At 73.6% G+C, this 56,005-nt stretch carries 49 protein-coding genes (2 of these 49 only partly in view); 23 read left to right on the forward strand and 26 right to left on the reverse strand.

What is annotated here, in order from left to right:
- Positions 1–84, reverse strand: the 5' end (the start) of a protein-coding gene (locus ACFYUV_RS16785) for a PucR family transcriptional regulator (RefSeq protein WP_387669413.1). It extends 1,119 nt beyond the left edge of the window; the window shows 84 of its 1,203 coding nt (coding positions 1–84); the start codon lies at positions 82–84; the stop codon falls past the left edge of the window.
- Between the two features lie 188 nt (positions 85–272).
- On the opposite strand from ACFYUV_RS16785, the gene ACFYUV_RS16790 reads away from it, so the two are divergent.
- The 5 genes from ACFYUV_RS16790 to ACFYUV_RS16810 are packed head-to-tail and all read left to right on the forward strand — an operon-like array spanning position 273 to position 5,093.
- A complete protein-coding gene (locus tag ACFYUV_RS16790) occupies positions 273–1,049 on the forward strand; it encodes an ABC transporter ATP-binding protein (protein WP_387669414.1) in 777 nt (258 codons plus the stop codon).
- Positions 1,050–1,072: 23 nt separating this feature from the next.
- A complete protein-coding gene (locus ACFYUV_RS16795) occupies positions 1,073–1,843 on the forward strand; it encodes an ABC transporter ATP-binding protein (RefSeq protein ID WP_387669416.1) in 771 nt (256 codons plus the stop codon).
- Complete coding sequence (locus tag ACFYUV_RS16800) at positions 1,840–2,730, forward strand: branched-chain amino acid ABC transporter permease (RefSeq protein ID WP_358286314.1); 891 nt, start codon at positions 1,840–1,842, stop codon at positions 2,728–2,730. Before ACFYUV_RS16795 ends, ACFYUV_RS16800 begins: the two co-directional genes overlap by 4 nt.
- Complete coding sequence (locus ACFYUV_RS16805) at positions 2,723–3,826, forward strand: branched-chain amino acid ABC transporter permease (protein ID WP_387669417.1); 1,104 nt, start codon at positions 2,723–2,725, stop codon at positions 3,824–3,826. Before ACFYUV_RS16800 ends, ACFYUV_RS16805 begins: the two co-directional genes overlap by 8 nt.
- Positions 3,816–5,093 carry an ABC transporter substrate-binding protein gene (locus tag ACFYUV_RS16810; RefSeq protein WP_387669418.1) on the forward strand — a complete coding sequence of 426 codons (1,278 nt, stop codon included), beginning with the start codon at positions 3,816–3,818 and terminating at the stop codon, positions 5,091–5,093. The genes ACFYUV_RS16805 and ACFYUV_RS16810 overlap by 11 nt, the downstream gene beginning before the upstream one ends.
- Before the next feature lie 76 nt (positions 5,094–5,169).
- Here ACFYUV_RS16810 and ACFYUV_RS16815 read toward each other — a convergent pair whose 3' ends face one another.
- The 3 genes from ACFYUV_RS16815 to ACFYUV_RS16825 form a co-directional block, all read right to left on the reverse strand.
- The gene (locus ACFYUV_RS16815; protein ID WP_387669420.1) at positions 5,170–6,264 is read right to left on the reverse strand and encodes a glycosyltransferase family 4 protein; all 1,095 of its coding nucleotides are present in this window, start codon (positions 6,262–6,264) and stop codon (positions 5,170–5,172) included.
- 30 nt (positions 6,265–6,294) lie between these two features.
- Positions 6,295–8,472 carry a glycogen debranching N-terminal domain-containing protein gene (locus tag ACFYUV_RS16820; protein WP_387669421.1) on the reverse strand — a complete coding sequence of 726 codons (2,178 nt, stop codon included), beginning with the start codon at positions 8,470–8,472 and terminating at the stop codon, positions 6,295–6,297.
- Between the two features lie 186 nt (positions 8,473–8,658).
- Positions 8,659–12,066, reverse strand: a complete 3,408-nt coding sequence (locus tag ACFYUV_RS16825) for a phosphodiester glycosidase family protein (protein WP_387669422.1) — start codon at positions 12,064–12,066, stop codon at positions 8,659–8,661.
- Between the two features lie 105 nt (positions 12,067–12,171).
- Here ACFYUV_RS16825 and ACFYUV_RS16830 point away from each other — a divergent pair, with 105 nt between their 5' ends.
- Positions 12,172–13,365, forward strand: a complete 1,194-nt coding sequence (locus ACFYUV_RS16830) for a cytochrome P450 (RefSeq protein WP_387669423.1) — start codon at positions 12,172–12,174, stop codon at positions 13,363–13,365.
- Here the strand turns inward: ACFYUV_RS16830 and ACFYUV_RS16835 are convergent.
- Entirely contained in the window at positions 13,325–15,541 is a 2,217-nt protein-coding gene (locus ACFYUV_RS16835) for a hypothetical protein (protein WP_387669425.1), read from the reverse strand. The genes ACFYUV_RS16830 and ACFYUV_RS16835 overlap by 41 nt on opposite strands.
- A 209-nt stretch (positions 15,542–15,750) precedes the next feature.
- On the opposite strand from ACFYUV_RS16835, the gene ACFYUV_RS16840 reads away from it, so the two are divergent.
- From ACFYUV_RS16840 to ACFYUV_RS16855, 4 genes are all read left to right on the forward strand, one after another.
- Complete coding sequence (locus tag ACFYUV_RS16840) at positions 15,751–16,326, forward strand: DUF2690 domain-containing protein (protein WP_387669426.1); 576 nt, start codon at positions 15,751–15,753, stop codon at positions 16,324–16,326.
- A gap of 69 nt (positions 16,327–16,395) precedes the next feature.
- The gene (gene pulA, locus ACFYUV_RS16845; protein ID WP_387669427.1) at positions 16,396–18,966 is read left to right on the forward strand and encodes a pullulanase-type alpha-1,6-glucosidase; all 2,571 of its coding nucleotides are present in this window, start codon (positions 16,396–16,398) and stop codon (positions 18,964–18,966) included.
- 156 nt (positions 18,967–19,122) lie between these two features.
- Positions 19,123–19,818, forward strand: coding sequence for a hypothetical protein (locus ACFYUV_RS16850; RefSeq protein WP_387669429.1), 696 nt, complete (start codon positions 19,123–19,125; stop codon positions 19,816–19,818).
- 200 nt (positions 19,819–20,018) lie between these two features.
- Entirely contained in the window at positions 20,019–20,741 is a 723-nt protein-coding gene (locus ACFYUV_RS16855) for a VIT1/CCC1 transporter family protein (protein WP_358010508.1), read from the forward strand.
- An 80-nt stretch (positions 20,742–20,821) separates the two neighbouring features.
- Here ACFYUV_RS16855 and ACFYUV_RS16860 read toward each other — a convergent pair whose 3' ends face one another.
- The 6 genes from ACFYUV_RS16860 to ACFYUV_RS16885 all read right to left on the reverse strand — a co-directional run bounded on the left by ACFYUV_RS16860 (position 20,822) and on the right by ACFYUV_RS16885 (position 27,240).
- Positions 20,822–21,460: a LysE family translocator gene (locus tag ACFYUV_RS16860; protein ID WP_387669431.1), complete on the reverse strand. Its 639-nt coding sequence runs from the start codon at positions 21,458–21,460 to the stop codon at positions 20,822–20,824.
- A complete protein-coding gene (locus ACFYUV_RS16865; RefSeq protein WP_364337566.1) occupies positions 21,457–21,993 on the reverse strand; it encodes a hypothetical protein in 537 nt (178 codons plus the stop codon). Before ACFYUV_RS16865 ends, ACFYUV_RS16860 begins: the two co-directional genes overlap by 4 nt.
- 19 nt (positions 21,994–22,012) lie before the next feature.
- Positions 22,013–22,369, reverse strand: a complete 357-nt coding sequence (locus ACFYUV_RS16870) for a GerW family sporulation protein (protein WP_387669433.1) — start codon at positions 22,367–22,369, stop codon at positions 22,013–22,015.
- Between the two features lie 27 nt (positions 22,370–22,396).
- Positions 22,397–23,764, reverse strand: a complete 1,368-nt coding sequence (zwf, locus tag ACFYUV_RS16875) for a glucose-6-phosphate dehydrogenase (protein WP_387669435.1) — start codon at positions 23,762–23,764, stop codon at positions 22,397–22,399.
- Positions 23,765–23,766: 2 nt separating this feature from the next.
- Complete coding sequence (gene pgi / locus ACFYUV_RS16880; protein ID WP_387669436.1) at positions 23,767–25,398, reverse strand: glucose-6-phosphate isomerase; 1,632 nt, start codon at positions 25,396–25,398, stop codon at positions 23,767–23,769.
- 135 nt (positions 25,399–25,533) lie between these two features.
- Complete coding sequence (locus ACFYUV_RS16885; RefSeq protein ID WP_387669438.1) at positions 25,534–27,240, reverse strand: IlvD/Edd family dehydratase; 1,707 nt, start codon at positions 27,238–27,240, stop codon at positions 25,534–25,536.
- Positions 27,241–27,302: 62 nt separating this feature from the next.
- On the opposite strand from ACFYUV_RS16885, the gene ACFYUV_RS16890 reads away from it, so the two are divergent.
- Both ACFYUV_RS16890 and ACFYUV_RS16895 read left to right on the forward strand, forming a co-directional pair.
- Entirely contained in the window at positions 27,303–29,606 is a 2,304-nt protein-coding gene (locus tag ACFYUV_RS16890; protein ID WP_387669439.1) for a phosphoketolase, read from the forward strand.
- Positions 29,582–30,760, forward strand: a complete 1,179-nt coding sequence (locus ACFYUV_RS16895; RefSeq protein WP_387669441.1) for an acetate/propionate family kinase — start codon at positions 29,582–29,584, stop codon at positions 30,758–30,760. Before ACFYUV_RS16890 ends, ACFYUV_RS16895 begins: the two co-directional genes overlap by 25 nt.
- Before the next feature lie 7 nt (positions 30,761–30,767).
- On the opposite strand, the gene ACFYUV_RS16900 is transcribed toward ACFYUV_RS16895, so the two are convergent.
- From ACFYUV_RS16900 to ACFYUV_RS16910, 3 genes are all read right to left on the reverse strand, one after another.
- Entirely contained in the window at positions 30,768–32,192 is a 1,425-nt protein-coding gene (locus ACFYUV_RS16900; RefSeq protein WP_387669442.1) for a PAS domain S-box protein, read from the reverse strand.
- A gap of 40 nt (positions 32,193–32,232) precedes the next feature.
- Complete coding sequence (locus tag ACFYUV_RS16905) at positions 32,233–32,661, reverse strand: ATP-binding protein (RefSeq protein WP_387669443.1); 429 nt, start codon at positions 32,659–32,661, stop codon at positions 32,233–32,235.
- Between the two features lie 94 nt (positions 32,662–32,755).
- The gene (locus ACFYUV_RS16910) at positions 32,756–33,400 is read right to left on the reverse strand and encodes a response regulator (protein ID WP_387669444.1); all 645 of its coding nucleotides are present in this window, start codon (positions 33,398–33,400) and stop codon (positions 32,756–32,758) included.
- A 206-nt stretch (positions 33,401–33,606) separates the two neighbouring features.
- Between ACFYUV_RS16910 and ACFYUV_RS16915 the strand changes: the two genes are divergently transcribed.
- Genes ACFYUV_RS16915 through ACFYUV_RS16930 form a run of 4 tightly spaced genes read left to right on the forward strand, consistent with a single transcriptional unit; the run spans position 33,607 to position 37,853 of the window.
- Complete coding sequence (locus tag ACFYUV_RS16915) at positions 33,607–34,089, forward strand: cation:proton antiporter regulatory subunit (RefSeq protein ID WP_358286272.1); 483 nt, start codon at positions 33,607–33,609, stop codon at positions 34,087–34,089.
- 8 nt (positions 34,090–34,097) lie between these two features.
- Positions 34,098–35,258, forward strand: coding sequence for a cation:proton antiporter (locus ACFYUV_RS16920; protein WP_358286270.1), 1,161 nt, complete (start codon positions 34,098–34,100; stop codon positions 35,256–35,258).
- Positions 35,259–35,275: 17 nt separating this feature from the next.
- Positions 35,276–35,893, forward strand: coding sequence for a pentapeptide repeat-containing protein (locus ACFYUV_RS16925; RefSeq protein ID WP_387669446.1), 618 nt, complete (start codon positions 35,276–35,278; stop codon positions 35,891–35,893).
- A gap of 55 nt (positions 35,894–35,948) precedes the next feature.
- Entirely contained in the window at positions 35,949–37,853 is a 1,905-nt protein-coding gene (locus tag ACFYUV_RS16930; protein WP_387669448.1) for a hypothetical protein, read from the forward strand.
- Between the two features lie 45 nt (positions 37,854–37,898).
- Here the strand turns inward: ACFYUV_RS16930 and ACFYUV_RS16935 are convergent, their stop codons facing one another.
- The 3 genes from ACFYUV_RS16935 to ACFYUV_RS16945 form a co-directional block, all read right to left on the reverse strand.
- Complete coding sequence (locus ACFYUV_RS16935) at positions 37,899–38,891, reverse strand: hypothetical protein (RefSeq protein ID WP_387669449.1); 993 nt, start codon at positions 38,889–38,891, stop codon at positions 37,899–37,901.
- Entirely contained in the window at positions 38,881–39,414 is a 534-nt protein-coding gene (locus ACFYUV_RS16940; RefSeq protein WP_387669450.1) for a copper resistance protein CopC, read from the reverse strand. Before ACFYUV_RS16940 ends, ACFYUV_RS16935 begins: the two co-directional genes overlap by 11 nt.
- 107 nt (positions 39,415–39,521) lie before the next feature.
- Complete coding sequence (locus ACFYUV_RS16945) at positions 39,522–40,085, reverse strand: hypothetical protein (RefSeq protein ID WP_387669452.1); 564 nt, start codon at positions 40,083–40,085, stop codon at positions 39,522–39,524.
- A 76-nt stretch (positions 40,086–40,161) separates the two neighbouring features.
- Here ACFYUV_RS16945 and ACFYUV_RS16950 point away from each other — a divergent pair, with 76 nt between their 5' ends.
- Positions 40,162–40,464 (forward strand): hypothetical protein, encoded by a 303-nt coding sequence (locus ACFYUV_RS16950; protein WP_387669453.1) that lies wholly within the window; start codon positions 40,162–40,164, stop codon positions 40,462–40,464.
- Here the strand turns inward: ACFYUV_RS16950 and ACFYUV_RS16955 are convergent.
- From ACFYUV_RS16955 to ACFYUV_RS16965, 3 genes are all read right to left on the reverse strand, one after another.
- Positions 40,431–41,396, reverse strand: a complete 966-nt coding sequence (locus ACFYUV_RS16955) for a fatty acid desaturase family protein (RefSeq protein WP_387670363.1) — start codon at positions 41,394–41,396, stop codon at positions 40,431–40,433. The two genes, ACFYUV_RS16950 and ACFYUV_RS16955, sit on opposite strands and share 34 nt — an antisense overlap.
- A 223-nt stretch (positions 41,397–41,619) precedes the next feature.
- Positions 41,620–42,045, reverse strand: coding sequence for a nucleoside deaminase (locus ACFYUV_RS16960; protein WP_387669455.1), 426 nt, complete (start codon positions 42,043–42,045; stop codon positions 41,620–41,622).
- Positions 42,032–42,913, reverse strand: a complete 882-nt coding sequence (locus ACFYUV_RS16965) for an LLM class flavin-dependent oxidoreductase (protein ID WP_387669457.1) — start codon at positions 42,911–42,913, stop codon at positions 42,032–42,034. The genes ACFYUV_RS16960 and ACFYUV_RS16965 overlap by 14 nt, the downstream gene beginning before the upstream one ends.
- 95 nt (positions 42,914–43,008) lie before the next feature.
- Here ACFYUV_RS16965 and ACFYUV_RS16970 point away from each other — a divergent pair, with 95 nt between their 5' ends.
- Positions 43,009–43,467, forward strand: a complete 459-nt coding sequence (locus ACFYUV_RS16970; RefSeq protein ID WP_387669459.1) for an Lrp/AsnC family transcriptional regulator — start codon at positions 43,009–43,011, stop codon at positions 43,465–43,467.
- A gap of 36 nt (positions 43,468–43,503) precedes the next feature.
- On the opposite strand, the gene ACFYUV_RS16975 is transcribed toward ACFYUV_RS16970, so the two are convergent.
- From ACFYUV_RS16975 to ACFYUV_RS16995, 5 genes are all read right to left on the reverse strand, one after another.
- Positions 43,504–44,643, reverse strand: a complete 1,140-nt coding sequence (locus tag ACFYUV_RS16975) for an FAD-dependent oxidoreductase (RefSeq protein WP_387669461.1) — start codon at positions 44,641–44,643, stop codon at positions 43,504–43,506.
- Positions 44,644–44,668: 25 nt separating this feature from the next.
- Positions 44,669–46,237: an MFS transporter gene (locus tag ACFYUV_RS16980; protein WP_387669463.1), complete on the reverse strand. Its 1,569-nt coding sequence runs from the start codon at positions 46,235–46,237 to the stop codon at positions 44,669–44,671.
- Between the two features lie 85 nt (positions 46,238–46,322).
- Complete coding sequence (locus ACFYUV_RS16985) at positions 46,323–47,708, reverse strand: FAD-binding oxidoreductase (RefSeq protein WP_387669465.1); 1,386 nt, start codon at positions 47,706–47,708, stop codon at positions 46,323–46,325.
- 46 nt (positions 47,709–47,754) lie between these two features.
- The gene (locus ACFYUV_RS16990) at positions 47,755–48,021 is read right to left on the reverse strand and encodes a hypothetical protein (protein WP_358286247.1); all 267 of its coding nucleotides are present in this window, start codon (positions 48,019–48,021) and stop codon (positions 47,755–47,757) included.
- A gap of 69 nt (positions 48,022–48,090) precedes the next feature.
- Positions 48,091–48,981, reverse strand: a complete 891-nt coding sequence (locus ACFYUV_RS16995) for a hypothetical protein (RefSeq protein WP_387669467.1) — start codon at positions 48,979–48,981, stop codon at positions 48,091–48,093.
- A 247-nt stretch (positions 48,982–49,228) separates the two neighbouring features.
- On the opposite strand from ACFYUV_RS16995, the gene ACFYUV_RS17000 reads away from it, so the two are divergent.
- The 5 genes from ACFYUV_RS17000 to ACFYUV_RS17020 all read left to right on the forward strand — a co-directional run bounded on the left by ACFYUV_RS17000 (position 49,229) and on the right by ACFYUV_RS17020 (position 55,060).
- Positions 49,229–50,932 carry an exo-alpha-sialidase gene (locus tag ACFYUV_RS17000; RefSeq protein WP_387670365.1) on the forward strand — a complete coding sequence of 568 codons (1,704 nt, stop codon included), beginning with the start codon at positions 49,229–49,231 and terminating at the stop codon, positions 50,930–50,932.
- Between the two features lie 248 nt (positions 50,933–51,180).
- Complete coding sequence (locus tag ACFYUV_RS17005) at positions 51,181–51,975, forward strand: ABC transporter permease (RefSeq protein WP_387669469.1); 795 nt, start codon at positions 51,181–51,183, stop codon at positions 51,973–51,975.
- On the forward strand, positions 51,972–52,715 hold the full coding sequence (locus ACFYUV_RS17010; protein WP_387669470.1) for an ABC transporter permease: 744 nt from the start codon (positions 51,972–51,974) through the stop codon (positions 52,713–52,715). The genes ACFYUV_RS17005 and ACFYUV_RS17010 overlap by 4 nt, the downstream gene beginning before the upstream one ends.
- A 90-nt stretch (positions 52,716–52,805) precedes the next feature.
- Positions 52,806–53,774, forward strand: a complete 969-nt coding sequence (locus ACFYUV_RS17015; protein ID WP_387669471.1) for an ABC transporter substrate-binding protein — start codon at positions 52,806–52,808, stop codon at positions 53,772–53,774.
- Positions 53,771–55,060, forward strand: a complete 1,290-nt coding sequence (locus ACFYUV_RS17020; RefSeq protein WP_387669472.1) for a flavin-dependent oxidoreductase — start codon at positions 53,771–53,773, stop codon at positions 55,058–55,060. The genes ACFYUV_RS17015 and ACFYUV_RS17020 overlap by 4 nt, the downstream gene beginning before the upstream one ends.
- Before the next feature lie 78 nt (positions 55,061–55,138).
- Here the strand turns inward: ACFYUV_RS17020 and ACFYUV_RS17025 are convergent, their stop codons facing one another.
- A protein-coding gene (locus ACFYUV_RS17025) for a DUF2382 domain-containing protein (RefSeq protein WP_387669474.1) crosses the window boundary here: on the reverse strand, positions 55,139–56,005 show its 3' portion. Its footprint extends 39 nt past the window's final position; 867 of the gene's 906 nt are visible here — the last part of the coding sequence; its start codon lies beyond the right edge, outside the window — the gene reads right to left on this strand; its stop codon occupies positions 55,139–55,141.

A 56,005-nucleotide genomic window follows, 5' to 3' on the forward strand; every position in this document is an offset into this window, starting at 1 on the left:
TTCGGGCAGGCGTTCGAGCAGTGCCCTGGCTGCGGTGCGTAACGTCTGGCGGACGTCCTCGTCCACGACCGTAGGGGGACGCATTCCCCGAGGCTGCCACCGGCCGCCGTTCCAGAACAAGGCTCTGTAGCGTTTTGTGACCTCGCGTTGTGCGGCTGCACAACGGGCCCCCGGCCGCGGTGGGCAGCGAGCCCGACTTCGCCGCCGCATCTGGACGGCGGCCCCGCCCGCCGGTTTGGGTGGGCCGCCATGGGGTCCTGTGAGGAAGACGAATGGCCGAGCTGAGCGTGGACGGTCTCGTGGTGGACTACGGTCCCGTCCGGGCGCTGGACGGCGTGTCACTGAGCGTGCCGTCCGGGGCGGTGGTGGCCGTGCTGGGCGCGAACGGCGCCGGGAAGACGACGTTGCTGCGGGCGGTCTCGGGAACGCTCCGGTTCCACCGGGGCCGGATCGCGGCGGGCGGCGTCAGCGTGGCCGGGGCGCGGGTGGACGGGCAGCCGGCCGCGGCCGTGGTGCGGCGCGGCGTCACGCACGTGCCCGAGGGCCGCCGCGTGTTCGCCCGCATGACGGTGGAGGAGAACCTGCGGGCCGGCGGCCTGGGCACGCCGCGCGCGGCCGCCGTCCGGGCCGGGCGGCGGGTGCGCGAGCTGTTCCCGGTCCTGGCCGAGCGCGCGCACCAGCGCGCCGGGCTGCTGTCGGGCGGCGAGCAGCAGATGCTGGCCATCGGCCGGGCGCTGATGGCCGAGCCGTCGGTGCTGCTGCTGGACGAGCCGACGCTCGGCCTGGCCCCGCGGGCGGCCGCCGCGATCGCCGCCACGATCAGGGCGATCAACGCCGCCGGCACCTCGATCCTGCTCGTCGAGCAGAACGTCGCCACGGCCCTGTCGCTGGCCTCCCACGCGTACGTGCTGGAGGTCGGCGCGGTCGCGCTGGCCGGGCCCGCGGCCGAGCTGGCCGCCGGTGACGAGGTGCGCCGCCGCTACCTCGGCGTGGACGACGGGACCCCGGCCCCGCAGGCCAGGGCCGGATTGTCGAGGTGGTCCGCGTGACCCAGACATACCAACCGGATGGTATGCCCGCCCTGGAGGTGCGCGACGTGACCGTCCGCTTCGCCGGCCTGACGGCGCTGGACGGCGTCGGCTTCACGGTCGCGCCCGGCACCGTGCACGCGCTCATCGGCCCCAACGGCGCGGGCAAGTCCACCTGCTTCAACGTGCTGTCCGGCGTCTGCCGGGCCGCCTCGGGCAGCGTCCGGTTCGGCGCGAGCGAGCTGACCGCGCTGCGCCCGCACCGGATCGCCGCGCTCGGCGTCGCCCGCACGTTCCAGAACATCGCGCTCTCCCCGCACCAGCCGGTGCGGGACAACCTGCTGCTGGGCCGCCACCGGCTCACCCGGGCCGGGTTCGTCTCCGCGGGGCTCGGCCTGCCGGGCGCGCGCCGCGAGCAGCGCGCGCACGCCGCCAGGGTCGCCGAGATCGCGGCCTTCGCCGGGCTCGCCGCGGTGCTGGACACGCCGGTCGGGCTGCTCCCGTACGGCGTGCAGAAGCGGGTCGAGCTGGCCAGGGCCCTGGCCATGGAGCCACGCCTGCTCCTGCTGGACGAGCCGGTCGCCGGGATGAACGGCGGCGAGCGGCAGGAGATGGCCGGGCTGATCAGGTCGGTACGGGAGAGCCTGGGCCTCTCCGTCCTGCTGGTCGAGCACGACATGGGCATGGTCATGCGGCTGGCCGACCGGGTGACCGTCCTGGACTTCGGCCGCCGCATCGCCGACGGGCCGCCCGCCGAGGTGCAGAACGACCCGGCGGTCATCGGCGCGTATCTGGGCGTGGAGGTGACGGAGTGATCACTTTTGTGGAGCTGCTCGTCAACGGGGTCTCGCTGGGGGCCGTCTACGCGCTGATCGCGCTGGGCTTCGTCGTCATCTTCAAGGCGACCGAGGTGGTGAACTTCGCGCACGCCTCGCTGCTGCTGGCCGGCGGGTACGTGGTGGCGCGGCTGCATCCGCACCTCGGCTTCTGGCCCGCCCTGCTGGCCGGGGTCGCGGCGGCGGCGGTCATCGGGGCGCTGGTGGAGTTCCTGGTCATCCGCCGCTCGAAGGCCGGTTCGCACAGCGTGCTGGCCATCGTCACCATCGGCGTGGACATCGTGCTGACCACCGAGCTCACCCGGCGGATCGGCACGGAGGTGCTGGCCATGGGCGACCCGTGGGGCTCGCGGGTGCTGCGCCTCGGGCCGGTCACGGTCGCCGAGACCCGGGTCGTCGCGCTGGTCGTGGCCGGGGTGCTGATCGCGGCGTTCCTGCTGGCGTTCAAGTACACCGGGTGGGGGGTGGCGATGCGGGCCACCGCCGAGGACCCCGAGACGGCCGCGCTCATGGGCGTGCGGCTGGGCCGGGTCTCGGTCAGCGCGTGGGCCGTGGCCGGGGCGCTGGCCGCGGTGGCCGCGCTGTTCCTGTGCGTCTTCCCCACGCCCGGCCTGGACCGCGGCTCCTCGCTGGCCGCGCTGAAGGCCTTCCCCGCCGCGATACTCGGCGGCCTGGACTCCACCACGGGCGCGCTGGCCGGCGGCCTGATCGTCGGCGTCACCGAGGCCCTGACCACCGGCTACCAGAACGACCTGGCCTTCCTCGGCCGCGGGATCGGCGACGTGGCGCCGTTCCTCGTCATGGTCGTCGTGCTGCTGCTGCGGCCCGCCGGGCTGTTCGGGACGCGGGAGCGGGCCCGTGTCTAGGACCGTCGGGTCGCTGGTGGCCCTGGCCGTCTTCGTCGCCGTGCCGTTCTACCTGGAGGGGTTCTGGCTGCAGGCGGGCCTGTTCGCGATGGCGGCCGCGATCGGCGCGATCGGCGTCAACCTGCTGACCGGGGCGACCGGGCAGCTGTCCATGGGCCACGCGTTCTTCCTGGCCGTCGGCGCCTACGCCTACGTCTACCTGGCCGCCGAGCCCACCGCGTCGCTGGGCGGCCTGGGCCTGCCGACCCCGGTGGCCGCGGTGCTGGCGGTGGCGCTGGCCGGGGTCGCGGGCGGGCTGTTCAGCCCGATCGCGGGCCGGCTCAAGGGCGCCTACCTGGGCATCGCCACGCTGGCGCTGATCTTCGGCGGGCAGCATCTGCTGTTCAACGCCGGGCCGGTCACGGGCGGGTTCAACGGGCGTGCCGTGCCGGCGATGGAGCTCTTCGGGTTCGCCTTCGCCGACGGGCCGGAGCTGGTCGTCATGGACGTGCCGTTCGGCGCGCTGGAGCGGCTGTGGTTCCTGGGCGGCCTGGCGCTGCTGGCAGCGGCGCTGTTCGCCCGCGGCGTGCTGCGCGGGCGGCCTGGCAGGGCGCTGAACACGATCCGCGACCACGAGACCGCGGCCGGGGTGATGGGCGTGCCCGTCACCCGCTACCGGGCCGGCGTCTTCGTGTTGTCGTCCATGTACGGCGGCCTGGCCGGCGTGCTGCTGGCCCTGGTCTTCCAGCGGACCGTGCCCGACTACTTCGGCATGCTGCTCTCCCTCGACTACCTCGCGATGATCGTCATCGGCGGCCTGGGCTCGGTGGGCGGCGCGGTGCTCGGCGCCGTCTTCGTCTCCCTGCTGCCGCAGCTGCTGACCCGTTACGGCGACGCCATCCCCCTGGTGTCGCCGTCCGGCTCCGGCGGCGGCCTGTCCCCCGCCGAGGCCGCCCGCATCCTGTACGGCGCCGCCGTCGTCGCCGTCGTCCTCTTCCTCCCGGGCGGCCTGCTCGGCCTGCCGCGCGTCCTGCGCCGCCGGTCACCGGGGCGCCGCCCGTCCGCTTCACCGTCACCGGATCCGTCCCCGAAGACCAGGAGCTCACATGTCCCGTAACCGCACGGCCGTCCTGGCCGCGCTGCTGGCGCTGGGGCTGGCGGCCACCGCCTGCGCCAGCGGCAAGGCCACCGGCGGCGGCCAGGCGACCGCCACCGCCGCCGGCGGCGACGGCGTCAGGACCGGCCCCGGCGTCACCGCCGACACGATCACGCTCAGCCTGCTCACCGACCTGACCGGCCCCTACGCCTCGCTGGGCAAGAGCCTCACCCAGGCGCAGCAGCTCTACTTCGAGCAGGTCAACCAGAGCGGCGGCGTCTGCGGCAGGAAGATCGAGACCATCGTCCGCGACCACGGTTACGACGCGCAGAAGGCGATGGCCGCCTACGCCGAGGTCGCGCCCAAGACGGCCGCGATCCCGCAGTTCATCGGCTCGCCGATGGTCACCGCGCTCAAGGACCGGATCACCGCGGACAAGATCCTCACCCTGCCCATGGCGTGGGCCACCGGCCTGCTCGGCAGCGAGGCCATCCAGGTCACCGGCACCACCTACGACGTGGACATGATCAACGCCGTCGACTTCCTGGTGAAGGAGAAGGGCGTCAAGACCGGCGACCGGATCGGCCACCTGTACTTCGAGGGCGACTACGGCGAGAGCGCCCTCGCCGGGTCCAAGTACGCCGCCGGCGAGCTGGGGCTCACGCTGGTCGAGCAGAAGATCAAGGCGACCGACCAGGACATGACCGCGCAGGTGGCGGCGTTCAAGAAGGCGGGCGTGCGGGCCGTGCTGGTGTCGGTCGGCCCGCGCCAGGCGGCCTCGCTGGTCGGCGTGGCCCTGGCCGCCGGGATGGACGTGCCGTTCGTCGGCAGCAACTCGGCCTACAGCCCGCAGCTTCTGGCCACCCCGGCCGCGCCGGCCCTGCTGAAGGACTTCTTCTACGTGACCGCGGGCGCCCCGATCAGCGCGCCGCTGCCCGCCTACGCCAAGCTCATCGCCGACTACCAGGCCAAGTACGCCGGCCAGCCCCTGGACAGCGGCGTGGCGGCCGGCTGGACCGCGGCGATCATCGTCGGCGACGCGCTGCGCAAGGCGTGCCAGGCCAAGGACCTCAGCCGGGCGGGCATCGTCGCGGCCCACCGGTCGCAGAAGTCGTGGGAGGCCGGGCTGGGCGGCACGCCGATGGACTTCAGCGTCTTCGACCGGCCCGCCTCGCGCGCCTCCTACGTGGTCAAGCCCGACAAGCAGGCGGTGGGCGGCGCCGTCATCCTCAAGGAGGCGGCGGTGTCGGAGCTGGCCGGGAAGTACACCGTGCCGGCGGCCGGCTGACCGGCGGCCGCGCCACCGGCGCCCACCACCGGCGCCCACCACCGGCGCCCGCCACCGGCGCGCACCACCGGCGGGGTCACCGCCCGGTGGGCTCGCCGGTGAGCGCCGCCGGGCGGGGGGCGGCCAGCATGCGGCGGTAGACCGCCTCGTAGGCCGCGGCCATCGCGCTCACGCCGAAGTGCCGCTCGACGTGGGCGCGGCAGGCCCGCGGGTCGAGCCGCCCGGCCGCCTCGATCGCCGCGGGCAGCTCGGCCGGCTCCCGCAGGACGAACCCCGTCACGCCGTCCACCACGATCTCCGGCACCGCGCCCCGGCCGATGGCGACGACGGGCGTGCCGCAGGCCATGGCCTCGATCACCACCATGCCGAACGGCTCCTCCCACTGGATGGGGAAGACCATGCAGCGGGCGGCGGCCAGCAGCTCGCGTTTGCGCCCGGCGTCGGCCTCGCCCAGGTAGGTGACGCCGGGGCCGAGCCGCGGCCGTACGTGCTCGTCGAAGTAGAGGTGCTCGCACGGCTCGGTGAGCTTGCCGGCCAGCACGATGCGGCGGCCCGCGGCGCGGGCGGCGTCGATGGCCAGGTGCGGGCCCTTGCTGTGGCAGAAGCGGCCCAGCCACAGCACCCAGTCCTCCTTGTGCTCCCGGAAGGGGAAGGAGGCCGTGTCGAGCGCGTTGTGCACGGTGGCGATCCAGTTGAGGTCGGGTGCGTCGGCGCGCTGGGCGTCGGAGACGGCGATCAGGTTGACGTGCTCGCCGAGCGCCCGGTACACCTCGCCCAGCTCGCCGCCGGCATCGCCGTGGCAGGTGACCACGGTCGGGGTCGCCCGGCCGAGGGCGGTGAGCGGCCCGGCCAGTGAATGGTCGTGCACGATGTCGGCGGGCAGCCCTTCCAGCGCCCGCCAGGCCTGGGCGGCGTGCAGCACCTCGGGCAGCCCCTCGCCGATCCGCTCCGAGGGCGCCTCGGGGTAGGTGACCAGGAACTTGGCCGGAAGACCGGTGCTGCCCGCGCCGATCAGCGTCACCTCGTGGCCGCGGGCGGACAGGCCCGTGATCAGGTCGGCGAGCATCTGCTCGATCCCGCCGTAGGCCCGCGGCGGGACCTCCTCCCAGGGCGGAGCCACCATCACGATGCGCAGCGCGCCTTCCCAGTCGTCCTCGGGATCCGTCGTCATCCCAGCACCTCCCCCGTGTCGGTCCGGTCGTCACAACGCCGGCAGGCCGTGCGCCCTGCGGGCGGGGCCGGAGCGGCAGGCGCCGCTGATCGGGCAGCGCGGTTCGGTGACCAGCTCGACGCCGTCGGGCAGGCCGGACACCAGCGGCGTGCCGTCCTCGCCCCTGACGCGGATGCCGACCCTGGAGTCGCCCACCGGCATGCCCTTGATCGTCACCTCCCCGAACCCCTCGGGCAGCGCCGGGACCAGCCACATCTTCCCGTACGGCACCCACGGGTCCAGCCGCAGCAGCGTGCGCAGGAGCTGGATGGGCGCGGCGGCGGCCCACGCCTGCGGCGAGCACGACGTCGGGTACGGCACCGGCCGCCCGTACTCCTCCTTGCCGAACCCGCAGAACAGCTCCGGCAGCCGCCCCCCGAAGGCGTGCGCGGCCTCCAGCAGCCCGACGGCGATGCGCTGGGCCTCCTCGACGTGGCCGTAGCGCATCAGCCCGGCGGCGATGATCGCGCTGTCGTGCGGCCACACCGAGCCGTTGTGGTAGCTCATCGGGTTGTAGGCCCCCATGGACGAGGCCAGCGTACGCACCCCGAACCCGGTGAACATCTCCGGCGAGAGCAGGTGGCGGGCCACCTGCCGGGCCTTGTCCTCGTCGGCGATGCCGGCCCACAGGCAGTGGCCCATGTTGGAGCCGAGGCCGTCGATGGGCCGGCCGCGCCCGTCCAGGCCCATGGCGTAGTAGCCGGGGCCGGGCAGCCAGAACCGTTCGTTGAACGCCTCCCTGATCTCGCGCGCCCGCTGCACGTAGCGCCGCTCGGCGGCCTCGTCGCCCTGCTGGCAGGCGAAGTGGGCGCGGGCGAGGTAGGCGGCGTAGACGTAGCCCTGCACCTCGGCCAGGGCGATCGGCGGGCGGGCGATGGTGCCGTCGGCGAAGTTGACGCCGTCGAAGGAGTCCTTCCAGCCCTGGTTGACCAGGCCGCGGTCGGTCTTGCGCTGGTACCAGACGAAGCCGTCGCGGCCGGCGTACTCCTCGATCCAGGCCAGGGCGGCGTCGGCGTGCGGCAGCAGCTCCTCGACCGCCTCGCGGTGCACGCCCCAGCGGCGCAGCTCGCCGAGCAGCATGACGAACAGCGGGGTGGCGTCCACCGAGCCGTAGTAGGCCCGCCCGCCGTACGGCGAGGAGCCGTCCTGGACGCCGAAGCGCAGCTCGTGCATGATCTTGCCGGGCTCCTCCTCCGACAGCGCGTCGACCTTGGTGCCCTGGAGCCGGGCCAGCCGGCGCAAGGTGCCGAGGGCGAGCGTCTGGTCCAGCGGCAGCGCCATCCAGGAGGTCAGCAGCGAGTCGCGGCCGAACAGCGTCATGAACCAGGGCGCGCCGGCGGCGATCGCGGGCGGCTCGTCGGGATGGTCGCGGTCGAACAGGCGCAGGCTGCCCAGGTCCTCGCGGGAGCGGGCCAGGGCCTCGACGAGGGCGGCGTTCGTGCTCTCCAGGACGGGGGTGCTGGCGGTCCACTCGGCCAGGCGGCGGGCCGGCTCGGCGTGGTGGGGGGGATGGGCGACCGGGAACCGGGCCGCGGACTCCTCACCCTCGTGGACCGGCGTCACCAGCACGGTGACGTGCCATTCGCCGCGGGCGGGCACGACGACGTCGAAGGTGAGCAGGCCCGGCGCGGTGACGACCGGCGTGCCGGGCGGTTCGACGGCGATCCTGGCGCCGCGGGCGCGGCTGGGCGAGTAGACCTCGATGCCGCGTTCGCCGGGGTTCATCTCGACGTCCTCGGCGGGCCAGCTGCGTTCGGACTTCACCTCGAACAGGTCGGCCAGGTCGGCGCCGGCCTGCACGCACACGACGCAGCCCGCGGCCTCCTCGGACATGTTGCGCAGCGTGAGGTCCTCGCGCAGCCCGCCGCCGACGTAGCGGTCGCGCACCACGAGCAGCGTGCTCTCCGCCCATCCGGGACGCGGCCGGGCCTTGCCGAGGAAGGTGGCGTGGTAGGGCTCGCCCATGATGACCTGCAGCGGCTCGACGGGATGGTCGTCCACGCGCAGCATCCAGCGGGACAGCAGGCGGGTGTCGGCGTGGTAGACGCCCTGCGCGCCGCCGGGGACGATGTCGCCGCCGCACTGGCACACGCAGAACGAGCCGCCCTCCACGAGCGTGACCGTGTCGCCCAGCGCGCCGGGTTGTCCCTCGAAGGTCCATGCGTTCACCGACGAACCCCCAGTCCTTCCCCCGGTCCCGCGCCTCGCGGGGGCAGGTCCCCGCACGTCAGGAGTGCTATCCGGGGGAAGAAGGGGAAATCCCATGACTGCCTAGATTCTTAACCCTTCATCCCGATATTTCGGTATCTGGGAAGGTTTCGGCCGGGAAGGGGGGTTCCTCCCCGGCCGGGGGCCTCAGGCGGCGGCCTTGGCGGTGAGCGCCACGGTCGCCTGGCGGGTGACCCCGCTGACGGTGACCGCGACCGTCACCTGGCCCGCCCGCAGGGCCGTGATCGTGCCCGTGCCCGGGTCGAGCACCGCCACGTGCCACGGCTTGGCCGTCTGGCGGGTGCCGACGTGCAGGTTGGGCGAGCCGGACCAGGTGACCGAGACCGGATAGGCGGCCGGGACGGCCCGGTCGTCCTGCCGGATCGCCGCCGTGACCGGCGCGGGCGCGCCGACGGCGACGGTCGCGGGCGCGGTCAGCGTCAGCTCGTCCACGTGCGGCCGCACCTGCGCGCCGATCCAGTCGGGCGCGTCGGTGAACCAGTTGCGCCGTACGTGCTCGGCCTCGGCGGGCGTCACGGGGTCCACGCCCCACAGCGACCAGCCGGTGAAGCCGCCGTCCTCGGGGGCGGTGGCCGGGTTCTTGCCGGAGTTGCCGTTGATGAAGTACGGCACCGCGTCCACGCGCGAGGCGTTGAACGTGCCCACGTGCCCGCCGATGAAGGCCGCGCCCTTGCCGGTGTCGCGCTGGAAGCCGGCCAGCCAGCCCTCGACCAGCGCGGCCTCCTTCCGGTCGCCGAGCTGGCTGCCCTTGCCCGGCGTGGGGTCGCGCGGCGGCACGTGGAACAGCACGGCGACGGATCCGACGGAGGCGTCCTTCGCCGCCTTGTCGAGCTCGGAGCGGAGCATCGCGACCTGGTCGTAGCCGCCGCCGCGCAGGTTCAGGCGGGAGGTGTCCAGGGTGACGAAGCGGGTGCCCTTGTGGTCGAAGGCTCCGTACGTGTCGCCGAAGACGGCCTTGAAGTTGTCGATCTTGCCGCCCATGACCTCATGGTTGCCGGGGATGTAGTGATATTTCAGCTCTCCTCCCAGCTCCTCGTCGAGGATCTTCTTCGCCAGCGCGAAGTCCTCCGGCGACGCCTCGTCCACCAGGTCGCCGTTGATCAGCAGGAAGTCGGGCTTGGCGGCCTTGATCTCCTTGAGCGTGCGGCGGGCGTTCCTGACGATGTCGCTGTCGGGGTTCCTGGCCACGAACTGGGCGTCCGACATGACCGCGAACCGCCAGGGCGCCTTGGCCACGTCCGCCTTGACCACGGGGTCGGCGACCTTGGGCACGGCGGGCGCGGTGATCGACGGCGGCACCTTGGCCACCAGGCCGTCGATCAGGATGTCGTTGGTGTACTTGGCGTCGGCCCTGGTCTCGGCCACGTAGAAGCGCCGGAGCTTGAGCGGGTAGTTGACCCCGGCGGGCACCGGGAACTCGACGTACTGCCAGCCGGTCCACGTCAGGTACGGCCCGCGCAGGATCTGCGACTGGCCGAGCGCGTCGTAGAACTCCAGGCTGGGCCACTCCCCCTTGCCGGTGGAGTTGATCCACAGCCCGAACGCCTGCGGCTGCCCGTCCACCACGATCTGCTGCGGCGGGCTGGCGTAAGCGGCCCGGGTGGCGGTCGAGGTGGTGAAGTCGTAGGACAGCTTGAGCCCGCCGCCGCTCTGGCCCGGCGCGGCCGACAGCGAGCCGGTGGCGCGGGCGGCGGCGAAGGTCCACTTGGCCGCGTCCTCGAAGTCGGCGACCGGCTTGGACTCGAAGCCGACCGTCACCGGCACGGCCGTGGTGATCTTGCCGACCTTGGCGGTGATCAGCCCGGAGCCGGTGGTCTGCCGGGCCTTGACGGTGAAGTAGCCGTGCTCGGCCGGGGTGACCTCGAACAGGTTCCGGTCGTAGTCGAGCGTGAGGTCGTCCGGCTCGATGGGCGCGGAGTTGCCGTTGTGGTCGTAGCCGACGACGCCGAAGGCGGCGCTGCCGTCGGCGCCCGAGATGCCGAGCCGGTCGGCCGTGGCGCCGAGCCGCTGCAGCGGCTGGAGCACGGTCAGGCCGATCGTGCCCTTGGCGCCGCCGCGCGCGGCGGTGACCGTGGTCTGGCCGGGCACCAGGGCGTGGAACCTGCCGTTCCTGATCACGCCGTGCACGGCCGGGTTGGCCCGCCAGGACGGCGTGCCGGCCGCGGGGCCGTACGTCTCGTCGTAGCCGGCGGCGGTCAGCCGCCTGGTGAGGCCGGGGAAGACGCGGTCGGGGCGGCCGCCCGCGACCGGGCCGACGCCGGGCGCCTTGGCCGGGTCGCTGGCGGTCTCCAGCCAGAAGCCCTTGAGCTTGCCGCTGCCCTCGGGCGCGTACAGCGCCAGGCCGTTGGGCACGTGGCGCTCGCCGCCGTCGGAGGGGCTGTTCTCCACCTGCACCTCGGCCGAGCCGGGCTCGCGCGCCAGCAGGGTGGAGGAGCCGCCGCCGTCGAGGTTGAGCGCGTTGGCCGCGCCCAGGTCCACCATCATGGCGGCCAGCTCGTTGAGCGTGACGCCGCGGCTGTCGGCCTGGCGGCCGTCCACGGTCAGCAGGTACATCTTCCTGCCGTCGGCGGAGAAGCCCACGGCGGTGCGCGGGTGCGCGGCCGGGTCACCGCTGTTCTGCACGACGCCGTCCTTGACCAGGACGTAGTTGCCGCCGACGGCCGCCTTGACGGCGGCGCCGTCCGACGCCTTCGGCTGGTACTTCACGTCCACGCGGTCGCCGGCCTTCAGGGCCGACAGGGCGGCGGCGCCGGCGTCCCGGCCGAGCAGGATCGTGGTGCCGGCCGGGATGGGCCCGGTGCCGGCGGCGTTGCGCACCTCGGTGACCACGCCGTCCACCAGCACGACCTCGGCGACCGTGGCGGCGCCCTCGACGGCGCGGGCCCGGCTGTAGGAGCCCCACAGCGGCGTGAACAGGCCGACGCCGCCGTTCTGGACCATCTGGTTGAACTGGGTGAGCGCGATCGGCGCGCCGCCGGAGGGCGTGGCGGTGCCCTCGAAGTACATCTTGAGCACCCGCCCGACGCCGTCGCCGGTGACGGCGACCGCGTTGTCGTGCCCGGCGGCCGGCGACTGGACCAGCGTGCCGTCCTGCACGCCGATGCCCTGGGCGGCGCCGGAGTTGTTGATGTCGAAGAAGTCGCCGTTGACCGCCGCCACCGCGCGGGAGCGCCCGGCGGGGCCGGACAGCGGCTCGGTCTTGGTCACCTCGCCGGAGAAGACGTAGTCGGCCCTGGGCCCGCCCTTGCCGCCGCCGAGGTCGGCGGTCAGCGCGTCGGCGCGCAGCCAGCCCAGCGCGTCGTAGGTGTCGAACGAGGTCAGCGAGAGGCCCGGCGCGACCGGCCGGGTCCTCTTGGCCGTCTCCAGCCGGGGCTGCCCGGCGGTGGCCTGGCTGATCAGCGTGGAGGGCGGCGGGTAGGAGGACGCCTTCAGCGCGTCCTCGGCGGGCGGGGCGGGGTCGGCCTGCGCGGGCGCGCTCAGGGCCACCGGCCCTAACACGAGCGCGGCGGCGGCCAGGAAACGGAGGGTCTGCACGACCGAACTCAATCGTTCGTGGATATAAGTTTCAAGACTTCAGAGTGAACTAAAAGAAAATTTCAGATCTTGTGGCGCCCCTGACCACGCCCGACGATGGGACGCGTGGATCGACAGGCGCTCTACCGCGACCCGTACCCGCTCTACGCCCGCGCCCGCGCCGCCCCCGGGCTCACCTTCATCGAGGAGCTGGACGCCTGGCTGGTGGCCCGGCACGACGACGTGCGCGAGGTGCTGTCCAGGCCGGACGACTTCTCCTCCCAGGGCGCCCTGCGGCCCGACGTGATCCCGAGCCCGCGGGCCTTCGCCGAGCTGGCCGGGGTGCCGGGCGGCGCGCCGGTGGTGCTGAGCACCGACGGCGAGGCGCACCGGCGCTACCGCAGGCCGCTCACCCGCGGCCTGTCGCCCGCCCGGGTGGCCGCCGCCCTGCCGTTCGTCACCGCCACGGCCGCCGACCTGGTCACCGCGTTCGCCGAGGCGGGCGGGGGCGAGTGGATGTCCCGCTACGCCAGGCCGCTGCCCGCCGCCGTGATCGGCCACCTGCTGGGCCTTCCCCCGGCCGACGTGCCCACCGCGATCAGGGGCGGCTTCCGGGCCGAGGACCTGCTGTTCACCCCGATGCCCGAGGACGAGCAGATCGCCGCCGCCCGCGACGTGGCCGCGCTGCGGCGGCTGCTGGCCGCCCACGCCGCCCGTTCAGGCGAATCCGGCGACCTGACCGGGGAGGTGGTGCGCGGCCTGGCGCCCGGCCCCGGCGAGCCGACGCCCGCCCAGCGGGACGAGATCGCCTCCAACGTGGAGAACGTCATGCTCGCCGGGCACCTCACCACGACCGCGCTGCTCGGCTCGGTCGTGCACCGCCTGCTGCGCGACCGCCGCCAGTGGGAGCTGCTGTGCGCGAGCCCGGCCGAGCTGATCCCGGCCGCGATCGAGGAGGCCGCCCGGTACGAGGCGCCCGTCCAGGGCTTCCGCCGCCGCGTCACCAGGCCGCTCACCCTGGCCGGCACGCCTTTGGACGAGGGCTCGACGGTCTTCGTCTCCTTCGCCTCGGCCGGCCGCGACGAGGCGGTGCACGAGCGGCCCGACGTCTTCGACATCACCCGGCCGCGCGCCCGTCATCTGGCGTTCGGGCACGGCGTGCACGGCTGCCCCGGCGCGTTCCTGGCCCGCGAGCAGCTCCGGGTGACGCTGGAGCTGCTGGTGGCCGAGCTGCCCGGCCTCCGGCTGGCCCGCGCGGACGTCGTGATGGCCGCCACGCTCATCCACCGCGCGCCCGAGGAGCTCCATCTGACCTGGTGAGCCGGGCCAGGGTCTCCTCGTAGGCCGGGTCGAGCCAGTAGTCGGAGTGCCAGCGCGCCTCGGGCAGCGGCTCGCCCGGCCCCGGCTGGAGCGGGTCCCAGCAGAACCGGTCGACGGTCTGCTCCCCCTCGCCCGCCGGACGCGGCCCGAACGGGTCGACCCGGCGGAAGACCGGCCCCCCGATGGGGTCGCTCAGCCGGTACAGGTTCGTCCAGCGGACGGCGTCGCGCATCGCCGACAGGCCGGGGGTGCCGAAGTAGGCGGGGAAGAAGGCGGCGTACAGGCGGCGCAGCGGCGAGCCGTGGGTGAGCAGCCGGACCCGGGGCCGCAGCTCGGGCCGTACCTGGAGGACGAGCGCGGCGGTGAGCACGCTGCCCTGGCTGTGGCCGGACAGCACCACCTCGTCGTCGGCGGTCCTGGTCAGGGTCTTGACCCGGGCGAGCAGCTCGGGGATCACCCGCTCGGTGTAGCAGGGCGGCGCCAGCGGGTGGATGGCCCTGGGCCAGAAGGTCGAGACGTCCCACAGGATGCCGACCGTGCGGCGCAGCCGCGTGTCGCTGTACGTGCGGCGGCCCAGCAGGACCAGGCCCACGACGATCGCCGTCATGGCCCAGCTCCCGATCGAGGCCAGCAGCCCGGCCAGCCCGCCCACCGGGGCGAACAGGTGGAACCGGTAGATCACGGTCACCGCGCCGGAACCGGCCACGCCGATGCCGGTGAGCACGGCCAGCACGAGCCCGGCGCGGTCGGTGAGCGCGGCCAGCGCCCACTTGCCGGCCACGTCCCGGTCGTAGGCGCCGTAGTAGGGGGTCAGCTTCGGGGTGAGCGCGGCGGCGGCCGACCCGCGGGCCAGCCACAGCTCGGCCGCCACGGCGACGAACCCGATCACCAGCAGCGGCACGAGCGCGGCCGTCCACCAGACCGGGTCGTCGAGGTAGAGCCTGCGCTCGACCGGCCCCGGCTCGGCGACCGAGGCGGGCACGCCGAAGAACGTGGCGGTCCAGAACAGCAGGCCGAGGGCGAGCACGTTGGCGCTGCCGGCCGCCACCATCAGCGTGAACCAGGCCGCCATGCCGCACATCGCCCGCCGCTCGATCGGGTCGCCGGTCCCGGCCGGCCGGTCCATGCGCGCCAGGACGAACGTCGCCACCAGGATGAACAGCCCGAGCCCGACAGTCAGCGCGACCTGGAACGCTCCAACGCCGATGCCGGGCAGCTGCCGCCCCGGCAGCGCGGGTGACATCCCGGTAAGGGCGGCGGCGATCGTGGCCACGAAGGCCAGCGGCCCGGCCACCCGCAGCACCCGGCACGCGCCGGTGAGCCAGGGCGGGACCGCCTCGCCGGGGGCCAGCCGCCTGGCGATGCCGGGCAGCGCCGCCAGCACGGCGGCGGCGACCTGGACGGCGGCGTTGGCGGCCGTCAGCGCCAGCCCCCGCGGGTCGCCCACGAACGGCGCCGACACCGCCAGGCCGATCGACCCCAGCGCGAAGGCGACGTGCACGGCCCGCAACCGCCACACGGGGGCGCCGCCGTGCCACAACCGCGGCCGGGCCAGCAACGGCCCGGGACGCGAGCCGCCGTCGTGCGGGATGCCGGTCTGCTCGTCGCGCTCCCAGGTGCGCCGCGCCAGCCACCACAGCAGCACGACCACCGCGAACGGCGCCAGCGCGGCGACCGCCAGCCGCCGCGACGGGTCGGCGCCCCACAACTCGCTCATCCAGTGGACCCAGGCGGGCGCGCTCTCGCGGGCGCAGGCCCGGCCGGCCGCGGTGCACTGCCAGCCGACGAGGTCGACGCTCGCCCGGGTGACCGCGCCCACGAGGGTGCCGGTGAGCAGCAGCGCGAACAGCCGCTGCGCCGCCTCGGCCACGTGCCGCAGGCGGGCGCCGGCCGGAGGTCTGGGGAGCATGAAGTAGGACAGGTTGGCCAGGGAGAAGGGCAGCAGGAGCAGCCAGAGGGCGATGGTCCTGCCGCCCGAGGTGAGGCCGCCCCAGGCGTAGGCCTCGCGGTGGCGGACGCCGGGCAGGTCGTCCTGCTCGCCGTCGGGCCGGCCGCCGGGCCACCAGCGGCGGTAGAAGCCGGTGGTGGCGTCGCCGGCGATCTGGCGGGGGTGGGGATGGTTGAGGATGCTCGCCGGCGGGGTGCCGGAGACGCCGTGCACACGTAGTTCGGTCATGCCTCCGCAGGTGGGGTCCAGGAATCCGTCCATGAGCCCAGGATCACGCAAAGTCACTGATTACGCAAAGTAATGACACGGTCACGAAAGCGGAGGCGTGTCATCCGGCCCTCTCCTGGCGGCTAGAGCCTTGTGGGGAAAGCCGCATTTCCGCACATCGGGGGCTTGCCGGGCGTACATCTGAAGCGAGGGCACCGAAGCGAGGCATCATGACGACGACGCTGCCGCAGCAGCATTCACCGGGACCGGGCGACCAGATCCGCTCCGCGCGGATCAACGGCTGGTTCGCGGTGCTCGCGGCGGTGCTGGCGGCGGTGGTGACCTTCGTCGGCACGGTCGCCTACCAGGAGGCCGCCAAGGAACGCCAGGGCTGCGCCGCGACCCCGAGCCGCGAGAACTGCGACAAGAAGGACGCGAGCGTCACCGGCTGCGACAAGGACGCGGTCACCGTGCCGGGCGGCACCGCCGTGCGGACGGTCGCCGCCGGGAGGATGATCCTGGAGCTGCGCTGGAGCCGCACCTGCCAGACCCTGTGGGCGCGGGCGCAGCCGCAGAACGACGTCTTCTATCTCCAGCCCTGGACAGAGCCCGACAGAAAGGACGCGACCCGCTTCTTCGCGGCAGGCGAGCGCACCCGGGGATGGCTGGAGTCGCCGATGGCCTTCAGCCCGGGAGGGAACGTCGCCGCCAAGGCGTGCTCCTTCGGCGGCCACGGCCGGGCGGACGTCGAATACGCCTGCACGGCCATGCTGATGCCCGACGGCACCGACGTCACCGAGAGCTAGGGCCTGCGCCCGGCCCCTCCGGCGCGGCGTCCTCGCATGGGCCGCCGCCGGGCGGGCACCATGATCTACGTGACCGCGATCGGCGACGGCGAGGCGCGGGCCCACTGGATCGACAGGGAGACGGTCGTCTGGACGGTGGATCCGTCGCTGACGCACGCGCTGGCCTGTGCCCCGGCCGGCGGCATCGCCTGCCACGACGGCCGACTGACCGGCCATGCCGTGACCGTCCCGCTCACGCCGGGCGCGCTGGGCGAGGTTCGGATGCGGGCGTGGCCGCACCTGGCCGGCGGCACCGCGCTCAAGCTGCGCCCCGAGGACGCCGGGCTGGTGAAGGAGGCGCTGCGCGGCCAGGTGGTGGCCGTGGCCCGCGACGGCTCGGGCGCGGTGGCCGCGGCGACCGGCGTGCAGATCCCGGGCGTGCTCGACGACGTCTACGCCGGGGCCGTGCGCGCCGGGCTCGGGCCGTCCGGACGGCTGCTGCCCCGGCTGGCCCTCTGGGCCCCCACCGCACGGCGGGTGGAGCTGGCGCTCGGCGGCCGCCTGCACACGATGCGGCTGGACGAGGAGACCGGCGTGTGGTCGATCCGCGGCCTGCCCACCTGGTACGGCAAGGACTACACCTACCGCGTCACCGTCTACTCCCCCGCCGCGGGAGGCGTCGTCACGAACGAGGTCACCGACCCCTACAGCCTGGCCGCCGCGCCCGACGGGGTGCGCAGCAGGCTGGTGAGCCTGGACGACCCCGCGCTCAAGCCGCCCGGCTGGGACCGGCTGGCCAAGCCCGCCCCGGTCCCGCTGGACCGCGCGGTCATCTACGAGCTGCACGTACGCGACTTCTCCGCCTCCGACGCCACCGTGCCCGAGGAGCTGCGCGGCACGTACGCGGCCTTCCGCCACGACGGCGACGGCATGCGCGAGCTGCGCGCGCTGGCCGCGGACGGGCTCACCCACGTGCACCTGCTGCCGGTGTTCGACGTGGCCACGATCCCCGAGCGCCGGTCCGACCGCACCGAGCCCGGCTGCGACCTCGCCGCCCTGCCGCCCGACTCCGAACGGCAGCAGGAGATCGTGGCGCTCACCGCGGACCGCGACTCCTTCAACTGGGGCTACGACCCGCTGCACTACACCGTCCCGGAAGGCTCGTACGCGACCGACCCGGACGAGCGGATCAGGGAGTTCCGCGCCATGGTCGCCGCGCTGAACGAGGCCGGGCTGCGCGTGGTCATGGACGTGGTCTACAACCACACCCACTCGGCGGACGTGCTGGACCCGATCGTGCCCGGCTACTACCACCGCCTGCTGGAGGACGGCTCCCTGGCCACCTCCACCTGCTGCGCCAACACCGCGCCCGAGCACGCCATGATGGGCCGGCTGGTGGTCGACTCGGTGCGCACCTGGGCCAGGCAGTACAAGGTGGACGGCTTCCGCTTCGACCTCATGGGCCACCACCCGAAGGCCAACATCCTGGCCGTGCGCGCCGCCCTCGACGCGCTCACCCCCGAGCGCGACGGCGTGGACGGCCGCTCGATCATCCTGTACGGCGAGGGCTGGAGCTTCGGCGAGGTGGCCGGCGACGCCAGGTTCGAGCAGGCCACGCAGGCCAACATGGCCGGCACCGGCATCGGCACGTTCGACGACCGGCTGCGGGACGCGGTGCGCGGCGGCGGCCCGTTCGACGCCGACCCGCGCGTGCAGGGGTACGGCTCCGGCCTGGCCGGTGCGCCCAACGGCGCGCCCGCCAACGGCTCGGAGGAGCAGCAGCGCGAGCGCCTGCGCCACTGCACCGAGCTGGTCATGCTGGGCCTGACCGGCGGCCTGCGCGACTACGTGCTGCCCTCGGGCCGCGCGGGCTCGGAGGTCGATCACAACGGCGCCGCCGCCGGTTACGCCGCCCGGCCGGACGACGTCGTGTCCTACGTGGACGCGCACGACAACGAGACGCTGTTCGACGCGCTGGCCTACAAGCTGCCCGTGGGCACGCCGATGGCCGACCGGGTGCGCATGCAGGTGCTGTCGGTGGCCACGGTGCTGCTGGGGCAGGGGGCGGCGTTCGTGCACGCGGGCAGCGAGCGGCTGCGCTCGAAGTCGCTCGACCGCAACTCCTACGACTCCGGCGACTGGTTCAACCGGCTGCTGTGGGACTGCTCGGCGGGCAACGGGTTCGGCGCGGGCCTGCCGCCGCGGGCGGACAACGAGGCCGCCTGGCCGTACGCCCGGCCGCTGCTGGCCGACCCGGCGCTGCGTCCCGGCTGCGCGGAGATCGGGGCGGCGCGCGCGGCGTTCGGGGAGCTGCTGCGGATCAGGGCCTCGACCCCGGCGTTCGCGCTGGGCACGGCGGAGGAGGTGCGGCGGCGGCTGTCGTTCCCGGCCGGCGGCGAGGGCGTGATCGTGATGCGGGTGGACACCGCGGGGCTGGACCCGCGCTGGGACGCGGTGGTCGTGGTGCTCAACCCCACTCCGTCGCCCTGCACGCGGGCGCCGGGGGTGCCGCCGGGCCGCCGGGTGGCGCTGCACCCGGTGCAGGCGGCGTCGGCGGACGAGGTGGTCAGGCGGTCGTCCTACGACTCGGTGGCCGGCACGCTGACGGTTCCGGCCCGTACGGCCGCTGTTTTCGTCATAAATGCCGAAAATTCCTCATAAATTAAATTCTTTGGTGCCATAACCATGAATAGCGGTTGAGGAATGATCGCATCGCCTGAGGGAACCATTCCTGTGGAAGATGCCCGATCACTGGCTTTGACGCGCCCGACAGCGCAAACTGGCTGGACGGCGATCGCGTGGAGCATGGAGCACCCCGTGGACAATCACCTTGATCACATGCCGGTCCTGTCCCGCGGCAGGCATCGCAACCCGAAGCGCGGCGCCTGTTTCATGGAGCTGGCGTCCTACCTGGCCGGCGAGCGGTGGAGCGACCACCCGGCCTGCACCCATCCGCTGCTGGCCGCGCTCGCCCGCCTGGTCAACGACAACACCGGCGACGAGAGCCGCGCCCAGCTGGTCGGGCTCGTGCCGTCCATCATCGGGCTGGCCGGCGACGACCTGCGGATCGACGCGCACATCGCGCTGCGCTGCGCGACCACGGCCCTGCCCGTCGCCGCCGCCGAGCGCCAGCTCGCGCTCGCGGTGTCGGTGCTGGCGGCCGAGGAGATGCTGGCCAGGCTCGACGGCGCGCCGTCCGGCCGGCTGAGCGAGCTGAGCCGCAGGGCGATGGAGCAGGTGCCGCACGCGGCCGAGCAGGCCAGGCGCTTCAGCCGGGCCGCCAAGATCACCGAGAAGGGTTTCCGCCGGTACGCGGCGCCCAACGCGGTGCAGCTCGCCGTGGTCGGCATCGTCCAGGCGTGCATCAAGGACCCCGACGCGCTGCTGCGCAGGCTGCTGGAGGACGCGATCGCCGACTGCGACGCGATCGTCAACGGCCCGAGGGCCGCCCGGTCGGGTGCCGCTCAGCCGGGTTCCGCTCAGCCTGATCCCGCCAGCCCGGCGCACGCCTGACCCCGTCCGCGTCCCTCCGGCTCCCGCGCGCCGCGGGCTCCGGGGGGACGTTCGCGTTTCCGCTCCCGGGCACGTGGTCGCGCGTGCACGGGCGGTGACGCAGCGGGAAAACCGCAGATCAGGCTAGCCTCTCCTTCGTTGCGGATCATGCCGGAAGGGCCTAGATTCCGTGACGAACTGCCAATAAGGGGAGGATTGTCATGACGATTGAGCTGGCCCGGCCCTACTCTCCTGAGAAGCACCACAGCCACCGTGACGTCACCGGCGGCTGGTTGCGCCCGGCGGTGTTCGGGGCGATGGACGGCCTGGTCTCCAACGTGGCGCTCATCGCCGGCGTCGTGGGCGCCGCGGGCGCGGGGCGCGGCGCGGTGCTCGCCGGGTTCGCCGGCCTGGTCGCGGGGGCCTGCTCGATGGCGGCCGGCGAGTACACGTCGGTGCGCTCCCAGACCGAGCTGATGCGGGCCGAGATCGCCGTGGAGCGGCGCGAGCTGGCCCGCAACCCCGACGGCGAGCGGGCCGAGCTGGCCGCCCTCTACCGGTCGCGCGGCCTGGACGCCGACCTCGCCCGCCGGGTCGCCGAAGGGTTGTCGGCCGATCCGGAGCAGGCGTTGCGCGTGCACGTGCGCGAGGAGCTGGGCGTCGACCCCGACGACCTGCCCTCGCCCTACCTGGCGGCCGGCTCGTCGTTCCTCGCCTTCGCCGCGGGTGCGCTGGTGCCGCTGGCGCCGTTCCTGTTCGGGGCGTCGGGGCTGTTCCTGGCGCTGGCGCTGAGCATGGTGGCGCTGTTCGGGTTCGGCGCGGCGGTGGCCGTGATGACCGCGCGGCCGTGGTGGCTGGGCGGCCTGCGCCAGCTCGGGCTGGGCGCGGGCGCCGCCGCCGTCACCTTCGGCCTCGGCCACCTGCTCGGCGTCGCCGTCTCCTGACGCGGCCGCACACCGCTCGTCGCCGCGCCGTCTCCTGACGCGGCCGCGCGCTGTTCATGGCCGGGCCGTCGAGGGGCCGGTCAAGGGCGGCCGGCGACGGCCAGGTTGACGCCGAGGCCGATGAGCGCGGCGCCGGTCAGCCCGTCCACGGCCTTGCGCACGCCGGGCCGGGCGAACACCCGGCGCAGCGTGCTGACCACGTTCGCCACCGTGAGGAACCAGACCATCGTGCCGGCCAGCGCGACCGCCGACAGCAGCAACGTGTCACCGAACGCGGCCCCCTCGCTCACGAAGTTCGGCACCAGGGCCACGAAGAACAGCGCGGCCTTGGGGTTGAGCACGTTGGTCAGCAGCCCCTCGGCGAAGGCCGCCCACGGGCCGCGGTCGGCGGGGGCGGGCAGGCCGAGGTCGAGCGCGCCGCCCTTGCGCAGGGCCGCGCGCAGCGCCTTGACCCCCAGGTAGAGCAGGTAAGCGGCACCGACGATCTTGACCACGGTGAAGGCCGTGGCCGAGGCCGCCAGCAACGCGGCCACGCCGGTGCCGGCGGCCATCACCCAGACGGCCACGCCCACGGCGATCCCGGCCGCCGCGGCCATGCCGTGCCCGCGCCCGGACAGCGCCGAGCGGCGCACCACGACCGCGAAGTCGGGACCGGGCGACATCGCCCCGAGCAGCACCAGAGCGCCGAATCCCACGAACTGCGTCAAAGAGGTCATCATGGCGTCCACCTTACGAGGACCCGGCCCTCGGGGATCAAGGTGGACAGCTCCCACGTCCAGCTCGGCACCGTGATCATCTCAGCCGGATGGTCGAGCGGGACGGGCGTGTCCAGCAGCACGGAGTGCGAGGTGAGCGGCAGCCCGCCTTCGGGGACGACGACGCTCACCAGCGGGGTGCGCAGGCTGGGCCCGTCGGGCTCGTCCAGGTCGCTGGACACCCAGGTGGGCTCGCCGTCGAAGAACGTGCACACCAGCGCCCCCGCCGGCGCCGCGCCGGAGTGGCGCAGGGCGCCGGCGGGCAGCCAGGCGTGCTCTCCCGGCAGGTACGCCACCCCCGACACCCGCAGCTCGCCCTCCAGCAGCACGAACTCCTCCCCCGCCAGGTAGTGGCCGCGGCCGGGACGGCTCCACCGGGGCGGGAAGCGGACCAGCGACGTGCCGCCGCCCAGCGGGGCGACCCGCACCGGCAGGTTGGAGCCGGGCAGCAGCGCCTCGTGGCCGGGCAGCCCCGCGTCGAGCAGATCGATGAGCACGTCAGATGATGTGCCCCCGTTACCTCCTGTGACGCCACTTCTTGAAGATGGTCCGGATCGTCAGCACCAGGGCGAGGCCGACGAGCTGGCCGCCGAGCACGATCCGGTTGACGTCGACGGCCGGACGCCACTGCACGTCGCCGTCCTTGATGACGAACACCCCGGCGGGGGTGGCGCTGTAGCCGAAGCCACCACCGCCGCCGCTGCCGAGCTCCTCCCCCTTCTCGTCCCGGCCCTGCCCCTGACCGGCCCCGCCGCCCTGGGCGACCCGGGCGACGGGGATGACCAGGACGTCGCCGTGGTGGATCGGCTCACCGAAGACGCGCCTGACGGTGACGGCGTCCTTCGACTGTTCCAACAGCTCCTTGATGTCCATGGGCCCATCGTTCACCCGGATCGGCCGCTAGTCGAACGTGGTGGAGATCTCGTGCCAGCCGCCCGGCGGGATCTTCTCCGCCGGTTCGGGCCCCCAGGTGCCCTTCTCGTACGGCAGCGGCTGGTCGGGCAGGTCGAGCAGCCGGCCCACGATCCGCCACGACTCCTCCACCAGGTCGAACCGGGCGAACCGCCGCGGGTCGCCGCTGACGGCGTCGGTCAGGATGCGCTCGTAGGCGGCCTCCATCGGCCCGAGCACCTTGGTGAAGTCGACGCTCACCGGCACCGGGATCGTCCGCTGCCGGCCGGGCTCCTTGGCCAGCACGTCGAAGGTCACCCCGGCGTCGGGCTGCAGCCGGAACCTGATGAGGTTGGGCCCCGGCGGCACGTCGCCGCCGCGGAACATCGTCACCGGCGGCTTGCGCAGCTCGGCCACGATCTCCAGGTCGGTGGTGGGCAGCGCCTTTCCAGAACGGATGCACCAGGGCACGCCCGCCCACCGCCAGCTGTCGATGTAGAGCCGCATGGCGACGAACGTCTCGGTGGTGGAGCCGGGCCGGACGCCGGGGGTGTCGAGGTAGCCGTCGTACTGGCCGCGCACGACGTGGGCCGGGTCGACGGCCTGGACGGCGCGCAGCACCCGCCACTTCTCGTCGAGCTGCGCGCGGGCGTCCATGGACGGCGGCGGGTCCATCGCCAGGATGGCCAGCAGTTGCAGCAGGTGGTTCTGGACCACGTCGCGGACCGTGCCGTTGGCGTCGTAGAAGCCGCCGCGGTCGGCGACGTCGAAGTCCTCGGCCATGGTGATCTGCACGCTGCGCACGTAGTTCCGGTTCCACAGCGGTTCGAGCAGCATGTTGGCGAACCGGAACACCATGAGGTCCTCGACCGGCTCCTTGCCCAGGAAGTGGTCGACCCGCCGCAGGTGGTCCTCGTCGAAGTACTTCAGCAGCTCGTCGTTGAGCCTGCGCGCGGAGTCGAGGTCGTGCCCGAACGGCTTCTCCACCACGAGCCTGGCCTCGTGGTTGAGCCCGGCCCCGGCCAGCCCCTCGGCGACGACGGAGAACAGCGCGGGCGGCACCGCCAGGTAGTGGACGAGGAACCCCTTGCCCTCGACCTCCTGCCGCAACTTCGCGAACGTCTCGGGGTCGCGGTAGTCGCCCGCCACCAGCCGCAGGTTGCCGGCCAGCTTCTCGAACGCCGCGTCCTGGACGCCGCCGCACGCCTCGCGGGCGTGCTCGCGCAGCGCGTCGAGGTCCATGTCGGTCTTGGCGACGCCGATGATCGGCAGGTCGAGCCTGCCGTCGGCGGTCAGGTGGTAGAGCGCGGGGAGCAGCATCTTGCGCGCGAGGTCGCCCGTGACGCCGAACAGGACCAGCGCGCCCGCCCGCCCCATCTCTAGGCCCGCCTTCCGCGCAGCTCGCGGTACCTGCGCACGAGTTGTTCGGTCGAGGAGTCGGGGAAGGTCTGCGGCGGCTCGTCGGAGGTGAGCGCGGGCGCCACGTCGAGCGCCATCTTCTTGCCCAGCTCGACGCCCCACTGGTCGAAGGAGTCGACGCCCCAGATCGTGCCCTCGACGAACACGATGTGCTCGTAGAGCGCGACGAGCTGGCCCAGCGTGGACGGCGTGAGCTTGGTCGCCAGGATCGTCGAGGTGGGCCGGTTGCCCGGCATCACCTTGTGCGGCACGATCTCCGGCGGCGTGCCCTCGCCCGCGATCTCCTCGGCGGTCTTGCCGAAGGCCAGCGCGCTGGTCTGGGCGAGCAGGTTGGCGGTGAGCTGGTCGTGCATGCCCTCGCGGTCCTCGAACGGCTCGGCGAAGCCGATGAAGTCGGCCGGGACGAGCCGGGTGCCCTGGTGCAGGAGCTGGTAGAAGGCGTGCTGGCCGTTGGTGCCCGGCTCGCCCCAGAAGATCTCGCCGGTCGGGACGGTCACCGGGCTGCCGTCGGCGCGCACCGACTTGCCGTTGGACTCCATGGTGAGCTGCTGGAGGTAGGCCGGGAAGCGGTGCAGCCGCTGGCTGTAGGGCAGCACGGCGCGGGTCTCGGCGCCGAAGAAGTCGGTGTACCAGATGCCGAGCAGGGCCATCAGGACCGGCATGTTGGCGTTGAACGGCGCGGTGCGGAAGTGCTGGTCCATGCTGTGGAAGCCGGACAGCATCTCGCGGAACCGGTCCGGCCCGACGGCGATCATCAGCGACAGGCCGATGGCGCCGTCGTAGGAGTAGCGGCCGCCCACCCAGTCCCAGAAGCCGAACATGTTGTCGGTGTCGATGCCGAACTCGGCGACCTTCTCTGCGTTGGTGGAGACGGCCACGAAGTGCTTGGCGACCGCGTCCTCGCCCAGCGCGCCGACCAGCCAGGAGCGGGCGACCCTGGCGTTGGTCAGCGTCTCCAGCGTGGTGAAGGTCTTGGAGGCGACCACGAACAGCGTGGTGGCCGGGTCGAGGTCGCGCAGGTTGCCCAGGATGTCGGCGGGGTCGATGTTGGAGACGAACCTGGCCTCGACGCCGGCGTCCACGTAGTCGCGCAGCGCCTCGTAGGCCATGGCCGGGCCGAGGTCGGAGCCGCCGATGCCGATGTTGACCACGGTCCTGATCGGCTGCCCGGTGGCGCCCTTCCACTCCTTGGACCTGACGCGGTCGGCGAAGGCGCTCATCTTGTCCAGCACCGCGTGCACGTCGGCCACGACGTCCTGGCCGTCGACGACGAGCTTGGCGTTCTCCCGCATGCGCAGCGCGACGTGCAGGACGGCGCGGTCCTCGCTCACGTTGATGTGCTCGCCGCCGAACATCGCGGCGATGCGCTCACGCAGGCCCGCCCGCTCGGCCAGGGCCACCAGCAGGTCGATCGTCTCCTGGGTGGCGCGGTGCTTGGCGTAGTCGAGGTAGAGGTCCCCGGCGCTCACCGTCATCCGCCCGGCCCTGCCCGGGTCCTCCGCGAACAGCTCACGAAGCTGCTTTCCCGCCAGCTCCTCGTGATGCTTGCCCAGAGCCGCCCACTCCTGGCTCTGGCTGATGTCGCCGTTCACCGCTTCCTCCTCATACGTCGTCAAACCTGATCACATCGTCCCGCACTCGCGGGAGATCCGCTGAGCCGGGCTCCCGTAGGGAACCCCGTACCCCACGGGGAAGATTCCGCGCATGGCGCCAGGCACTCTTTGCTCTCAATGGGACTCCCGGCCGGGGGCGTCGCCGGAGGAGCCCGTCAGGAAGTCGAGGTCGGCGCCGAGGTGCGCCTGGGTGACGTGGTCGACGTACAGGCGCTCCCAGCCGCGGGCCGGCCGGGCGTGGCCGGTCATGACCGGCTCCCTGGCGGCCAGCTCGGCCTCCGGGACGTCCACGTCGAGCCTCCTGGCGGCCACGTCGAGCACGATCGGGTCGCCGGTGCGCACCCGCGACAGCGGGCCGCCGGCCGCGGCCTCCGGCGAGGCGTGCAGGACGACCGTGCCGTACGCGGTGCCGCTCATCCGGGCGTCGCTGACCCGCACCATGTCGCGCACGCCCCTGGCCAGCAGCTTGCGCGGCAGCGGCAGGTTGCCGACCTCCGGCATGCCCGGGTAGCCCCTGGGGCCGCAGCCGCGCAGCACCAGCACCGAGGTCTCGTCGACGTCGAGGCCGGGCGAGTCGAGCCGGGCGCGGGCGTCCTCGACGCCGTCGAAGACGATCGCCCGGCCGCGGTGGCGCAGCAGCTCCGGCGAGGCGGCCGCGGGCTTGATCACGGCGCCGTCGGGCGCGAGGTTGCCGCGCAGCACGGCGATGCCCGCGTCGGGCAGCAGCGGGTCGGAGCGCCGCCGGATCACGGTGTCGTCCCAGATCTCGGCGCCGGCCAGGTGCTCGACGAGCGGCCTGCCGGTGACGGTGATCGCCGCGGGGTCGAGCAGGTCCTCGACCTCTCTCAGCAGGGCGGCCAGGCCGCCCGCCCGGAACAGGTCGTCCATCAGGTGGCGACCGGCGGGCTGGAGGTCGGCCAGCAGCGGCACGCCCGAGCCGGCCCGGTCGAAGTCGTCGAGGCTCAGCTCGACGCCGAGCCGCCCGGCGATGGCCAGCAGGTGCACGACCGCGTTGGTCGAGCCGCCGATCGCGGCCAGCGTCACGATGGCGTTGAGGAAGGAGGCCCTGGTCATGACGTGGCTGGGGCGGCGGCCCGCGCGTACCAGCTCGACGGCCAGCCGGCCGCTGTCGTGCGCGCGTTCCAGCAGACGGCTGTCGGGGGCGGGGGTGCCGGCCGTGCCGGGCAGCGTCATGCCGAGCGCCTCGGCCATGCAGGCCATGGTGGAGGCGGTGCCCATCGTGTTGCAGTGGCCGCGGCTGCGGATCATGGACGACTCGGAGGCGAGGAACGCCTCGCGGGAGAGCGTGCCGGCCCGCACCTCCTCGCTGAGCCGCCACACGTCAGTGCCGCAGCCGAGCGGCACGCCGCGGAAGTGGCCGGTCAGCATGGGCCCGCCGGGCACGACGAGCGCCGGCAGGTCGACCGAGGCGGCGGCCATGAGCAGCGCCGGAACGGTCTTGTCGCAGCCGCCGAGCAGCACCACGCCGTCGATCGGGTTGGCCCGCAGCAGCTCCTCGGCGGCCATCGCGGCCAGGTTGCGCCAGAGCATGGCGGTCGGGCGCACGTTCGTCTCGCCCAGCGACAGGACGGGCAGGTCGAGCGGCACGCCCCCGGCCGCCCACACGCCGTTCATGACGCTGCGGGCGACCTCGTCGAGGTGGGCGTTGCAGGGCGCGAGGTCGGAGGCGCTGTTGGCGATCGCGATGTGCGGCCGCTCGCCCTCGAACGCCTCGCGCGGCAGGCCGCGGCGCATCCAGGCCCGGTGGATGTAGGAGTTCCTGTCGTCACCGGAGTACCAGAGGGAACTGCGCAGCGCCATGTGACGGCACATTATCGGCAGCCCGGGGATTCAGCACCGCCTGCGGAGGAATGGGCAAGGGCATGGACCACATAGACGCGTACTGGCGGGCGGCCAACTACCTGTCCGTCGGGCAGATCTACCTGCTGGACAACCCGCTGCTCACCGAGCCGCTGCGCCCCGAGCACATCAAGCCGCGGCTGCTCGGCCACTGGGGCACCACCCCGGGGCTGAACTTCTGCTTCGCCCATCTCAACCGGGTGATCTCCGAGCGCGACCAGGACATGATCTACATCGCCGGTCCCGGCCACGGCGGGCCCGCCGCCGTCGCACACGCCTGGCTGGAGGGCTCCTACACCGAGCGCTATCCGGACGTCTCGCAGGACGTCGAGGGCATGCGGCGGCTGTTCCGGCAGTTCTCCTTCCCCGGCGGCATCCCCAGCCACGTCGCGCCCGAGACCCCCGGATCCATCCACGAGGGCGGCGAGCTGGGCTACTCCCTGGCCCACGCCTACGGCGCCGCGTTCGACAACCCCGGCCTGGTGGTCGCCTGCGTCATCGGCGACGGCGAGGCCGAGACCGGCCCGCTGGCCGCGAGCTGGCACTCCAACAAGTTCCTCGACCCCCGGCGCGACGGCGTCGTCCTCCCCATCCTGCACCTGAACGGCTACAAGATCGCCAACCCCACCGTGCTCGCCCGCATCCCCGAGCAGGACCTGTTCAAGCTCATGGAGGGGTACGGCTACCGCCCCCACCTGGTCGGCCCCTCGCACGAGGAGATGGCCGCCACCCTCGACACCGTCTTCGACGAGCTGGCCGAGTACAAGGACGGCCAGGACCGGCGGCTGCCGATGATCGTGCTGCGCACCCCGAAGGGCTGGACGGGCCCGCGCGAGGTGGACGGCAAGCCGGTCGAGGGCACCTGGCGGGCCCACCAGGTGCCGCTGGCCGGGGTCCGGGAGAACCCGGCGCACCTGGCCATGCTGGAGGAGTGGATGCGCTCGTACCGGCCGCAGGAGCTGTTCGGCTCCGACGGCAAGCCGGTCGAGGAGGTGCTGGCGACGGTGCCGCGGGGGCCGCTGCGGATGAGCGCCAACCCGCACGCCAACGGCGGCGAGCTGCTGCAGCCGCTGCGGCTGCCGGACTTCCGCCGGCACGCGGTCGAGGTCAAGTCCCCGGCCGCCCAGCTGACCGAGCCGACGCGGGTGCTCGGCGGGTTCCTGCGCGACGTGATCGCCGGCAACCCGCGCAACTTCCGGCTGCTGGGCCCCGACGAGACCGCCTCCAACCGGCTGCAGGACGTGTTCGAGGTCACCGACCGGGCGTGGGAGGCCGAGCTGCTGCCCACGGACGAGAACCTGGCCCCGGGCGGCCGGGTGATGGAGGTGCTGAGCGAGCACCTGTGCCAGGGCTGGCTGGAGGGTTACCTGCTGACCGGCCGGCACGGCCTGTTCAACTGCTACGAGGCGTTCATCCACATCATCGACGCCATGTTCAACCAGCACGCCAAGTGGCTGGAGTCGTCGCAGAAGATCCCGTGGCGGCGGCCGGTGGCGTCGCTGACGTACCTGCTGTCCTCGCACGTGTGGCGGCAGGACCACAACGGCTTCAGCCACCAGGACCCCGGCTTCCTGGACGTGGTCGTCAACAAGAAGGCGTCGGTGGTGCGGGTCTACCTGCCGCCGGACGCCAACACCCTGCTGTCGGTGGCCGACCACTGCCTGCGCTCGCGCGACTACGTCAACGTGATCGTCGCGGGCAAGCAGCCGGTGCTGGACCTGTTCACCATGGAGGAGGCGATCGCGCACAACACGCGCGGCCTGGGCATCCTGCCGTGGGCCTCCACCGACCAGGGCAGCGAGCCGGACGTCGTGCTGGCCTGCGCGGGCGACGTGCCGACCCAGGAGACGCTGGCCGCCGCGGCGCTGCTGCGCGAGCACCTGCCGGAGCTGAAGGTGCGGGTCGTCAACGTGGTGGACCTGATGCGGCTGCAACCACGGTCGGAGCATCCGCACGGCATGCCGGACGCCGAGTTCGACACGCTGTTCACCGTGGACCGGCCGATCATCTTCAACTTCCACGGCTACCCCTCGCTCATCCACCAGCTCGCCTACCGCCGCACCGGGCACGCCAACATGCACGTGCGCGGCTACAAGGAGGAGGGCACCACGACCACGCCGTTCGACATGGCCATGCTCAACGACATCGACCGCTACCACCTGGTCATCGACGTCATCGACCGGGTGCCGGGGCTCGGCTCCAAGGCCGCGCACCTGCGCCAGCGGATGAGCGACGCGCGGCTGCGGGCCCGCGCGTACACCAGGGAGCACGGCGAGGACCCGGCGGAGATCAGGTCGTGGACATGGCCGGCCGAATACTCGTCCTGAACACCGGCTCCTCCTCCATCAAGTACGAGCTGGTGGACGTGCGCACCCGGGAGCGGCCGGCGCGCGGGCTGGTGGAGCGCATCGGCGAGGAGCGCGGGCGGCTGACGCACCACGCGGACGGCGGGCCGCCGTACGTGCGGGAGGAGCGGTTCGCCGGACACGCCGAGGGGCTGGCGGCGATGCTGGAGGCGTTCGCGCGGGCCGGGCCCGAGCTGGAGCCGGTCGCGGTCGGTCACCGGGTCGTGCACGGCGGCACCCGCTTCACCGGCCCGGCGCTGGTCGACGACGAGGTGATCGCCGCGATCGAGGAGCTGGCGCCGCTCGCGCCGCTGCACAACCCGGTGAACCTGGCCGGGATCCGGGTGGCGCGGGCGGCGTTCCCCGGGGTGCCGCAGGTGGCCGTGTTCGACACGGCGTTCCAGCTCACGCTGCCGCCGCAGGCGTACACGTACGCGGTGCCGCGGGCCTGGCGGGAGCTCGGCGTGCGGCGCTACGGCTTCCACGGCACCTCCTGCGCCTACGTCTCCCGCCGCGCCGCCGCCCTGCTCGGCCGCGACCTGGCCGGCCTCGACCTGGTCGTGCTGCACCTGGGCAACGGCGCCAGCGCGACGGCGATGTCCGGAGGGCGCAGCGTGGACACCTCCATGGGGCTGACCCCGCTGGAGGGGCTGGTGATGGGCACCCGTTCCGGCGACGTGGACCCCGCGATCGCCGGCTACCTGGCGCGGGTGCGCGGCATGGGCGGCGAGGAGGTGGAGCGCGCGCTCAGCCACGAGGGCGGCCTGCGCGCCCTGGCCGGGACGCTCGACATGCGCGAGGTGCGGGCCCGCGGCGACGAGGAGGCCCGGCTGGCCCTGGAGGTCTACACCCGGCGCATCCGCAAGTACGTCGGCGCGTACTACGCCCTGCTCGGCCGCCTGGACGCGATCGTGTTCACCGGCGGCGTCGGCGAGCACGACGCGGCCACCCGCGCGGAGTCCCTGGCCGGGCTCGACCGGCTCGGCATCACCGTGGACCCCGCGCTGAACGCGGCCGGCCCGGCTGGTGAGCGGGCGGTCTCGCCGCCGGGCGCGGAGGTGGCGGTGCTGGTCGTGCCCACGGACGAGGAGTGGGAGATCGCCCGCCAGTCCCTGGAGGTGCTCCCCCGCAGCTGAGCGACGGTCAGGCGTGCGGGACGGCCGGGACCCAGAAGTCCACGGTGGTCCCGGCCCCCGGCCGGTCGGTCAGGCTCCACCAGCCGCCCGCGATCTCGGCTCGTTCGCGCATCTCGATCAGGCCGAAGTGGCGCAGCGGCCCCTCGGCGCCCGGCGGCAGCCCGGTGCCGTCGTCGGCGACGCGCACGTGCACGCCGCGGTCGAGCGAGACCAGCGAGAGCCTGATCGAGGTGGCGCGGGCGTGCTTGCGCACGTTGGTGATCGCCTCCTGGCAGATCCGGAAGATGGTGACGGCGGCCTCGGGCGGCGGGTCGGCGTCGAGGCGGTGGTCGATCTCGAACGACAGGCCGGTGCCGGCCGTCACCTGCCGCAGGTAGCCTGCCAGGCCCTCGACCAGGCCCTCCTCGTCGAGGGCCGGCGGGCGCAGCTCGAAGGTCAGGTCGCGCAGGCGGGCGACGGCGGCCTCGACGGCCTCGCCGATGCCGCGCACCTCGGCGGCCCGCTCACCGGCGAGGCCGCTCTCCATCGCGCGCAGGCGCATGCCGACGGCGACCATGGACTGGATCGTGTCGTCGTGCACGTCGTAGGCGATGCGCCGGCGTTCGACCTCCTGGGCGCGGACCAGGTGGGCCAGCAGCATGCCGCGTTCGTCGAGGGCGCGGGCCACGTTGCGGCGCTCGGTCAGGTCGTGGGTGACCTTGCCGAACCCGCGCAGCTCGCCGCGGTCGTCGTGCAGGGCGGTGATGACCACGCCGGCCCAGAACCTGGTGCCGTCCTTGCGGACGCGCCAGCCCTCCTCCTCCCACCGGCCGTCGGCGACGGCGACCTCCAGCTCCATGGCGGGTTTGCCGGCCGCGACGTCCTCGGGCGGGTAGAAGACCGAGAAGTGGCGGCCGATGATCTCCTCGGCGCGGTAGCCCTTGATGCGCTCGGCGCCGGCGTTCCAGCTGACGATCCGGCCCTGGGCGTCGAGCATGAAGATGGCGTAGTCGACGACGTTCTGGACCAGCAGGCGGAAGCGCTCCTCGCTGTCGCGCATCGCCTGCTCGGCCAGGCGGCGCTCGGTCAGGTCGCCGGTGACCTTGCCGAACCCGCGCAGCAGGCCCCGCTCGTCGCGCAGGGCGGTGATGACCACGCGCGCCCAGAACCGGGCGCCGTCCTTGCGGACGCGCCAGCCCTCGTCGGCCACCCGGCCGGCCGCCGCCGCGCGGCCCAGCAGTTGTTCCGGACGACCGGCCGTGACGTCCTCGGGCGGGTAGAACACCGAGAAGTGGCGGCCGATGATCTCCTCGGCGCGGTAGCCCTTGATGCGCTCGGCGCCGGCGTTCCAGCTGGTCACATGGCCCGCGGGGTCGAGGAGACAGATCGAGTAGTCGACGACGCTGCGGACGAGCAGCTGGATGTCCTCTGACTGCCTGTCTTGACCGGGCATACTGCAGCTTCGCACGGCCCGGCGGCAGACCGAAACTCGATCATGCCCTGGAGCGCTCCTGGGCGGGCGCGACGACGTGCGGCGCCAGCTCGCACCACACCACCTTGCCGCCTTCGCTGGCCCCCTCGGCGCGGGAGACGCCCCAGCCGGTGGACAGCAGCTCGATGACGTGCAGGCCCCAGCCGTTGTCCGGACCGGGCTCGCGCGGCTCGGGCAGGCGGGGGCCGCAGTCGCGCACCTCGATCCGCACGTGGGCGGGGGTGCAGCGGATGCGTAAGGCGGGCGGGCCGTCGCCGTGCACGAGCGCGTTGGTCACCAGCTCGGAGACCACGAGCAGGACGTCCTCGCGGCGCCCGCGGTAGCCGCACGCGGCCAGCACCTCACGTGCTCTCTGTCGGGCCGCGGTGATGCTGCCCATCTCTTCCGGCAGCTGGGTGTCCACCTGGTACGGCGCAGCGAAACTGCCCATCCTCCTACTGTCGGGCAGTACAGGACTGATCACGAGACGCAGTGGAACCACCTCTACCGGTGCGGATGAGGGGGCGCCGTCTGGTGCGTCTGCGTCAGTCGAGCAGCCCCTCCCTGCGCGCGACGGCCACGGCCTCCAGCTTGGACCGGGCCCCGAGCTTCTCCAGGACGTGCTGGACGTGGTTGCGCGCGGTGTTGCGGGCCACGCCGAGCCGCGCGCCGATCTCGTCCGTGCTCGCCCCTTCGGCCAGCAGCCGCAGCGTCTCGCGCTCGCGCGCGGTCAGCGCCGCCCCCGGGCTCCGCACCCGGCCGGTCAGGCGGTCGAGCACGCCGGGCAGCAGGCCGGGCGCGAACACCACGCCGCCGGCGGCCACCTCGCGCACCGCCGACTCCAGGTCCTCCAGCCTGGACGACTTCACCAGCAGGCCCGCCCCGCCCGCCTCCACCACCCGCGCGGCGACCGAGGCGGTGGCCTCGCCGGTCAGCACCAGCACCCGGGCCTCGGGCGCGACCCCCGCGAACCGACTGATCGCCTCGACGCCGTCGCCGTCGGGCAGCCGCCGGTCGAGCACCACGACGTCGGGCCGGCGGCGGGCGGCCGCGGCGAGTGCGGCGGCGACCGTGCCCGCCTGCGCCACGACCTCGATGCCGGGCGCCCGGCCGAGCGCCAGGCCGATGGCCTCGGCCACCATCGCGTGGTCCTCCACGAGCAGCAGCCGGATTGAGGAAGTGGTCGGCATCGCTTCGTCTCGCCTCTCCCGCGGCAACGTCCCCGGCATCTTCCCACCCGCGTCCCGCCCGCGCCGCCCGTTCCCGGCGGGCCGGACGGGTGCCGCCGCGGGCGGCCGGACGGCATGCGAGGGCGGGATACGAGGAGGTCAAGCGGGCGGAGACCGTTGGTAGTGTTGTCCAGAAATATGCATATTTTTTGGGATGGGTGGGATAGGTGGAGGTTGAGCAGACAGCGTTGCCGGGCATCGGGCTTCGGCACGATTTCACCACCCGCGCCGGCCAGCGGGTAGGCATCGTCTCGCACCGCACCGGCCGTCGCGACCTGGTGATCTACGACAAGGACGACCCCGACCGCGCCTGTCAGACGGTCAAGCTGAACGACGAGGAGGCCGACGCCCTGGCCGAGCTCCTCGGCGCCCCCCGCATCGTGCAGCGGCTCAACCAGCTGCACCAGCAGGTCGAGGGCCTGGTCAGCGTCCAGCTCCCCATCCCGTCCGGCTCCCCCTACGCCGGGCGCGCCATGGGCGAGGCCCGGGTCAGGACCCGTACCAGCGCCTCCATCGTCGCCGTGGTCCGCGGCGGCCAGGTGTTCGCCAGCCCCGGCCCCGACTTCGTCTTCCGCGAGGGCGACGTCGTGGTCGTGGTGGGGAGCGCGGACAGCACCGCGGACGTCGCCGGCATCCTGGCTGACGGGTAGGACCGCGGGTGCACGAAACCGCGGTCATCTTTCTCGAGTTCGGTGCTGTTCTTCTGGGTCTGGGGGTTCTGGGCGCGCTCGCGCTGCGCGTCGGCATCTCACCGATCCCGCTCTACCTCATCGCCGGTCTGGCGTTCGGCACGGGCGGCGTGCTGCCGCTGGCGACCAGCGAGGAGTTCATCTCGGTCGGCGCGGAGCTGGGCGTCGTCCTGCTGCTGCTGACGCTCGGCCTGGAGTACAACGCCGACGAACTGGTCACCAGCCTCACGAGCAACGCGCGGGCCGGCATCGTCGACCTCGTGCTGAACGCCGCCCCCGGCGCGATCTGCGCCTTGCTGCTGGGGTGGGGGCCGGTCGCGGCGGTGGCCATGGCGGGCGTCACCTACGCCACCTCCTCCGGCATCACCGCCAAGGTGCTGTCCGATCTGGGCTGGATCGGTAACAGGGAGACGCCGACGGTGCTGTCCCTGCTGGTGTTCGAGGACCTGACCATGGCGGTCTACCTGCCGGTCCTCACCACGTTGCTGGCGGGCCTGAGCCTGGTCAGCGGGGCGATCTCGGTCGGCATCGCGCTCGGCACGGTGAGCGTCGTGCTCGTCGTGGCGCTGCGCTTCGGGCGCTTCATCGAGGCGTTCGTGTCGAGCCCCAACTCCGAGGTGCTGCTGCTGAAGGTGGTCGGGCTGGCGCTGCTGGTGGCCGGGCTGGCCCAGCAGCTGCAGGTCTCGGCGGCGGTCGGCGCGTTCCTGGTCGGGATCGCGCTGTCGGGGCAGCTCGCGCACGACGCGCAGGCGCTGCTCGCGCCGCTGCGCGACCTGTTCGCGGCGGTGTTCTTCGTCTTCTTCGGGTTGCAGACCGATCCGGCGAAGATCCTGCCGGTGGCGGGGCTGGCCGCGCTGCTGGCGCTGGTGAGCATGGTGACCAAGCTCCTGACGGGCGCGTACGCGGCCAGACGGGCGGGCATCGGCAAGGCCGGTCAGGCACGGGCGGGCATCGCCCTCATCCCGCGCGGCGAGTTCAACATCGTCATCGCGGGCCTGGCGGTGGGCGCCGGGGCCCATCCCGACCTCGGGGCCCTGGCGGCGGCGTACGTGCTGATCCTGGCGGCGTTCGGGCCGCTGGCGGCCAAGCTCGTCCAGCCGCTCATCACGGCCATCGCGAACAAGGCGTGATCCGCTAGTTTGTTCGCATGGCCGACCGTAAGCACGGGGTGCCCGCGCCCCCGATCGAGACGACGATCCACGCCGACGACTGGGACAGGACGGAGATCGCCGGTGAGACCTTCCACCGGGTCCTGTTCCAGGGCGTCGACCTGACCGAGCTGGTCGACCAGGGGGCGTCGTTCGAGGAGTGCACGTTCAGGAACGTGCGGCTCAACGTCTCCACCCACGAGGACGCGCGCTTCCTCAACTGCCTGTTCAGCCGGTGCTCCCTGTTCGACGCCACGTTCAGGGGGTGCAAGCTCACCGGCAGCATGTTCGACGGCTGCACCTTCGGGCTGCTGAAGGTCGACGGCGGCGACTGGTCCTACACCGGGCTGCCCGGCGCCGACCTGCGCGGCAGCGCCTTCCACGGCGTCCGGCTGCGCGAGGCCGACCTGACCGGGGCCCGGCTCGCCGGGGCCGAGCTGCGCCGGGCCGACCTGTCGGGGGCCTGGCTGCACGGCGCCGACCTCACCGGCTGTGACCTGCGCGGCAGCGACCTGAGCACGCTCGACCCGCACACGGTCACGCTCAAGAAGGCGGTCATCGACCCCTTCCAGGCCACGGTCGTCGCCGAGTCCCTGGGCCTGGAGGTCCGTTCCTGAGGCGCTGGGCCTTGAGCAGGTCCGCGCCTGAGGTGGGGTCGGCGATGATGGCGGTGTGCCGAACGCCGATCTCAACGACGCCGAGCGGGCCGTGGCCGCCGCGCTCGCCCACGGCCGCGCCGTCGACCTGCGCACCGGCGACCCCGCCGCCGACGACCCGGCCGCGGCCGCGTCCTGGGATCCCGGCCGCACGGTCCGGGGTGAGGTGCTGGCCGGGCTGCTGCTCGGCGGGTTCGACGAGCCCGCCGCCAAGCCGCGGCTGATCCTGGCGGGGGCGCGGATCACCGGCGCGCTCAACCTGGCGTTCGCCGAGCTCCCCTTCCCCGTCACCTTCCAGGGCTGCGCCTTCGACGCCGCCCCCGACCTCTACCACGCCCGCACCCGCTTCCTCAGCTTCAGCGGCTCGCGGCTGCCCGGCCTGACCGCCTCGAACGTCCAGGTCGAGGGCAACCTGCGGCTGGCGGGCAGCCACGTCACCGGCGAGCTGCGGCTGCCCGGCGGCCGGATCAGCGGCAACCTCGTGCTCAACTGCGCCCGCCTGAGCCATCCGGCGGGCACGGCGCTCAACGGCGAGCACCTCGACGTGGCCGGTCACCTGCGCGCCCAGGACGGCTTCGCCTGCGACGGCACGCTCGTCCTGGCCTCCGCCCGGATCGGCGGCGCGGTCGAGCTGGACGGCGCCCGCCTCAACGCGCCGGGCGGCACGGCCCTGGAGGCGTCCAACGTGATCGTCCAGGTCGGGCTGTTCGCGCGGGACGTGGAGGCCGACGGCGAGGTCAGCCTGCGGTTCGCCCGCGTGTCCGGCCCGCTCACGTTACGCGGCTCGCGCATCCGGCGGCCGGGCGGGCTCGCGCTGCGCGCCACCGGGCTCAACGCCGAGGCGGGCCTCTTCCTGGCCGGGCTGACGGCCGAGGGGCAGGTGCGCCTCAACCGCTCGGTCATCGGCGGCACCCTCGGCCTGGAGGGCGCGCGGCTGAGCGCCCCGGGCGGCGTGGTGGTCGCCGCCGACGGCCTCACCGTGAACGGCTCGCTGCTGGCCTGGCGGGGGCTGCGCGCCGAGGGCGAGTTCAGCCTGCTCGACGCCACGGTCACCGGACCGGCGCACTTCGAGGGCGCGACCCTGGTCAACCCCGGCGGGGCCGCGCTGTCGGCCAACGGCCTGTCGGTGGGCAAGGTGCTCAACCTCTGCGACGGCTTCTCCGCCCGCGGCCGGATCAGGCTGACCAGCGCCCAGGTCGGCAGCCGCCTGTGCCTCGACGACGCCACCCTGTCGGCGCCCGGCGAGGTGGCGCTGAAGTGCTGGCGGCTGGAGGCCCGCGAGCTGGCGCTGCGCACGGCCGCGCCGGTCGAGGGGGTGGTGGAGTTACGGTACGCGCGGATCGGCGTCCTGCGTGACGACCCCGCCGGGTGGCCGCGGGCGATGCGCATGGACGGACTGTCGTACGAGGTGCTCGACCCCATGCTGCCGGCCGCCGGGCGGCTGCGCTGGCTGCGTGCCGACCCCGACGGTTACCTGCCGGGCGCCTACGAGCAGCTGGCCGCGATGTACCGGCGGCTCGGCGCCGACGCCGACGCCCGCGAGACGCTGCTGGCCGGCCAGCGGCGACGCCGCGCCGCGCTCCCCGGGTACGCCCGCTTCTGGGGCCACCTCCAGGACGCCACCGTCGGCTACGGCTTCCGCCCCCTGCGCGCGGCGGCCTGGCTGGCCGCGCTGCTGGCCGCGGGCACGGTCGTGTTCGGGCTCGACGTGCCGCCGCCGTTGAAGCCGGGCGAGGCGCCGCCGTTCCACGCGCTGGTCTACACCCTCGACCTGCTGCTGCCGATCATCGACCTCGGGCAGGAGAAGGCCTACAACCCGCAGGGCGGCGCGCAGTGGCTGGCCTGGGGGCTCATCATGGCCGGCTGGGTGCTGGCCACGACGATCGCCGCCGGTCTGACGCGCTCGCTGCGCCGGACCTGAGGCGCGCGGCCCCGGGGCCCGTCAGCACAGCGCCATGGCGGCCCGTCAGCACAGCGCCATGGCCGTCTGCCACAGGCTGGGCAGGGCGGCCAGCACGTGGTCGCCGCGGCGGCGCCGGTCGGCGAACGTCTCGGCGCCGAGGTCGGCCAGCAGCTCCTGGAAGCCCTCCTCGTACCCCGCCGGCGCGCCGGCGGCGGCGCGTTTGTCCAGGCAGCGCGCGTACGTGGCGACCAGCCAGAACACCGCCTCCCGGTGGAGCCCGGCGGCGACGAGCTCGCGGCTGCCGTCGATGGCGATCGGACGCGCCTGCGGCGTGATGTCGGAGGTGAAGCGGTAGGACGGCGCCTCCAGCCCGGCGGTCGCGTCGAAGACCGCCTCCAGGGCCGCCAGGTGCCGCTCCACCCGCTGCGGGGTCATCCGCGCGCAGCCGAGCAGTTCGAGCAGGTGCTCGTGCCAGTCGAGCCGGCCGTGCCCGGCCAGCAGCTCGCGCACGGCGGCGTACCGGCGGCGCACGGTCGGGTTGCGCAGCCCGGCGACCAGCAGGACGTGCGTGGTCACGCCCGTGCCGAACAGCCAGGACGCCACCTGCTCGGGGACGGGCGCGTTCTCGTCCATGGAGTTGATCCAGCCGCGCACCCGGTCCATCGCCTGCGTGCAGCGGGCGATGATCCAGGGCCGTTCGGCGAAGTCGCGGGCCACCAGGCGCTGGATCTCGCCGAGCCGCCCGGTCGGGTCGGCCAGCACGCTGGGCAGGTGGAAGCTGCCGGCCAGGTGGTAGTCGCTCAGCACCTCGTGGGTGGAGCCGATGCGGGCGATGCCGGAGACCTCCAGCAGGACGCCCTCGTAGCGGAACTTGCCGATCGCGGGCGGCGGGTCGGCGAGCACCATCACGTCCACGTCGGACGTGGGGCCGAGCTCCGTGCCCGGGGCCGCCCACAGCGCGGACCCGGTCAGGAACGCCCCCTCGAACCCGGGCAGGCGGGCGCCCTCGTCGAGCACCCACTGCCGCGCGAGCTGCCTGGCCCGCTCAACCAGCATCCACGTCCTCCCGGTCAGGGCCGCGGCGCGCGCCCCTGATCAGGAGGACCGCGCCCAGCACGACGAGCACCGCCAGCCCGCCCCAGATCCAGCCGGGGACGCCCGTCGCGGCGGGCCGTTCCTCGACGGGCGAGGGCGCCGCTGCCGGTTGAGAAGTAGATCCTTTCATGACGAACGGGATTTCGCCCTCGATCGGATGGCCGTCGGAGGACACGACACGCCAGGCGATCACGTACGAACCGGGCGCGGGCTGCCGGGGCACCTCGGCGAACACCTTGGGCCCCTCGACGCGGGGCTTGCCGACCTCGACGGCTTTGCCCGCCGCGTCGTGCAGCACGACGAAGGGGAACTGGACGTGGGCGTTGAACTCCAGCTCGATCCGCTCGATCGCGGACAACTGCGCGTTCTTGGCCGGTGAGCTGCTCTTGAGCGTGTCGTGGGCGAGCGCCGCGGTGGACGGCAGCAGCACCAGGAGGGCCGCGCAGGCGAGCGCGGCCAGGCGGAAGGGCCAGGAGGGTTTCATGGGAACTCCGGATGCGGACGGCCGGACCGGCGCCGGGGCGCCGTCCGGGCACGGAAGAGCACGGAAGAGCACGGACGGGGACGCGTCCTGAACCGGGACGCGGGACTTCAGCGGAGGCGGAGCCGCCGGGGTGGTCCTCGCCGGGTGACCGTGCGGCAGGCGGTCCTGCCCATCGGAGTGGGGACGTCGGCGTACGCCCGAGCGCGCCCGTCGGGGCGGCGCGGCGGGATCGGCGCCTCGACCGGCGCGAGCATCAGCGGCCCGAGGATCGGGGGCGGCGCGGCGGACAGGCGGATCATGAGCCACAGCGCGCGCTCGCCGCGGTGCAGCCACCACGCCGTCAGCGCGGCCACGGTGAGGTGGACCAACGCCATGGCGGGCGCGGGATGGCCGTGCCCGGCGGCGGCGCCCGTGGCGGGCGCGAGGCGTTCGAAGAGCTGGTGCAGCACGAGCTGGGTGAGCGTGGTGGCGGCCAGGATCGCCGCGGGGCCGCGCTCGCGGCCGTTGATCGTGAGCGCGGCGGCGAGGGCGGCCAGCACCCCGAGCGCGCCGCCCCAGAGCGGGACGGCCCCGCCACCGGCCAGCAGGTGCCCCGCCGCGGACACCAAGCCGCAGACCGTCGCGAACACGACGGCCCGCGACAGACGCAGCCAGACTGACGCGGCGGTCACAGCCGCCATCCTTACACAACCGCCACACTTACCAGGCGGCGCGTTCGGCGTGTCCGCGCGGGGGCAGCTGACTCTGATGGACTTCGCCCGAGGCGATGGGCCGGATCTGGAACTGGTGGTCCGGCGGGAGCTGACCGACGCGGGTTTCAACGTCGAACCGTCCCTGCTGCCGGTCGACGGGGGGCTCACCGTCTGGCTCGATCCGTCCCGCGGCGTGGTGGTCGTCTGGGGGCCGGCCGGCGCCGACACCGCCGCCCACCTGGCGAAGTACGCGACCATCCGCACCGCGGTCCTGCTCGCGCTGCGGATGGTCCTGGCCGGGGCCGGCCATGAGATCCGGGAGGATCAGGAGGGCCTGGAGCTGGTGGTCACCTCCTGAGGGGCGCGCAGCGGCGCCCCGACGTCGTGCAGGTGCCGCATGGCCTGGGCCCACGACTCGACGAGCCCGCACTCGACGTACGCGACGCCGAGCTCGCGGCAGTACTCGCGCACGAGGGGCCGGGCGCGGCGCAGGTTGGCCGAGGGCATGCCGGGGAACAGGTGGTGCTCGATCTGGTAGTTGAGCCCGCCGAGCGCGACGTTCATCAGCCGGCCGCCGCGCACGTTCCTGGAGGTCAGCACCTGGCGGCGGAGGAAGTCCAGGGAGTCCTCGGCGGTGAGCACCGGCATGCCCTTGTGGTTGGGCGCGAACGTGCAGCCCAGGTACACGCCGTAGCAGGCCTGGTGGACGGCGAGGAAGGCGAGCGCCTTGCCGGGCGGCAGCACCGCGAACACCCCCGCGAGGTAGGCCAGGTTGTGCGCGACGAGCAGCAGCCCCTCGGTGCGTCCGCCCTTCACCCTGCGCAGGGCGCGGAAGCCGGCCACCTTCAGGTTCAGGCCCTCCAGCGTGAGCAGGGGGAAGAACAGGAACGCCTGCCACCTGCCGATGAAGCGGGGCAGCCCGCGGCTGGCCTCGGCCTGCCGCCGCGACCAGATGAGGATGTCGGGCGCGACGTCGGGGTCGTGGTCCTCGTGGTTGGGGTTGGCGTGGTGGCGGGTGTGCTTGTCCATCCACCAGCCGTAGCTGAGCCCGACGGTCAGGTTGCCGACCACCAGCCCGGCGATCCTGCTGCGCCGCCGCGACCGGAACACCTGGCCGTGCGCCAGGTCGTGAGCCAGCAGCGTGACCTGGGCGAAGGCGACGGCCAGCAGCGCCGCGACGCCGAGCTGCCCCCAGGAGTCGCCGACCGCGGCGAACAGCGTCCACCCTCCGGCGAACAGGGCGGCCACCAGGCCGATCCTGATCGCGTAGTAGGCGGGCCGCCGCTCCATCAGCCCCGCCTGGGCGATGCGGCGCGACAGCTGCGCGAAGTCGCTCCCCCGGGGCGCGGCGCGAGGGGTTTCCACCACGGTCAATGCTCTCTCCGATGCTGGTGAGGCGGGCGTGAACACTCCTCAGCATCGCGGCGGCGGCCTTCCGGCGGACCCCCGCTGTCACCCGTCCTGATGGTGGGGCAGGCCCTACCATCGGCGGCCCCCGGCGGGGCCGCGCGGGTCAGCGGTAGTAGCCGTCCAGCGGGGCGCTGGCCTCGGCGTACAGGGCCGGGCCCTCCTGCGGGACGTGCGGCCAGCCGGGGCCGGTCTTGAGGCCGGCGAGCTGCTCGTTCGACAGGGCGTACACCACGCGGCCGAGGCCGGAGCGTTCGATGGCGCCCGCGCACATGCCGCACGGCTGGCAGCTGGTGTACATGGTGGTGGCGGCCGCGGCCTCCGGGGTCAGCTCGCGGGCGGCCCAGCGGGCCAGCTTCAGCTCCGGGTGGGCGGAGATGTCGCGGTCGCCGAGAACCGTGTTGTGCTCCTCGGCCAGCACCTCGCCGCCGGGGCCGGCCAGCAGCGAGCCGAAGGGGGCCTCGCCGTTCGCGCGGGCGCGGGCGGCCAGCTCGATGGCCCGGCGCAGCAGGGTCTCGTCATCGGGGGTCATCGTCGTCCTCCTTGGACGGGTCGCGGGATTCGAGGTCCCAGTGGCCGGCCACGGCGGCGAGCGCGTGCCAGGCCGTCTGGGGGTGCAGCGTCTCGGCGGGGTCGCCGGCGAACGGGTCGAGCACGACGGTGTCGGCGCCCAGCTGCCGCAGCGCGTCGAGGTCGGCCAGGACCTGGTCGAGAGTGCCCTCCCCGGCGTGGCGGCCGGGGCCGGTGACCGGCTCGGCGGTCAGCCGCAGCAGGATGCGTGGCGCGAACGCGGGGACCGGGCGGCCGAGCTCGCCGGCCACGTCCGCCAGCCGCCCGGCGGCCTCGCGCAGCCAGGGCAGGGTGTTGCGCAGGGGGTGCCACGCCTGGCCCAGCCGTACGGCGCGGCGCAGGCCGGCCTCGCCGTTGCCGCCGACCCAGAACGGGATGGGCCCGGCGCGGTAGTCGTCGGCGGCGGACCAGGCGGCGCGCATGGCCAGCAGGTGGTCGTCGGTCAGCCGTCCGCGCCGCTCGAACGGCACCCCGAGCGCGTCGAACTCCTGCCGCGCCCAGCCGATGCCCACGCCGAGCACCAGCCGGCCGCCGCTGAACCGGTCGAGGTTGGCCGCCATCCGGGCCATCACCAGCGGATGCCGGTACGGCACGATGAGCACCGAGGTGCCGAGCCTGACCCGCGTGGTGATCCCGGCCAGCCAGGAGAGCGTGGTGAACGGCTCGTAGAAGGGACCCGGGTACTGCTGGGCGACGTCGGGGGTGATCGCGACGTGGTCGGAGATCATCAGCAGGTCGTAGCCGAGGCCCTCGACGGTCTGCGCCCATCGCCGCAGCGTGGCCGGGTCGGTGCCGGGCCCGAAGTTCGGTACGTTCACGCCGATTCTCATGACACCGAAGGCTATCCAGGCCGTCCCGCCGGGTTGAAGGCCCCGCTCACGGTGTGCGGCGGGGATCGCCGTGGATCTGCCGGTATATTCGCCGGATGGCCGAGGATCTCGACGACACCGACTGGGCGATCCTGGCGGAGCTGCAGCGGGAGGGCCGGCTGCCGCTGACCGAGCTGGGCCGCCGGGTCAACCTCAGCGCCTCGGCGACGACCGAGCGGGTCAGGCGGCTGGAGGCGCTGGGCGTCATCGCCGGCTACCGGGCGGAGGTCGATCTGGGCAAGGTCGGGTTCGGCGTGCTGGCCGTCGTGCGGCTGAAGTATCCCGGCAGCCGGCACGAGCCGCTGCGCCGCCTGCTCGGCGAGCGCCCGGAGATCCTCGAATGCCTGCGCACCACCGGCGAGGACTGCTACACGCTGAAGGTGGCGGCCGGCTCGATGCCCCACCTCGAACGCGTCATCGACGAGCTGGCCCGGTTCGGCAGCACCACGACCAGCATCGTCTACAGCCAGACCCTGCCCTACCGGGGCCCGGCCGCCCCGCCCGCACGGATCTGAGGCGGGCGCGGCGGGGCCTCCCGGAGGGCGGCGGGGTCAGATCGGCTGCAGCGCGGGAGCGGTGCGGGGCGCCGCCTCGTCGCCGTAGATGTGCAGGTCGGCGCGGAAGGCCCGCAGGTACGCCCGCCGGTCGTGGAACGTGGCGGCCAGGGCGTCGCCGTAGTCGATGAGCTGCCGGTGCGCCTGCCGGCGCGGCTCGTAGCGGGCCTGGAGCAGCTTGTCGAGCAGCGGCAGGTCGCCGCCGGCCGCGGAGATGACGTCGGCCAGGATCTCGGCGTCGTACAGGGTGTAGCTCATGCCCATGCCGGTCATCGGGTGGCAGGCGAAGGCGGCCGAGCCGAGCAGCGCGGCGTTGCCCCTGTGGTACGCCCCCACCCGCAGCGACGAGACCCTGATCGGCTGCCAGGCGGCGGCCTGCAGGGAGGCGAAGGCGTCGGTGCTGTCGGTGACGAAGCCCTCCAGCATGTCGGGCAGGCCGGCGGCGCCCCGGCCGAAGACTTCGTCGTCCTGCTCGGGGGGCAGGCCGACGAACACTCTGGCCTGGTCCCTGTCGAGCGGGTACAGGTAGGCGAGCCAGCCGCCGGAGCTGAAGTAGAGCCGGTTGAGCTGGGCGACGCTGGCGCTCAGCGGCACGGTGGCCACCCGCATCAGCAGCCGGTCGTAGGGCATGGTGACCTGGTCGATGTCGAGCGCCCGGCGCACGGCCGACTTGGTGCCGTCGGCGCCCACGACCACGTCGGCGCGCAGCCGGCTGCCGTCGGACAGCGTCAGCAGCTCGATGCGGTCGCCCTCGCGCTCGACGTGCTCGATGGCGGCGTCGAAGCAGAACTCGACGCCCTCCATCGCGCAGCAGGCGTAGATGAGCTCGACCAGCTCGCGGTAGGGGCGGATGAGGAAGCCCCCGTCGGGGAAGCGGCACTCCCTGATCGGCTCGCCGTCGTGGTAGTAGCGGATGAGGTCGCGCCGCAGGCCGTGGCGCTCGACGAGCTCGGCCAGCCCGTGGCGGGCCAGCACCCGCAGGCCGGGGGGCTTGAGGAAGTCGGCGCCCGCGCTGGGGATCGAAGGTCCCTGCTCGATGACGACGACGCGCTGCCCGCGGCGGCGCAGCAGCAGTGCGAGGAAACAGCCGCCGAGCCCGGCGCCGACGATGGCCACGTCGCACGAGGTGGTTGCCATGACGAGAGCCCTTCTTGAGGTTGTACTAGACGTGCGTGGTTCCGTAGGTCTCCGAGCTCTCTGCCGCCCGGGGCCTCGGGATGTGATCCCTGGGGGTCGTGCGGGTCTCGACAGGCAGCAGCGCGTCGGCCTCCGCCGCGACGGTGGCGAGGGTCATGCGCAGCTCCAGCAGCAGCCGGCGCGGCACCTTGATCATGTCGTCGCCCGGGTCGGTCCGCAGCCGGGTGATCTTGGTGAGTGCGATGGCCCCGATGAACACCGAGATGGCCACGCACATGGCGAGCGCGCCGGCCAGCCCGGCCAGCGGGCCGGTCAGGATGAACGGGTGGTCGATGACGAGGGACACCACGGCGATGCCGACGGCCCCGCCGACCATGCGCGCCATGGTGGCCGCGCCGACGGCGGAGGCGTACTGGCTGGGGCGGGCGGCCAGGGTGGTGGCCACGGAGGTGCCGGGCGCCAGCGCGCCGACGCCCATGCCGACCACGACGCTGGCGATCAGGCCCCACACCGTCGGCCCTGACTGGGTCAGCACCAGCACGCACGCGCCGCCGCAGAGCAGGGAGCCGGCGTAGATCAGGCCGTACGCGCCGATGTGCTTGAGCACCTTGCCGGCCAGGTAGCTGGTGACGACGACGGCCACCGAGGTGGGCGTCAGCCACATCGCCACCTCCAGCATCGGGTAGCCGAGGTGCAGCAGGTACAGCGGCTGCACGGTGAGCAGCCCGTAGGACAGGGCGCCGAAGAACCAGGTGGCCAGCCAGCCCCAGACGAACTTGCGCTGCCGCCACAACGCCAGGTCGATGGCCGGCAGGCGGTGGTGCCTGGCCTGGGCCAGCGCGCCGCCGAGCAGCGCCAGGGCCGCGACGGCCAGCCACACGACGTCCATGCCCCAGGCCATGGCCTTGGAGATGGCCAGCACGATCACCGCGATCCCGGCGGCCAGCAGCCAGGCGCCCAGCACGTCCGGCACGCCCTTGGCCGCGGCGCGCCTGCCGGACGGGAGCGCGGCGCAGGCGATCAGCAGCGCGACGCCCATGACGACGTCGGGCACGAACAGGGCGCGCCAGTCGACGGTGGCGGCCAGCCAGCCGCCGCCGGCCTGCATGAGCAGGCAGCCGAGCCCGGAGGCCGAGCTCCACAGCGCGATCGCGCCCCGGCGCTGCGACTCGGGCAGCTCGCCGAGCAGCAACCCGAGGCTGGCCGGGATCATCGCCGCCGCGCCCGCGCCCTGCACCGCCCGCGCGGCCAGCACGAACGACCAGGACGACGCGGCCACGGTGGCGATCCCGCCGGCCACGAAGACCACCAGCCCGAACGCCAGCACCCGGCGGCGGCCGAACAGGTCGGCCCAGCGGCCGGCCGTGGCCAGCAGCGCCGCGATCGGGATGAAGGCGGCGCTGGTCAGCCAGACCAGGTCGCCCAGCGGCATGCCGGCGCCCGCGGGGGTGTAACGCAGCACGCCGACGGCCAGGGTGGTGGCCGTGGTGTCGGCCATCACGGTCAGCATCACGCCCGCGCCGACCAGCCGCAGCATCACGGCGTGACGGCGGGTCACGCCGGTTGCTCTGACGGCCACTGGTGTCTCACGCACTCGGTCCTCCTCGCAGGAAAGCCTCAGGTTCCCCGCCGGCCGGCACACTGCGGTGGGTGCGACCGGCGCGGGGTGGTTCGGGGGGTCAGGCGCCGTAACGGCCGGGAGAGAGCAGGCCGTCCGGGTCGAGAGCGGTCTTGAGCCGGTGGAGCATGCCGAGGCTGGCGGTGCTGGTCTCGGACCAGACGTCGGCGGCGGCGTGGTCGATGTCGGAGCGGTAGATGGCGCAGCCGTGGCCGCGCAGCAGGCAGCTCGCGTCGTTGCGCAGCTGGTGGGCGCGGTGGGCGGCGTCGGCGTCGGCCCCGTCGAAGAAGATCTGGATGACGGCGTTGGCCATGTGCGGGCTGACCAGGTTCCACTCCACCATCAGGGCGATGCCGTGGGTGTCGACGGCGCTCTGCAGGGCGTCGAGGATGCGCTCGGTCCTCGTGGCGTGCAGCGGCATCAGCGGCAGCAGCACGAGGAAGCCCATGCCGCCGGCGTCGATCTGGTCGCAGGAGGTGACGCCGAGCGCGTTGCGCACGCCCTGGCAGGTCGGGATGCCCTGGGCGGTGAGCGCCCTGGTGTAGAGCGGGTCGTCGGGGCCGACCGCGGCGGCGTCGAGCACGCGCAGCGTCTCGCCGCCCTCGACCTCGATGAGCGCCTTGCGCAGCATCTCCTCGGCCAGCTCGACGGTGGCGCCGGTGCCGAGCAGCGGACCGAGGACGGTGAACTTGCCGGTGTCCACGCCCGCCGGCAGCAGCCAGCCGCCGTCGCGGCCGGGCGCGAGGGCGAGCTCGCGGAGCCGCATGAGCCCGCCCGCGGGGTTGCCACGGCGCAGGAACCCGGTCATCGCGCCGATCGCGGCGCCGACCTGGTCGCGCCGGATGCGCGCGTGCACGAGCCCGATCGTCTCCGGGCGCGGCACCAGCGAGACGGCCATGGCGGTGACGACGCCCAGATTGTGCTGGACGAACGCGGACGTCAGGTCGGGCCCGGCGACCCGGCCGTGGTAGACGCCGGTGGGGTCGAGCCCGCCGGTGGTGATCACGCTGCCGTCGGCGAGCACGGCCTCGATGCCGGCCACGTCCTGGACCCGGGAGCGGAAGCAGCCGTCGCCGCGTTCGAGGGCGTTGCCGATGACCGAGGTGTCGGCGCAGGAGGCGGTGACGTTGAGCATCCACGGCGTGTCCCGCAGCGCCGCGGCGAGCTGGGCCTGGGTCACGCCGGGCTCGATGACGGCGTAGCCGGCCTCCAGGTCGAGGCCGCGGATGCGGTTCATCCGGCTGAGGTCGACGACGACGTTGTCCTCGGTGACCGGCAGCGCGGAGCCCATGCCCCAGTTCCTGCCGGTGCTGACCGGGTAGAGGCGGCTCTTGCTCACCATGGCCCGGCGGACGAGGGCGCGTACCTCGTCCAGGGTGTGCGGGGTCTCGGTGCCCGCCAGCGAACGCGGTCGGTGGGCGCCCACGTCACGCGGCCGCAGATCCACTCGCGATAGTCCCTGCATGGCTCTCCTCGGGGGATGCGAAATCACGTCAGGCGGTGTGCTGGAGGAGGTCGTCGATGGAGCCGATGGCCTGGGTGGACATCTCCCTGATCTCACGCAGCCGCTGCTCGGTGAACGCCTCGTACGGCGCGGGCGGGACGGCGGCGGGGGCGGGGGCGGGGAAGTCGAGTGAGCCGCGCGGGGCGGCCTGTGCGGGCACGTCGTGCGGGCCGTAGGGGTGGCGGCGGGCGCGGGTGCGTCCGGTGTCGGACGACTCGTGCCGGACGAGCGCGGGCAGATGCGGTGGGGTTCGCATGACGGGAGCTCTCCTACAGGGTTCGTACGGGTTGTGCGTGCTGCCGCCCGTGGAGCGGCACGTGGGTCGTCACGTGCTCTCCTGGTGGCCGGAGCGGGGGATGACGGCCGTGGGGGTCGCCCTCGGCACGCCGTGGTTGATGACGCTGGCGGCGATCCGGCGCTCGGTCAGCCCCATGTGCGGACGGGGCGCGCCGGCCGGACGCACGGCGGCGGTGCCGCGGATGATCGAGCTGGCGTGCACCCACCGGCGGGTCTCGGCCAGCACCTCGCGCTGCGCCCTGGGCAGGTCGCCGTGGGCGGCGTAGTGCTCGCAGACGGACCACGCGAGGGCGCGGGCCATGATCAGGTGCTCTTCGCAGGCCGCGGCCACCTTCGACTCCAGCCCGACCACCTGGGCCAGGAGCAGTTGCAGGTGGGACAGGCCGGAGCTGCGGTCGAACCCGTCGAGCTCGGCCAGCCGGGCCGGCCAGCGCAGCCGCCGCTCGACGGCGGCGCGGGTCGCGGCGGCGACGTCGGCCGCGGTGCGGCCCCGCGGGTCCTCGCCCTCCAGTTGCACGGCCCGCTGCGCGGTGTGCTCGAAGTCGGACAGCCGCTTCAGCCCGCTCTGCAGCAGCCTGATGCGGTTGTGCAGGCAGGCGGCGCTCCAGCCGAGCACCAGCAGCCGGTCGCTGTCGGCCTCGCAGTGCCAGCCGACGAGGCTGACCTCGCGGGCCATGCGGTGGTGGAGCACCCATGCCTCGCGCGGGTCGACGTGGACGGGGGCGTCGATCCACACCTGCAGGCCGCCGGGGGGCAGCTCGCCGACGCCGACCTCGACCCCTTCGGGGGCCACCCTGGCGCAGATGCGCTGGACGACCTTCTGCTGCGCCGCCGTCTCCGGCGCCACCGGCGCCGGGTCCGCCGCCCAGACCGGCGGCACGCGCTCGGGGGCGACTCGCGCCCTGGGCTCGATGCTCATCTGAGGCCACCTCCAGACCCGAAGGTCCCTCCTGCGTAAATTGACACTTAATCCTGCAGCTCTGATCCTCGGGTCGCAGCCCGTCGCTGTCAACTGACACTTAACGAATACCTATCGGACGCACGGTTGGCAACCCTGGGACGCAGGTGAAAGAAGGGGCCTGAGGGGGCAGAGACAAGGCATGGCCTCGCCCGTCGCGAGGCGGCCGCCCGCGAGCGGCCACGAGAGGAAGGAGTCCCCGGTGGCGATGCCCAGAGCCGCGCTGGCGGCGGTGTTCCTGGCCGCCGGGCTGCCCGCGGCCCATGGGGTCACGCACGCCGGCGAGACGTTCTGCCGTATGCCGGAGTTCACCGGCAAGTCGGTTCCGGAGGGGCCTTACCTGATCGACACTGATGTCTCACCGCGGTGGATTTACCCGTACCCGACGCCCGCCGAGCGCGAGCCGTCGTCGGAGCAGCGGCTCGACTTCGCCGGGTTCCCGAGCGTGGCGGCGCTGGACACGGTGGGCCGCGACGGCGCTCCGGTCAGGAAGCTCCTGGTCACCTACGCCACCAACGTGGACAAGGTCGTCACCCTCTCCAGTGAGTCGGCGACCTCCGACGACGGCGGCGTCACGTTCGGCCCGAGCAACCGCACGCCGCTGCGGGAGGCGCCGATCGAGCTGCGCGACGGCCGGCTGCTGGCCCTGGAGTACTACCTGCGGCGCTCCGGACCGGGCACCGCCAAGCTGGGCGTGCTGTCCTCCACCTCGGCGCACGACGAGAGCTGGGTGCGCTGGGAGGCCACGGTCTCCTCGCCGGACGCCGGCGCCTCCGGCGGGGCCGCGCACGGCCTGCCGATCCAGCTCGCCGACGGCACGATCCTGTTCACGGCCTACATCCGCCAGGGCGACACCGAGTCCTACCAGGCGGAGGTGTTCGCCAGCGACGACGGCGGCCGCACGTTCGCCAGGCGCGGCGTGATCGCCCCGCCCCAAGGGCCGTTCGTCCACAACGAGACCGCCCTGGCCCAGACGCTCGACGGCTCCCTGCTGGCGGTGCTGCGCAGGGACGGCGAGCCGCCCTCCACGCTGCACCAGAGCCGCTCCTCCGACGGCGGCCGCACCTGGTCGCCGGTCCGGCCGCTGCGCATCGACGGCCAGGACTGCCTGGTGCGCGGCGTGGCGCCGCGGCTGCTGCTGATGCCGGACGGCGTGCTCGTGCTCAGCGCCGGGCGTCCGCACAACTGGCTGGCGATCGCCCCCGACGGGATCGGCGAGGAGTGGCGGCAGCAGACGGTGACGTACCGCAACAGCGACGGCGTGCGGGACGTGCACGGCTCCTCGGGCTACACCGCCGTGGCCGCGGTCGGCCCGCACCGGCTGATCCAGGTGTTCGACAACTGCAAGCTGCCCGGCGTGCGCCCCGACGGGCTGCTCAACGAGACGGCCTGCCCGGCCCACGGCAAGTTCGAGAACGGCGGCTGGTACGCGATCAAGCGCCGCCTGTACACCGTCACGCCCCCCGGCCCCGACCTGCTCGACCTGGCGGCCCTGTACCGCCGCGGCGCGCTCAAGGTCGAGACCGACATGCGCTGGACCCGTCCCGGCCGGCCGCGCACCGGCCCGTCGGGCGCCTTCGACGGCAGCACCGACTACTGGTCCGGCGCCGTCGCCGCCGGCCCCGGCCGGTACGTCCTGCACCTCGACCGCCCGTACGCGATCAATCGGATCGGCCTCGCCCTGCGCCCCGGGCACGCGGCCGGCGCCCGCGTGTACGTCTCCGCCGACGGCCGCTCCTGGGGCGAGCCCGTCGTCACCGTCGAGGACCGGACCGACTACGCCATGCGCTACCACACGGTGGCCCGCACCGGCGCGCACGTCATGGTCGTCACCGAGCCGACGGACGACTGCGACGCCGAGATCGGCGACTCCTGCAGCATGCTCAGCGAACTCGAACTCTACGGCCGCTGAACCCGGCCGGAATATGCGGATTATCAGGCGGGCCGAAATGGCGCGAGCCTACGGAATGTGACGCCCGGACACGGCGGGCTTTTCGGGACCGGAGTTTCTCCCGGCCGGGCGGAAACGCGCGACTCGGTTACTGTGACTTCCGTTCCTCTCTGCCCGCCTTCCGGCCTGCCGCGGTGACGAATGGCCGGACCGATGTTCCGGAGAGCCGATAAATTGCCGCCCCACTCCCCCGGCGCCGAGGCGTCGCCGTGCGCCTGATCCCCTCCCGCCCCTTCGACAGCGCCGCCGTGTGCGGCGTGACGGGCACCGTCGCGCTGCTGTGCGCCGCCGAGGCGGCCGGCCGCCTCGGGCTCGTCTCCCAGCTGGAGCTGCCGCTCGCCTCGGCGGTCCTGGCCACCGCCGCCGGGCTCGCCGCCGACCCCGCCTTCCTGGCCGACGTGCTGGCCACCTGCGGCGCGTGGGCGCTCGGGCTGCTGACCGCCGTGGCGGTGGCCGTGCCCGCCGGGCTGCTGCTGGGCAGCCTGCCGCCGGTCGAGCGGGCCCTGCGGCCCGTGCTGGAGTTCCTGCGGCCCATCCCCTCGGTGGCGCTCATCCCCCTGGCCGCGTTCGTCTTCACCGGCCGCCTGGAGACGGAGGTCGCGATGATCGTGTACGCCGCCACCTGGCCCGTCCTGCTCAACACCATGTACGGGCTGCGCGAGGTCGACCCGCTGGCCAAGGAGACGATGCGGGCCTTCGGCTTCGGCCCGCCGGCCGTCCTGTGGCGGGTCAGCCTGCCGAGCGCGGCCCCCTTCGTGGCGACCGGCGTGCGGGTGGCCGCGGCCATCGCCCTGATCCTGGCCGTCAGCACCGAGCTGCTGGCCGGCACCAGCGGCATCGGCCACTTCATCATCGTGGCCGAGAGCAGCCCGGACGGCCTGCGGCTGACCATCGCCGCCACCCTGTGGGCCGGTGCGCTCGGCCTGCTCACCAACGCCCTGCTCGCCCACGCCTTCCGGCGGCTGCTGCGCTGGCACACGACGCTGACGGGAGCGGCACGATGATCAGATCCGTGGCGCGGCTGTGGGCCGTGCCCGTCGTCGTGGCCGTCTGGGAGCTGGCCACCAGGGCGGCGGGCAACCCCTACTTCCCGCCGCCGTCCACGATCGCGCTGCGCCTGCGCGAGCTGTGGATCAGCCGGACGGCCCTGGACGACCTCTCCCACAGCCTGGGCCGGCTGCTGACCGGCTGGGTGCTGGCCGGCGTGCTGGGCGTGGCGGCCGGGGTCGCCATGGGCCGCTCGCCGCTGCTGTCGAGGTTCGTGGACCCGGCGGTGCAGTTCTGCCGGGCGCTGCCGCCGCCCGCGCTGCTGCCGGTGTTCCTGGCGCTGTTCTCGACCGGCACGCTCATGCAGGTCATGACCATCGCGTGCGGCATCGTCTGGCCGGTGCTGGTCAACGCCGCCGACGGCGCCCGCGACGTGGACCGGCTGCACCTGGACACCGCGCGGGTCTTCAGGCTGTCGGCCGGGCAGCGCCTGCTGCGCGTCGTGCTGCCCTCGGCGGCCCCGAAGATCCTCGCCGGGCTGCGGCTCAGCCTGTCGCTCGCGCTGATCCTCATGGTGATCGCCGAATTCTTCGCCACCGACGGCGTCGGTTTCCGGTTGCGCGCCGCCCAGCGTTCCTTCGACCTGCCGGGCATGTGGGCGGCCGTCACCGTGCTCGGGGTTCTGGGTTATCTGCTCAATCAGGTTTTCCTGATTCTGGAACGCCGGTTGGTGGCGCATTATGGCGCGACCGAATAAAGCCGCCCGGGAATGCGGAAGATTGCCGGACGGCTGTTCTTTTTCCCCGGCACGCTTTGTTCACGAACTCAACTCTCTGGGAGCGTTTTCATGCGTCTGTTACTCGCGGCGGTCGCCCTCGCCCTGGCGATGACCGGGTGCGGCGGGGCGGATCCCCGGCCGTCGTCCGGCGGGCCGGAGAAGGCCGTGCTGAACCTCGGCATGCTGGCCCTTCCCGAGGTCGCGCCCGTCCAGATCGCCATCGACAAGGGGTTCTTCGCCGCGGAGGGGCTGACCGTCAAGCCCGTCGTGATCCAGGGCGGGGCCGCCGCGATGCCCGACCTGATCAGCGGCAAGCTCGACGTCCTGCACAGCAACTACGTCTCGGCGATGCTGGCCGCCGCGCGCGGCGTGGGCCGCTTGAAGGTCGTCGGCGACGCCTACGCGGCCAAGCCCGGCAACTTCGTCCTCATGACGAGGAAGGACTCGCCCGTCACGAAGCTGGCCGACCTCAAGGGCAGGAAGGTCGGCGTCAACACCCTCGGCAACGTCGCCACCCTGGCCGTGAGCGCGCTGCTCAAGCCCGCCGGCGTGGCGCCCGCCGACATCACCTTCGTCGAACGGCCCTTCCCGCAGATGGCCGGCGCCCTGGCCAACGGCGACGTGGACGCCGCCGTGCTGCCCGAGCCGTTCTGGCAGACCGCGGCCGCCACCAGCGGGGCCCGCAGCCTGTCCGACCTGTTCACCGGGGCCACCGCCGACTTCCCGATGGCGGGCTACCTGACCACCGAGGGCTTCGCGGCCGACAATCCGCGCACGGTGGCCGCCTTCCAGCGCGGCCTGCGCAAGGCGGTGGACCTGGCCGTCGCCGACCCGGCCCAGGCCAAGGCCGCGCTGCTCAAGTACACGAGGATCGACAAGGCGACGGCCGACCTGATGGCGCTGGGCGGCTACTCCACCACCGTCGACAGGGCCCGGTTGCAGCGGGTGGCCGACCTCATGCTGGAGTTCAAGGGCAACGGCTACCTGGAGGCGCCGTTCGACGTCTCCACCCTGCTCCTTCCCGGCGGCTCGTCATGACGGGCCTCGCGGGACGGCGTCCGCGGCGGGTGGTCATCGCCGGGGCGGGCATCGCCGGGCTCACCGCCGCCCTCAGCCTGCACGCGGCCGGCATCACGGACGTGACCGTGCACGAGGCCGTCAAGGACATCCGGCCGCTCGGCGTGGGCATCAACCTGCTGCCGCACGCCGTGCGCGAGCTGATCGAGCTCGGCCTGGGCGACCGCCTGGCCCGGGTCGGCGTCGAGACGGCCGACCTGACCTTCGTCACCCGGCGCGGGCAGCGCATCTGGACCGAGCCGCGCGGCCGGGCCGCCGGCCACGCCTGGCCCCAGTACTCGATCCACCGCGGCCGGCTGCAGCTCCTGCTCCTCGACGCCGTGCGCGAGCGGCTCGGCCCGGACGCCGTGGTGACCGGTTCCCCCGTCACCGGCCTCGACCACGACGCCGACCTGCTCGTCGGCGCCGACGGCATCCGCTCCGGCGTCCGGGCCGCGCTGTTCCCCGGCGAGGGCGAGCCGCTGTGGGGCGGTCACGTGCTGTGGCGCGGCACGTCCCGGGCGCGGCCGTTCCTCACCGGCCGATCCATGATCATGGCGGGCGACGGCGCCCAGAAGATCGTCATCTACCCGATCGCGCCGCCGGACCCCGACGGCACGCAGCTCGTCAACTGGGCCATCCAGCACCGGGCCCCCGAGACCGTCCCCCGGGGCGACTGGAACCGGGAGGTGGAGATCGGCAAGTTCCTGCACCACGTGGCCGACGTGCGCTCCGACGCCCTCGACATCCCCGGCCTCATCGCCTCGGCCGACAAGGCGTACGAGTACCCGCTGGTGGACCGGGACCCGCTGCCGTACTGGTCGTCGGGGACGGTGACGCTGATGGGCGACGCCGCGCACCCGATGTACCCGACCGGGTCCAACGGCGGCACGCAGGCCGTCATCGACGCCCGCGTGCTGGCCCACGCGCTGGCCACCGGCCAGGGCCTGGAGTTCTACGAGAGCCGGCGGCGGCCGGTCACGAACCGGATCGTGCTGGCCAACCGCGAGGACGGACCCGAGGTCGTCCTGCGGATGGCGCACGAACGCGCCCCCGACGGGTTCGCCGACATCGAGGAGGTCATCCCCAGGGACACGCTGGAGAAGATCGCGCTGCACTACAAGCAGCTCGCGGGCTTCGAGCCGGCCACCCTGAACGCCCGCCCCAGCTGGTCGGTCCCCCCGGACACCGGCCAGGGGTCTGCTTCCCTGAACGCCGGCCAGGAGTCGGTTCCCCTGGACGCCGGTCGGTCCGAGAGCTCGCCCTGACCGCGGCACGTGTTCTGGAGGTGGGTGCGGTGAGGCGGGGGCGCGTGGGCGCCCCCGCGCGGGACCGGGCGCGGCCTCCTACCGCTTGGGCGGGAGGTCGTCACCGCGGTTGCGGTTGCGGGTGTGCTCGCGCGCGTCGCCGTCCTCGTCGACCTCCAGGCGTTCCCTCCTGACCTGGCCCTCGACGGTCTCCTCGTGCTCGACGCGCTCCTTGTGCACGCGGATGTGCTCGACCGGCCTGGTCTCCTTGCCGATCACCGGCCGCTCCTCGTGCAGGGTGATCTGCTGCTCGTCCTCGCCGATCTCGTACGTGCCGGGCTCGCCGTCCCTGATGGGCTCGCGCTCGATCACGACCTCCTCGTGCGCGAGCGGCACCCGCTCCTGGACGTTCTCGGTCTCGACGTACTTGCGCAGCCGGACGTGGCCGCTCTCGCGGCTCTCCTTGCCGATGTGGAGCTGCTCCTCGGACGTGGTCATGTCGATGTCGCGGTCGCCCACGTCCCTGCCGCGCATCCGGCCCGGCTGCCCCGGCTGGCCCATCGCGCCTGTCTGGCCGGTCGGCGGCTGGCCGGTCATGCCCGGGCGCATGCCGCGTTCCCCGGCCGTCCGCGGCTCTCCGGCGGGCCGCTGGGCCTGCCGCTCCCCCGCGGCGGGCGAGCGCTGGGACGGGATGGTGGACGGCTGCATCCCGTAGTACCGGTAGAGCTCGGCCTCCTCCTCCAGCGACAGGCGGCCGTCCACGTCGATGTTGGGCGCGCCCTTGATCATCTCCTTGTCGAAGGGGACCCTGATCTCGTCCCCGGAACGGCGGGCGTTGGCCAGCGGCACGAAGGTCTGCTTCATGCCGAAGAACCCCGTGCGCACGGTCACCCACTCCGGCTCACCGGTGCGGTCACTGAGGTAGACCTGGCCCACCTTGCCGATCGACTGTCCGTCCGACCCGAT

This window comes from Nonomuraea sp. NPDC003560, assembly GCF_042878785.1.
GTDB lineage: Bacteria > Actinomycetota > Actinomycetes > Streptosporangiales > Streptosporangiaceae > Nonomuraea.

Excerpts from the sequence above, each read along its gene's own strand:
- ACFYUV_RS16835 (WP_387669425.1), bottom strand. The coding sequence starts at position 15,541 with ATGACCGAACTACGTGTGCACGGCGTCTCCGGCACCCCGCCGGCGAGC.
- ACFYUV_RS16870 (WP_387669433.1), bottom strand. The coding sequence starts at position 22,369 with ATGGACATCAAGGAGCTGTTGGAACAGTCGAAGGACGCCGTCACCGTC.
- ACFYUV_RS17000 (WP_387670365.1), top strand. The coding sequence starts at position 49,229 with ATGCCCAGAGCCGCGCTGGCGGCGGTGTTCCTGGCCGCCGGGCTGCCC.
- ACFYUV_RS16815 (WP_387669420.1), bottom strand. The coding sequence starts at position 6,264 with ATGACGACGGATCCCGAGGACGACTGGGAAGGCGCGCTGCGCATCGTG.
- ACFYUV_RS16940 (WP_387669450.1), bottom strand. The coding sequence starts at position 39,414 with ATGAAACCCTCCTGGCCCTTCCGCCTGGCCGCGCTCGCCTGCGCGGCC.
- ACFYUV_RS16970 (WP_387669459.1), top strand. The coding sequence starts at position 43,009 with ATGGCCGAGGATCTCGACGACACCGACTGGGCGATCCTGGCGGAGCTG.
- ACFYUV_RS16975 (WP_387669461.1), bottom strand. The coding sequence starts at position 44,643 with ATGGCAACCACCTCGTGCGACGTGGCCATCGTCGGCGCCGGGCTCGGC.
- ACFYUV_RS16905 (WP_387669443.1), bottom strand. The coding sequence starts at position 32,661 with ATGGGCAGTTTCGCTGCGCCGTACCAGGTGGACACCCAGCTGCCGGAA.
- ACFYUV_RS16965 (WP_387669457.1), bottom strand. The coding sequence starts at position 42,913 with ATGAGAATCGGCGTGAACGTACCGAACTTCGGGCCCGGCACCGACCCG.
- ACFYUV_RS16995 (WP_387669467.1), bottom strand. The coding sequence starts at position 48,981 with ATGAGCATCGAGCCCAGGGCGCGAGTCGCCCCCGAGCGCGTGCCGCCG.
- ACFYUV_RS16895 (WP_387669441.1), top strand. The coding sequence starts at position 29,582 with ATGGCCGGCCGAATACTCGTCCTGAACACCGGCTCCTCCTCCATCAAG.
- ACFYUV_RS16950 (WP_387669453.1), top strand. The coding sequence starts at position 40,162 with ATGGACTTCGCCCGAGGCGATGGGCCGGATCTGGAACTGGTGGTCCGG.
- ACFYUV_RS16960 (WP_387669455.1), bottom strand. The coding sequence starts at position 42,045 with ATGACCCCCGATGACGAGACCCTGCTGCGCCGGGCCATCGAGCTGGCC.
- ACFYUV_RS16855 (WP_358010508.1), top strand. The coding sequence starts at position 20,019 with ATGACGATTGAGCTGGCCCGGCCCTACTCTCCTGAGAAGCACCACAGC.
- ACFYUV_RS16795 (WP_387669416.1), top strand. The coding sequence starts at position 1,073 with ATGCCCGCCCTGGAGGTGCGCGACGTGACCGTCCGCTTCGCCGGCCTG.
- ACFYUV_RS16990 (WP_358286247.1), bottom strand. The coding sequence starts at position 48,021 with ATGCGAACCCCACCGCATCTGCCCGCGCTCGTCCGGCACGAGTCGTCC.
- ACFYUV_RS17010 (WP_387669470.1), top strand. The coding sequence starts at position 51,972 with ATGATCAGATCCGTGGCGCGGCTGTGGGCCGTGCCCGTCGTCGTGGCC.
- ACFYUV_RS16840 (WP_387669426.1), top strand. The coding sequence starts at position 15,751 with ATGACGACGACGCTGCCGCAGCAGCATTCACCGGGACCGGGCGACCAG.
- ACFYUV_RS16910 (WP_387669444.1), bottom strand. The coding sequence starts at position 33,400 with ATGCCGACCACTTCCTCAATCCGGCTGCTGCTCGTGGAGGACCACGCG.
- ACFYUV_RS17020 (WP_387669472.1), top strand. The coding sequence starts at position 53,771 with ATGACGGGCCTCGCGGGACGGCGTCCGCGGCGGGTGGTCATCGCCGGG.
- ACFYUV_RS16860 (WP_387669431.1), bottom strand. The coding sequence starts at position 21,460 with ATGATGACCTCTTTGACGCAGTTCGTGGGATTCGGCGCTCTGGTGCTG.
- zwf (WP_387669435.1), bottom strand. The coding sequence starts at position 23,764 with ATGGGGCGGGCGGGCGCGCTGGTCCTGTTCGGCGTCACGGGCGACCTC.
- ACFYUV_RS16935 (WP_387669449.1), bottom strand. The coding sequence starts at position 38,891 with ATGCTGGTTGAGCGGGCCAGGCAGCTCGCGCGGCAGTGGGTGCTCGAC.
- ACFYUV_RS16925 (WP_387669446.1), top strand. The coding sequence starts at position 35,276 with ATGGCCGACCGTAAGCACGGGGTGCCCGCGCCCCCGATCGAGACGACG.
- ACFYUV_RS16790 (WP_387669414.1), top strand. The coding sequence starts at position 273 with ATGGCCGAGCTGAGCGTGGACGGTCTCGTGGTGGACTACGGTCCCGTC.
- ACFYUV_RS17015 (WP_387669471.1), top strand. The coding sequence starts at position 52,806 with ATGCGTCTGTTACTCGCGGCGGTCGCCCTCGCCCTGGCGATGACCGGG.
- ACFYUV_RS16885 (WP_387669438.1), bottom strand. The coding sequence starts at position 27,240 with ATGGCGCTGCGCAGTTCCCTCTGGTACTCCGGTGACGACAGGAACTCC.
- ACFYUV_RS16890 (WP_387669439.1), top strand. The coding sequence starts at position 27,303 with ATGGACCACATAGACGCGTACTGGCGGGCGGCCAACTACCTGTCCGTC.
- ACFYUV_RS16900 (WP_387669442.1), bottom strand. The coding sequence starts at position 32,192 with ATGCCCGGTCAAGACAGGCAGTCAGAGGACATCCAGCTGCTCGTCCGC.
- ACFYUV_RS16955 (WP_387670363.1), bottom strand. The coding sequence starts at position 41,396 with ATGGAGCGGCGGCCCGCCTACTACGCGATCAGGATCGGCCTGGTGGCC.
- ACFYUV_RS16810 (WP_387669418.1), top strand. The coding sequence starts at position 3,816 with ATGTCCCGTAACCGCACGGCCGTCCTGGCCGCGCTGCTGGCGCTGGGG.